This is a genomic window from Pseudomonas sp. MPC6 (assembly GCF_006094435.1).
Classification (GTDB): domain Bacteria; phylum Pseudomonadota; class Gammaproteobacteria; order Pseudomonadales; family Pseudomonadaceae; genus Aquipseudomonas.
On the sequence record NZ_CP034783.1, the window covers coordinates 4,972,211 to 5,029,881 of the forward strand.

Genomic DNA, 57,671 nt, shown 5'->3' on the forward strand with positions numbered 1-57,671 from the left:
TCACTTGCAGGCCGTGGCACTGGACGGGTTTGCGGCAGAGTTGTCGGCGGCGCCGCTGCTCAACGCCAAGGGTGCGCGGGCGTGGCTGGCGATTGAAGACCCGGCCCACCCCTGGCCGGCGTTGTCCGAGGGCAAGCACAGTGCCGGGCCGTTCTATCTGGTCTGGACCGATCCGCAAGCGGGCAATATCAGTCCTGAGCAATGGCCGTTTGAAGTGGCGAGCATCAAGCGCATGGCGCCGGTAGCCGAGCGCTTCCCTGCCCTGCTGCCCGACCCTGCGCTGGCGGCGGATGATCCGGTGAACCAGGGCTTTGCACTGTTTCAGAAGAACTGCCTGGCCTGTCATCGGCTCAATGGGGCCGGGGATGCGCAGTTCGGGCCGGATTTGAATATTCCGTTCAACCCGACCGAGTACTTCGGCGCGGATTTCCTCACGCGTTACATTCGTGACCCGCAGAGTTTGCGGCAGTGGCCGCAGGCGAAAATGCCCGGGTTTACGGCGGCTGTGTTGCCGGAGGCGGAACTGGAGATGTTGGTGGGGTATCTGAAGCATATGGCGGGGCGCAAAGTTAAGCCCTAAGCCTTTTGTCGTCTGGGCCGGCCTCTTCGCGAGCAAGCCCGCTCCCACATTTAATCTGCGTCGTACACAAATGCTGTGTTCATTGCAGATCAAATGTGGGAGCAGGCTTGCTCGCGAAGCGGTATCCCGGATTTTACTGTTGTTGCACCGAAATCACAGGCGCCAGCAGCGGCAGCGGCGTTGGCGAAACGAACACCTTCGCATGCATCTGCTCACACCCGCCGCCCCGGCGCATGCCGCGCACCGGGCAGGCATCCAGGTAATCCAGGCCCACCGCCAGTTTCAGGTGGCGCTCGGGCCGGGCCAGTTCGTTGGTCACATCGAAGCTGTACCAGGCGTCATCGAGCCAGGCTTCCGCCCACGCGTGGCTGGCCAGGTGCTCGCAGTCCTCGCTGTACAGATAGCCCGACACATAACGCGAGGCAATCCCCAGGCTGCGGGCGCAGGCGAGGAAGGCATGGGTGTGGTCCTGGCACACGCCCGAACGCCCGGCGAAGGCCTGGGCGGCGCTGGTGTCCACGGCGGTGGAGCCCGGCGTGTAGGTCATGTACTGGTTCAAGCCATGCATCAGGTCGATCAGCGCCGTGCGATCCCGACGTTGCCTGCATTGCTTGCGGGCAAACGCGCGCAGGGCTTCGTCGGCTTCGGTCAACCGGGTGAAACGCAGGAACGGCAGCGCCGACTGGCTCTCATGCTCGGCTTCACGCAGCTCATCGATGTCCACCTGGCCCCGGGCACCGATGATGATGGCCTCGTGGGGCTCATCCATGGTCAGCACATGCAGGATATTGCCAAACGGGTCGAGTTGCGCGCGCACCGGACGCGGCAGGTCGAGTTGCCAGCTGAGCACATGCTGGCGTTCGCTGTCGTGGGGGGTCAGTCGCAGGTACTGGATGCTCGCCCGCACCTGATCTTCGTAGTGATAGGTGGTCTCGTGGCTAATGGAAAGTCTCATGCGGCCTCCAGGTAAGAGCTGTGAATGGCGTTGCCCAACTGGCGCACCAGCGGGATGAACTCGGTCAGCCAGGTGTGCAGGCCTTCGTCGAGAATTTCGCTGATACCGGTGTAGCGCAGGCGCGCGTCCATTTCCGCCGCCAGGCGTTGCGCAGGACGGCCGTTGGCCCCCGGCAGCTGGGCGAGAATCTGGTCGATCTCTTCGGTACAGGCCCGCAACGAACGCGGGACGTCGGCACGCAGTAGCAACAACTCGGCGACATGCCGGGCACCGGGCGCGTCGCGGTAGATCTCGGTGTAGGCCTCGAACGAGGACAAGGCCCTCAACAAGGCACTCCACTGGTAATAGGCGTGGGCCGTGCCGTCGCTGACCGCTTCGGCCTGGTCACCGGCCATTTCGTAGCGTGCATCGAGCAGGCGCAAGGTGTTGTCTGCCCGTTCGATGAAGGTCCCCAGACGAATGAAGCGGAACGCGTCGTTACGCATGATCGTGCCGTAGGACGCGCCGCGGAACAGGTGGGAACGCTCCTTGATCCACTCGCAGAATCGGCTCATGCCGTAGCGACTCAAACCCTGGTCGGCGATCCCGCGAATTTCCAGCCAGGTGGCGTTGATGTTTTCCCACATGTCGGCGGTGATTCGCCCACGTACCGCATGGGCACTGGCCCGCGCGGCACCGAGGCAACTGTAGATGCTCGCCGGGTTGGCCGCGTCCAGGGCGAAGAAATGCAGCAGCCGCTCGGCATGCAGATCGCCATGGCGCTCCAGGTAATCGTCCAGGGTGCCGGTAATCAGCAACGGCATGGCGAGTTCGTGCAAACCGTCACCGCGACCATCCTGTGGCATCAGCGACAGCGAATAACTGATGTCGAGCATCCGGGCGAGGTTTTCCGCCCGCTCCAGGTAACGCGACATCCAATACAAATCCGAGGCAGTTCTACTTAACATGGCAGGCTTCCTTCAATCCTCGACCACCCAGGTGTCCTTGGTGCCGCCGCCCTGGGAGGAGTTCACCACCAGGGAGCCTTCACGCAGGGCGACACGGGTCAAACCACCGGGCACAACCCGGGTTTCGCGGCCAGACAATACAAACGGACGCAGGTCGATATGGCGTGGGGCGATGCCGTTTTCGACAAAAGTCGGACAGGTCGACAACGACAATGTTGGTTGCGCGATGTACGCGTGGGGCTTGGCTTTGATCCGCGCGCGGAAGGTTTCGATTTCCGCTGCCGTCGCCGCCGGCCCCACCAGCATTCCGTAGCCGCCTGAACCCTGGGTTTCCTTGACCACCAGCTCTGGAAGATTGGCCAGGACGTGGGACAACTCGGCCGGATTACGACACTGCCACGTCGGCACATTCTTCAGGATCGGCTCTTCGTCGAGGTAGAAGCGGATCATGTCCGTGACGAACGGATACACCGACTTGTCATCCGCTACCCCGGTGCCGATGGCATTCGCCAGGACCACGTTGCCGGAACGGTAGGACGACAACAGCCCCGGGACGCCGAGCATCGAGTCCGGGTTGAACGCCAGCGGGTCGAGGAAGGCATCGTCGAGGCGCCGGTAGATCACGTCGACGGCTTTCGGCCCATCCGTGGTACGCATGAACACCTTATCGTCACGCACGAACAGGTCCGCGCCTTCCACCAGTTCGACGCCCATTTCCCGAGCAAGAAACGCATGTTCGAAAAACGCACTGTTGAAGCGGCCTGGCGTCAGCACCACCACACTCGGGTTATCGATCGGGCTGGAGCTTTTCAGGGTATCGAGCAACAGGTTCGGATAGTGGTCGATCGGTGCAATGCGTTGCGCCGCGAACAATTCGGGGAACAGACGCATCATCATCTTGCGGTCTTCGAGCATGTAACTCACGCCGCTCGGTGTACGCAGGTTGTCTTCGAGCACGTAGTACGTGCCGTCGCCATCGCGTACCAGATCGACACCGGAAATGTGCGAATAGATATTCCGGTGCAGATCCAGCCCTTGCATCGCCAACTGGTATTGCTCGTTGGCCAGCACTTGCTCGGCCGGGATGATGCCGGCCTTGATGATGCGCTGGTCGTGATAGAGGTCGGCGAGGAACATGTTCAGCGCCTTGACCCGCTGGATACAGCCGCGTTCGACGACCCGCCATTCACTGGCGGGGATGCTGCGGGGGATGGTGTCAAAGGGAATCAGGCGCTCTGTCCCTTGCTCGTCACCGTAGAGCGTGAAGGTAATCCCGGCCCGATGAAACAGCAGATCGGCCTCGCGTCGCCGTTGGGCCAGAAGCTCATCAGGCGTTTCGGCCAGCCAACGGGCAAACTCCCGGTAATGCGGGCGGACCTGGCCGCCGGCATCATACATTTCATCAAAATAGGTGCGGATCATGCCGTACTCCTTGTCACCCGGACTTACAGGCCTTCGCAAGGCCCGTGCCATCGGCATAAACGCTTTGATATCAATCAGTTGGATAATGACGCCGGAATCACCGCACCAATCCTGTGCGGTAACTGCCCCAAGCTGATCGCCCCCGCTTCATTGCGAAGCAATGTCTTCGCCCATCAGCAGCATAGTCAAAGCAAAAACAAGAGCAAAAGAAGCCGCAAACGAAAACGGCCAACCCAAAGGTCAGCCGTTAGTGAATGTTGTCGCTGTTCATAATGTTATGCGAGTCGCCCTCGTACCTCCTGCTTGACGCCCCACCCTTCGATGATCCCGCCCAGAGGCTCCACCACTGCCTCGAAGTCCTGCTCGAAGTCGCCGATACCGTCGTAGGTGGCGTACATCACTTTACTCAGTTCCAGATACCACGCGCCGTCATCGCGCACGCTGATCTGGGCATTCAACGATTCACCGCAATAATGCCCTGCCGCCCTGCGCGCCCGCTCCTCGTCCGGAAAAATGGCGTAGAACTCGATGGGATGGAATCGTGAAAAGTCGAAACCGCCTTCTTTCATGCGGCGCAGCACGCTGCTGCTGATGTCTTCTTGATAGGCTGTGCTCATGAAACGTCCCCCTCAACTTGATGGATAGACTTTCCGTATTCCCGGCACACGCAACCGATTGGTGCGAGTGATGCGGCAACAAATTGCCGGTGGGAAGCAAGCATGTAGCTGACAAGACCAGACCTTAGCGATTCGTTCGCTGATCTCGCTTGCAGAGTATCCCCAAGATAGAGGCGCTGCCAAGGTCTGGTTGTTTCACGAATGTGCCAGGAAGTATTTCAGACGGGAGTAATGCCGAGGATTTGAATGCTGTTCTGGGTCTTGAGACTTTTAACGCTCGCATCAGCAGTGCGCCCTTCCAGATCATTCAGATCCAGTTCGGCAGCGACAGGCAGGAGGCGGGCCTTGATCAGTTTGGCGGCATGCTCGTTGTCCGGGCATTCGTCGCACTCGAAGACTTCGTCGACTGTTTCACCATGATCATCCACGAAAGTGATTTTCCACTTTTGCATCAGTGCCTCCTCGAACAAACCCGCAAATGGGCTTACATGTATCTGGACTTGTACCCTGACTGATCGTTCAACGGGATTACAACGCGTCAGCCTGATGCTGACGAATTACCCTGTAGGAGCCGGCTTGCCGGCGAAGGCGGTGTGTCAGTCACATCGTAGGTGACTATCAGGCCGCCTTCGCTGGCAAGCCAGCTCCTACAAGGGTCGGTGTTGTTTGTGGGGACCGGTCAAACCCGCACATTACCCCGCGGTCCGGCGATGGCCCAGATAATCAGCCCCAGGACCGGCAACAGCAGGATCAACAGCACCCAGACGATTTTCATCCCGGTGCCGGTGCCACTTTTCAGCACGTTGATGATTGCCCAGATGTCCAGGGCAAGAATGATCAGGCCAACCAGACCATTGAACGTGGAACCCATGGTGTCGCTCCCTAAGAGTGGTGTGCACTCTTAGGATAGCTGTCCGGTGCGCGGGTTCCGTTTTATTCGGTCCAGGGTGGCGTCAGACGTGGATCGCCACTTTCAGGGCTTCCAGCGAAGGCGCGGCAGCGATGCCGACTTCAGCACACAACTCGAGCACCCGCGGTAGGTCATTGCCGTAGACCAGCACCACTTGCAACTCGTCATCGAGCAACTGGCTGAAGTTCATCAGCACGTAGCCGCCGTTTTCCTTGTTCATGCTGCTCATCTGCACCTGAATGCGATTGAGCGCGGTCAGGGCTTCGGTCTTGGCCAGTTGCTTGGGTTTGATATTGAAAGCAACGCCGGGGCCGAACGAAGCAACAATCAGGGCGAACAGATCCATATAGGTGTCGGCCTGGAACAGCACGGTTTCCGGCAGGCTGCCGACGACCACCCACTCGCCCAGAGGCATCGGGAAGGTCTCGTCGTAGTTGATATCCGGGTTGGCCGCCAGGAAAGCCGTTGGATCGGCGTAGGCCTGGGCCGCTTCATCAGCGATTTTCAGGATTTCGTCATCGCTCATGCACCCGGAGCTGATTTTGCTGATGAGTTCGACGAGTGCGGCTTTCATGGGGCGGAATCCTGTAGCGAGGGAATTTTGAAGGCACGAAGGATAGCGCATTCCGCCCCGCCGTGGCTGCACGGGCGCGTTGCCGGGAATGTTGACCCACATCAAGGCCCGGCACGCTCGGTAGCGGCACAATAGTGGCACCTTGCCGAAACTGTTTCCGCTATCAGAGAAAACCTCCATGGGTGCCTGGCTTAGCAATATCTCGTTGAAGTACAAATTCTGGGCGGTCAACGCCGTCGCTTTCGTCACCACCCTGTTGTTGGTGTTGTACGCCGTACAGCTTGAACAACAGTCGCGCAGCCATGACGCCCGGGCGTCGGCCCAGGCCCAGGCACGGCTGCTCGCCGCCTGGCCTGCCGGGCAACCGTTACCGCAGGCCGAACACCTGCTGACCTTCAACCCCGGGCAGGCGCCGCTGCTCAATGGCCAACCGGTACTGGAACTGGCCGATGCCAACGGCTGGGTCGAGATCAATGCCATGCCACTGCTCGGTGACAACCCATTGCTGGGCGCCGAGGTGTTCACCCGTGCCGATGGCCAGCAGGTCGCGGCAATTGCCTATGGGCCGAGCCTGGTCCAGGTGTTCGGCGAACGTTTCACCCACTATGCGGTGGCGGTGATGATCCTGATGCTGGCAATGCTCGGGGCTTCGCAATTGTTGATCCGCTTCCTGCTCAGTCAGCTCAACACCTTGAAGGACGTGATGCTCCACGTCGAGAAAACCGGCGACCTGTCCGCCCGTGTCCCGCTGGCCTGCAACGACGAAGTCGGGCAGATGGCCAACGCGTTCAACGCGATGCAGGCGGGATACCAACGGGTGGTCGGCACCGTCGCCAGCACCGCCCGGCAACTGGATGTCGGCGCGGCGCGACTGGCGTCGAGCATGAACGAGGTGCGTGTCGGCATGCTTGGCCAGCAAAGCGAAACCGATCAGGCCGCCACTGCGATCAACGAAATGACCGCCACTGTCTACCACATCGCCCAGCACGCCGGCGCGACCCGCGATTTGTCGCAAACCGCCGATACCCTGGCCGGCAGCGGCCAGGCAGTGGTCAGCCGGGTGCAGCAGTCGATCAGCGGGTTGTCCGCCGGGGTGCAGCAGACGGCCGAGATGATTCAGCGCCTGGCCGAGGACAGCCAGAAGATCAACAGCGTGGTCGGGGTGATCCACAGCATCGCCGAGCAGACCAATCTGCTGGCGCTGAATGCCGCGATCGAAGCGGCCCGGGCCGGTGAAATGGGACGCGGCTTTGCGGTGGTCGCCGATGAAGTGCGTAACCTGGCCAAGCGCGTGCAAACCTCCACCGACGAGATCACGCTCATGGTGACCGCGTTGCAGGCCGGGACGCGGGACGCGGTGGATTTCATGCAGGAAAGCTCGTTCAAGGCCGATGATTGCGTGCAACAGGCCCAGGAGGCCGGTGCAGCCTTGGCCGACATCACCCGCGCGGTGGCACAGATGCGCGAAAGCAACACGCAGATCGCGGTAGCGGCCGAGCAGCAGAGTCAGGTGGCGGAGGAAATGAATCGGGCGGTGGTGAGCATTCGGGATGTGACCGAGAACACGGTGCAGCAGACGGTGGGGTCGGCGACGACCAGCAATGAACTGGCGGCGCTGGCGGGGGAGTTGAACAGGGCCATAGGGCAGCTCAAGCTGTAACGACCCCTTCGCCCGCCCGGTCACCATCGATATCGCGCATGATCCCTATCACTTCGATAGCCACCTTTGATTCGTCGCCCGCTGGCGCCAGGCCTATCCTTCAATCATGTGTTGAACACGGATCGAGGATCGGCATCATGGGCAAACGTCACCCCAACCTACCCGCCTGGCAATGGCGAGCGTACCCGAACAATCATCAGCACCCGACCAACCTGGTGTTGCACCTGATCGCCGTGCCGCTGTTCATCGTCGGTGTCCTGCTGATTGTCTGCGGGGTGTTCAGCCTGAACCTGGGCAATTTCGCCATCGGCATTATCGGCCTGTTGGCTGCGTTGGGCCTGCAACGCCATGGTCACAGCCTGGAAGCCCAAGCCTCCGAGCCGTTCAGCGATCGCAAGGATGCCGTATCACGCTTGCTGGTCGAGCAATTCCTGACCTTTCCCCGGTTCTTCCTGAGCGGCGGCTGGTGGCGCGCCTGGCGTGAGCACCACCGTCGTCACTGATTCAGGCAAAAATGGTCACGGTCTGGCGGCTCATGGCTATCAACTGGCCATCTGCGCTCCACAGCTTCGCGGCGGCATGACCGTAGCCGTCAGCGGCGTGTTCGATTTCAACCAGGTATTGGCACCAGTCCAGCGTGCTCAGCTCGAGCAACGGTTGAACGAATTCGATGGTCCAGGTCAACGTACTGCCCATCGCCGGTTTGTTCAGGTGCGGCAACAGCGCCGGCGGCCAGGCGTCGACCAGTGCCAGGATATGCGACTCACTGACCGCCTCTGCCTTCACGTCCCCGCGCAAACGCACCCAGCCGCCCATCTCGCGGGATTTGTTACCGGTGAACGGCAGTCCGCCGACACTCCAGCGCATCGCCAGATGACGCATGAACTCCGGGGTCACGCCTTTGATATAAGGCAACTCCTGGCACTCGTCCCAGTGTTTCATCTGCGGTGCCGGGTCGGCGCTCACAGCCACTTCGGACGGACGCGAGGCACCGAAACTGCCCTGGATCAGCGTCACGACCTGGCCCTTCTGCATCGCCCGGCCCAATACCTGGCTCACGGCCTTGCCTTCACGCAACACATCGACTTCAAAGCTGACCGGCACTTCGGGCTCGACCGGCCCGACAAAGGTGATCGCCAGCGAACGCACCGGACGATCCGCCGGCACCTTGGCGCGCATGGCTTCGTATTGCAAAGCAGCCACCAGGCCCCCGAAGCTGGCCCGCCCTTGCGCCCATTCGGCCGGGATAGACAGCTCGCGCGGCTGGCTGCGGACGGTGTCGAGCAGATCGGAAAAGCGCATGAAAACCTCAAGAACGGGAAAAGGATGCAGGGATCTTAACCAGCCGGCGCGGACGGCACAGGGCTTATTCTGGCCAAAGAGGCTGACAGATAGGCCGCACTCGGTTTAAACACCGTCTTCATGCCCAACACAAAACCAGATGTAGAAGCTGGCTTGCCAGCGAAAGCGGTGTCACAGGCAACAATAATGTTGAATTTGACGGCCTCTTCGCTGGCAAGCCAGCTCCTACAGGAGTTTATGTATGCCCATTTGTTGTGGTTAGCCCCGAGATGTTCGGGTTTTCAGGATTTGAAACAGGCGGCGTCGAGTTTATCGAGAACTCGATCGGCGCGGGCTTCAGCCTTGGCCAAATCAGTTTTCCAGCCCGCCACACAGGGTTGCAAATCCGCTTCCTCTTCGGCCCTGGCCAGCCATTGCCAGCAATCGTGCCAATCGCCCAAGGCGCCCTGGGCGGACTTCAACCTGGGCATGGCCGCCTTCGGTAAACGGTCCAGCTCGGGATAGGCTTCGATGCCATAACGCACGCGCTTGATCAGCAGGCGCAGACGATGGCGATCATGGGCCGGGTCATGCAGCGCCTTATCCAGTTTTTTCCATTGTTTGGCCAGGCGTTTTTCAATGTGCGCGCGCAGGCCCTTGAGCAAGTTTTGTCGCTGGGAGGCGCGCAAAAACCGCGGAAACGCGTCGAGCATCATCAGCAACTGCGCCAACTGGGGACTGGCCGCCACCGCCGGATAGGCCTCGGCCATTTGTGCCATGCGCCGGTGCGCCGCCTCCGGTTGATCATGCTCGAGCAAGTACGCGGCCAAGACTTCGCGATCGCGCAATGGCGTTGAAAGATCACCGACCGCGGACGCCGCCGCTTCCAGCTGTTCGACGCCGGGCAAGCCACGCAATGGCCGCAGCAGACTGCGCAAACGGCGAACCGTGGTGCGCAGGTCATGCAAGGCTTCAGGATCGGTGCGGGCACTCAGGCGCGCCTGGCAGGCCAGCACACGAACTTCCAGGCCCAGGATCCGAGCCACTAACCGATCAACCAAGGCAGACATCATTTAGCTCCCCGAATTTTCCCCAGTCGCTCATCATGCCTCAACGGCCGGCGCGCGACTCACGAATATAAAAACGCGCCCGCTCGGCTTTCTTGGAGCAGCCTTCGAACGCTTCAAATTGCTGTTGAGTCTTGGCGCCGGTCAACAGCGACAGCGCCTTGGAGTAACTGACGGTCCCGGCAAACCCTTCAGCCTTGGCCAGGTCCAGTTCGTGCCACGCGGCATCGATTCCAGTGGCGCAGCTGTCGCGATAGGCGGTTTTGCCGGCGCATCCGGCGAGTGCCAGCGCAATCAGGGGCACACAGATCCAGGCTTTCATCACTCACACCTCAAAGATAGGTAAACAATCGTGCATGTAAGACGGTATGGCGCGGGAAAAGTGCCTTGACCCCGTCACGGAAACGACAGCGTTGGGAAGAATACCCATCTGCCGCCATGGAGTGTCGAAAAAACGACGCGAATGCCCCGCCGGGCGACCTTGGCGATTGAAGCGCGGCCCTCGATGGGTGCATTGTTGAACCTTGTCAGACGAGGGCGGTTCATGAAAAAGCGTGTCGCATTGGTGCTGGGCTCAGGTGGAGCCCGGGGCTATGCCCATATCGGAGTCATTGAAGAGATCGAGCGACGTGGCTACGACATCGCCTGCATCGCCGGTTGCTCCATGGGCGCCGTGGTCGGCGGGATCTACGCCGCCGGCAAACTCGACGAATATCGCGACTGGATCGAGAGCCTCGACTACCTGGATGTGTTGCGCCTGGTCGACGTCAGTTTCCGCCTGGGCGCGATTCGTGGAGAAAAAGTCTTCGGGCAAATCCGGAAGATCGTCGGCGAAATCAACATCGAAGACCTGCGCATTCCCTACACCGCAGTAGCCACCGACCTGACCAACCAGCAGGAAATCTGGTTCCAGGAAGGTTGCCTGCACCAGGCCATGCGCGCCTCGGCGGCGATCCCCAGCCTGTTCACCCCGGTGATGCAAGGTAACCGCATGCTGGTGGACGGCGGGATCCTCAACCCTTTGCCCATCGTGCCGGTGGTGTCGAGTCATTGCGACCTGATCATCGCGGTCAACCTCAACTCCACCAACCAGCGCCACTATCAACTGCCGGTGATCCAGCGCCCGGCCGCGTTCAAGACCCGTTTCGACAGCCTGATCAATTCGTTGGGATCGAAATTGCCATTTCGCCGCAAACAGGCGGAACAATTGCTGCTGCTGGAAAAGGAAGCGTTGCTGGCGGAGGCTGCCGAGATCAATCCCTGGATCGAATCCGCCGAACCCGAAGCCCAGCAACCGGCGGCCGCGCCTGAACGTGACGGCGCGCCGAAGTCCGCCACCGGTTCGTTCATCATCGACAACGTGGGCCCGGCCTCGTTGCTGGATTTGATCAACCAGAGTTTCGAGGTGATGCAGACCTCGTTGGCGCAGTACAAGATCGCCGGTTATCCGCCGGATATCCTGATCAACGTACCGAAGCGGGTGTGCCGGTTTTTCGAGTTCTACAAGGCGCCGGAGCTGATCGCGCTGGGGCGGGAGATTGCGCGGGATACGCTGGACCGGTATGAGAACGACCAGAAGCGCGATTCCTGAAGTTCTCGGTTGACTGTCAGGCCCCTTTCGCGAGCAAGCTCGCACACATTGGATCTGTGGATGCTGAAGATCCCCTGTGGGAGCGAGCTTGCTCCGGTCGGCGTTCCGACGATGAGGCCGGAACATTCAACACAGAACTAAAGGCTATTCTCACTCAAAAGCCGATACCCCACCCCCGCCTCGGTCACGATAAACCGCGGCCGGGTCGGATCATCCGCCAGCTTCTGCCGCAGATGCCCCACCACAATCCGCAAATAATGACTGTCTTCGGTATGGGTCGGCCCCCAGATGTCCTTGAGCAATTGCTGCTGGGTGATGACCCGTCCCGGATGCCGTGCCAGTTGCGCCAGCACCGCGTATTCCTTGCGGGTCAACCCCACTTCGCTGCCATCGAGCAGCACCCGGCGATACGCCAGGTCCACGGTCAAGGGGCCGAACGTCAGTGCCGCCTGTTGGGCTTCACCGGTCGGGGCCTGACGCAACAAGGCGCGGACCCGCGCCAGAAATTCCTGGATGCCGAACGGCTTGGTCACATAGTCGTTGGCACCGCCATCGAGGGCCTCGACTTTCTGCCCTTCGCTGGCACGCACCGACAGCACCAGCACCGGCACCGTCGACCATTGTCGAAACTCGCGCAGCACCTGCTGGCCGTCCATGTCCGGCAAACCGAGGTCGAGCACCAGCAAGTCCGGTTTGTTCAGCGCGGCCTGCGCCAGCCCCTCGGTGCCGCTGCCGGCTTCCAGCACTTTGTAGCCCTGGGAAGCGAGGCTGATGCGCAGGAATTTGCGGATTTGCGGTTCGTCGTCGATGACCAAAATGGTCGCGGTCTGGCTCATGGTTTTCGATCGCGGCAAGGTGAGAGGCAAAGGGTATCAGGCTTCACTTTCAAAGCTCGGTTGTTCCTGCACCGGCAAGTGCAGAGTGATACAGGTGCCGCGCCCTTCGATGCCGTCGGCGACGCTGATCCGCCCGCCATGGGCACCGACCATGCCCTGACAGATGGCCAGCCCCAGCCCCGTGCCCTGTCCGCCACGATCGCCTCGCGCCGCGGTGTAGAACATGTCGAAAATTTTCGCTCGCTCCTCTTCCGGAATCCCCGGGCCTTCATCGCTCACCGCAAAAAACAGCTCGCTGTCGTCGGCGCCGACGCGCAATTGCAGGCGCCCGTGAGTCGGTGAAAAGCGTGCCGCGTTTTCCAGCACGTTGACCAGCGCCTGTTCGATCAGCGCGGCGTGGACAAACAGCAGCGGCAACTGCGCGGGCACCTCGGTGCTGACCTGCAACGGTGCCAGCACCGCGCGCAGGCGATTGAGCGCACTGCCGACGATGTCGGCCGGCGATACCCAGTCGCGTGCCAGCTTCAGGGCGCCATGACCGAGACGGGTCATGTCCAGCAGGTTCTGGATGTAGCGATCGAGGCGTTCGGCCTCATCGCGCGTGCCTTCGAGCAGCTCCCGGCGATCCTCCAGCGGGATGGCCTCCCCGAGGGCCAACAGGCTGTCGATGCTGCCGCGCATGGAGGTCAGCGGCGTGCGCAAATCATGGGACACCGACGCCAGCAAGGCACTGCGCAGTTGTTCGGTTTCGCCGTGCAGCCGCGCCGCTTCCAGGTCCTCGGCCAATTGCGCACGGGCCAGCGCCTGGGCCAGCGGCTGGCTCAATGCGGTCAACAAACGCCGACGCTGGCCGCTCAAGGTCTGGCCTTCCCTGGCACACACACCCAGCAGCGCCAACGGCCCATCCTCCACCGACAGCGGCCACCACCACCATCGGCCCAACGGTAACGTGCCGGTGCCTGCGCCAGCCGGCTGATCGTGTTGCCAGGCCCAATCGGCAGCGGCGCGTTCGGCTTCGGAAAACTCCAGCGGCCCACCGGTTTCGACTGTCCAGCCACTGTCCCCGTCGCGATCGAGCAGGCACACCTTCAGATCGGTCCAGCCGTTGAGGTGCTGGGCCGCCGCGCTGACCACGGCCTGGCGATCGGTGGCGGCCGTGAGCTTGCGCGACAGGTCGAGCAGTTCCGTGGTCTCTTCCTGGGTGTCGCGCAACGCCTGCAATTGCCGGCGCTGCCGGGCCGCAAGGTTACCGGTGAGCGCCGCCATCAGCAGGAAGAACAGCAAGGTCAGGACGTCTTCTTCGCGCTGGATGCTAAGAGAGAAATTCGGCGGAATGAACAGAAAGTCATAGGTCAGAAACGACAGCGCCGCACAGGCCAGCGCCGGCCCGAGGCTGCTGCGCACCGCCACCAGCAATACGGCGGCGAGAAACACCAGTGAGATGTTCGGCAACGGCAGCACACTCGCCACGGCCCAGGCCAGCGCACTGGCCAACACCGTCGCCACGACCGCCAGGGCGTAGTCGAACCAGACCAGCGACTGCACCGAACGCTGGCGCGGTTGATGCGCTTCCTGATCACTGTCGAGGACGTTTATTTCCAGGCCGCGGGCATTGCGCAGCAAGCGCGATGCCAGGCCACCGCCGAACAGGCGCCGATGCCAACGCTGCCGGGACTGGCCCACCAGCACCAGGCTGGCACGACGTTCGGCGGCGTGCTGGATCAGGGTTTTCGCCACTTCGCCGGCGCGCAGCAGCACCACTTCGCCACCGAGACGCTCCGCCAGTTGCTGGGCGCTTTGCAGGCGCAGGCGCGATTGCTCGTCGCGCACGCGGCCGTTATCCACATGCACCAGACTCCACGGCAGATGCCGCCGCTGCGCAACGCGGCTGGCGTGACGCACCAGGCGTTCGGCCTGGGCATCGCCATCGACGCCAACCAGCAAACGACCGCGCACCGCCGGTGCCGCCTGGCCAAGTTGGCGATAGCCCTGGGCCAGATCATTGTCGACCTGGGCGGCAGCGGTCTGCATCGCCAGTTCGCGCAGGGCGGTGAGGTTGGTCTGGGTAAAGAACGCATCGATGGCCGCCCGCGCCTGCTCCGGCACGTAGACCTTGCCCTCGCGCAGGCGCTCGAGCAGCTCGCGCGGCGGCAGATCGACCAGCAGCAATTCGTAGGCCTCTTGCAACACCCAGTCCGGCAAGGTTTCCCGAACCTGCACGCCGGTGATGCCACGCACCTGGTCGTTGAGGCTTTCCAGGTGCTGGACGTTGACCGTGGTGAACACGTCGATGCCGGCGGCAAGCAGCTCCTGGATGTCTTGCCAGCGCTTGGCGTGGCGACTGCCGGGGGCGTTGCTGTGGGCCAGTTCATCCACCAGCGCCAGTTTCGGCCGGGCCGCGAGCAAGCCGTCGAGGTCCATTTCTTCGAGCATTACCCCACGGTATTCCGAGCGCACCAGAGGTTGCTGCGGCAAGCTGCCGAGCAGTGCCTCGGTTTCGGCGCGGCCATGGGTCTCGACCACCCCGGCGATGACTTTGACCCCCTGACGCAATTGGCTGTGGGCTGCCTGCAACATGGCGTAGGTCTTGCCGACACCGGGCGCGGCGCCGAGAAAAACCTTGAGCCGGCCACGGCCATCCCGGGGCAGGTCTGCTAACAGCGCGTCGGCGCGGCCGGAGTTGCTCATGCTTGAAGCTCACTTTATTCAGAGATTAATGCAGTGGCTGTCAGGGCCTCTTCGCGGGCAAGCCCGCTCCCACAGGGGACAATGGTGGATACAAAATTTGTGACCACTATTGATCCCTGTGGGAGCGGGCTTGCCCGCGAATGCGCCACCACCGGTTTACAGCTTATCCAGCGCCCTGTTCAGCGCCAACACATTCACCACCGGCGGCCCCACCAACGGCTGCTCGATGTGCGCCTCCAGCAACTGCTGCAGCGCAGTCACCGGCAAATGGCGCGCCGCCGCCACTCGCGCCAGTTGATAGGCAATCGCCGCCGGTGGCAAGTGTGGATCAAGGCCGCTGCCAGAAGTGGTCAGCAGCGCCAACGGCACCGCGCCCTGGCCGGGCACCAACAGTTTATTGGCCTCATCGATCACCCGCGTGGCCAGGGCCGGGTTGCTCGGCGCGAGGTTGCTCGCGCTGCTCGACACGGTGGCAAATGCACCGGCCGATGGCCGCGGATGGAACCAGGCGTCACCGGCGAAATCCTGGGCGATCAACGCCGAGCCACGGACCTTGCCGTCGGCGTCACGAACCAGGCTGCCATTGGCCTGATCCGGGAACGCGACCTGGGTGACACCGGTGACGACCAAGGGGTAGGCGACGCCGGTGATCAGGGTCATCAGGACCAACAGGCTCAGGGCCGGACGTATCAGAGTGGACATTTCAAACTCCTCGAATTTATGGATACCCCCTGTAGGAGCGAGCTTGCTCGCGAAGAACCAGAGGGTGCCGCGTTCATCCAGACAGTACGCGTTATCGTTAACGCCCATCGCGAGCAATCGAGCGTCGACCGGCTGCTCCTACAGGGGGTGTTCGGTCAAACCAGATGCAACGCCGTCAACAGCATGTCGATCGCCTTGATCCCCACGAACGGCACCACAATCCCGCCCAGCCCGTAGATCAGCAGATTGCGCCGCAACAACGCTGACGCACTCGCCGCCTGCACCCGCACGCCGCGCAGGGCCAACGGGATCAGCACCACGATGATCAAGGCGTTGAACACGATCGCCGAGAGGATCGCGCTCTGCGGACTGCTCAGGTGCATGATGTTGAGCACGCCGAGTTGCGGGTAGATCGAGGCGAACAACGCCGGCAGGATCGCGAAATATTTGGCCACGTCGTTGGCGATGGAAAAGGTGGTCAATGCGCCGCGGGTCACCAGCAATTCCTTGCCGATCTGCACCACGTCCAGCAGCTTGGTCGGGTCGCTGTCGAGGTCGACCATGTTGGCCGCCTCGCGCGCGGCCTGGGTGCCGTCGTTCATCGCCATGCCGACATCCGCCTGGGCCAGGGCCGGGGCATCGTTGGCCCCGTCGCCGCACATGGCGACCAGGCGACCGTCGTTCTGTTCATGGCGAATGCGCGCCAGTTTCTTCTCCGGCGTGGCTTCGGCCAGCACGTCATCCACGCCCGCCTCGGCCGCAATCGCCGCCGCCGTCAGCGGGTTGTCGCCGGTCACCATGACGGTGCGAATCCCCAGCTTGCGCAGCTCGGCGAAACGTTCGCGGATGCCAGGCTTGACCACATCCTTGAGGTGAATCGCACCGAGCAATTTACCGTCGGCGCAGACCAGCAACGGTGTACCGCCACTCTGGGCGATCCGGTCGATTTCACGGGACAGTGCGGGGGCGAGATCGGCGCGTTTGAGGCCAACGAACGCCAGCAGCGAATCCACTGCGCCCTTGCGATAGACCCGCCCCTGATAGTCGACACCGGACAGGCGAGTCTCGGCACTGAACGGCACCGCCGCCAGCCCTTCGAGGCTCGGCTCGGGCTGTGGATGAGTCCCGCGCAGGTACTCGACAATGGATTTGCCTTCCGCCGTGTCATCGGCCAGCGACGCGAACAGTGCGCCTTCAGCCAGCTCCCTGGCGCTCACGCCCGGCGCCGCATGCACCGCGGTGCAACGGCGATTACCGAAGGTGATGGTGCCGGTCTTGTCCAGCAGCAGGACGTGCACGTCCCCCGCCGCTTCCACCGCGCGCCCGGATTTGGCAATCACGTTCAGCCGCACCAGACGGTCCATCCCGGCAATCCCGATGGCGGACAGCAACCCGCCGATGGTGGTCGGGATCAGCGTGACCAATAACGCCACCAGGAACACCAGCGGCAGGCTGCCGTTGGCGAAGTGGGCGAAGTGGGCGAAGGGTTGCAGGGTGACGACCACCAGCAGGAAGATCAGCGTCAGACCGATCAGCAGGATATCGAGCGCCACTTCGTTCGGGGTTTTCTGGCGTTTGGCGCCTTCGACCAGGGCGATCATGCGATCCAGGGTCGACTCGCCGGGGTTGGCGGTGATGCGCACCAGCAGCCAGTCGGAGACCAGGCGGGTGTTACCGGTGACAGCCGAACGGTCGCCGCCGGACTCACGGATCACCGGCGCGGACTCACCGGTAATCGCCGCTTCGTTGACCGCGGCAATGCCTTCGATCACCTCGCCGTCACCGGGGATCATTTCCCCGGCTTCGACGCGCACCACATCGCCCTTGCGCAAGCTGGCAGCGGGCACCACCTGGAAGGCGCCGCCGGTGGTTTTGCGCCGGGCGCTCAAACCTTCGCTGCCGGCCTTGAGGCTGTCGGCGCGGGCCTTGCCGCGCCCCTCCGCCAAGGCTTCGGCGAAGTTGGCGAAGAGCACGGTGAACCACAACCACAGGGCGATTTGCGCGGCGACAAAGGTCGGCACGGCGTTGTCGGGAATGAAGCACAGCACGGTGGTGAGAATGGCGGTCAGCTCCACCACCAGCATCACCGGTGCACGCTGCAATTGCCGTGGGTCGAGCTTGACGAAGGCTTGCACCAGCGCCGGGCGCCACAGGGCCGAGATTGCGGTTTTCGGTTGTTCCGGGGCCTTCACGACGGCGGCTTTGGATACGGGCATATTCATCATCCTGCTCCTAAAATAAAGAGGCTCAGAAGCCCATGCTCAGATGTTCGGCAATCGGGCCCAGCGCCAGGGTCGGCAAGAAGGTCAAACCGCCCACCAGCAAAATGGTCACGGTCAGCAAGGTCACAAACAGCGGGCCATGGGTCGGGAAGCTGTTCTGGCCGATCGGCGCGGTCTTCTTCATCGCCAGGCTGCCGGCCAGGGCCAGTACCGGCAGGATGTAACCGAAGCGACCGATCAACATGCCCAGGCCCAGCATCAGGTTGTGAAACGCCGTGTTGGCGCCGAAGCCACCAAACCCCGAACCGTTGTTGGCACTGGCCGAGGTGTAGGCGTACAGCAGCTGACTGAAACCATGGGCGCCGGGATTGCTCACCGCCGCGACAGGGCCGGGCAGACTGGCGGCAATGGCGCCGAGCACCAGCACACCGACCGGCATCACCAGCAAGGTCACCACCAGCAGCTGCACCTCCCTGGCCTGCAGTTTCTTGCCCAAATATTCAGGCGTGCGACCAATCATCAGCCCGGCGAGGAACACCGCGATCAACACGTTGAGCAACATGCCGTACAGCCCGGCGCCGACGCCGCCGAAGATCACTTCGCCAACCATCATGTTCACCAGCGCCACCATGCCGCTCAGCGGGTTGAGGCTGTCGTGCATGCCGTTGACCGATCCGTTGGACGCCGCGGTAGTCGTCACCGACCACAGCACGGTGGCAGTGGTGCCGAACCGCGCTTCCTTGCCTTCCAGCGGTGCGGTCTGTTCGACGGCGACGTTGTCCAGGGTCGGGTTCGGTTGGTACTCGGCCCACAGCGAAGTCGCGCCGCCGATCAGGAACAGCGCCAGCATGCAGGCGATGATCGCGCGGCTCTGACGCAGGTCTTTCACGTAGTGGCCGAAGGTGAACACCAGCGCGGCCGGTATCAGGATGATCGACGCCATTTCGAACAGGTTGCTCCAGGCCGTCGGGTTCTCGAACGGGTGCGCCGAGTTGACGCCAAAGAAGCCACCACCGTTGGTGCCCAGTTGCTTGATCGCAATCTGGCTGGCGGCCGGGCCGAGCGGGATCACCTGATCAACGCCCTGCATCGTTACGGCATTCACATACTGCGCGAGGGTTTGCGGCACGCCCTGCCAGACCAGATACAGCGCCAGCAGCAGGCACAGCGGCAGCAGGCCATAGAGGGTGGCGCGGGTCATGTCGACCCAGAAGTTGCCCAGGGTGGCCGTCGACTTGCGACCGATACCGCGACACAGCGCTACCAATACCGCCAGGCCGGTAGCGGCGCTGACGAAGTTCTGCACGGTGAGGCCGGCCATCTGGCTCAGGTAACTGAGGGACGCTTCACCGCTGTAGGCCTGCCAGTTGGTGTTGGTCGTGAAACTGATGGCGGTATTGAATGCCAGGGTCCATTCCTGACCCGGCAAGTGCTGCGGGTTGAGCGGCAAATAGTCCTGGAATAACAGGATCGTGAACAACAGCAAGAAGCCCGCGAGGTTGAAGGCGAGCAAGGCCAGGGCGTATCGCTGCCAGCTCTGTTCGACCTGCGGATCGACGCCGGCCACTTTGTAACACCCGCGCTCGACCGGTCCGAGGATCGGGGTCAGCCAGGTGCGCTGCCCCTCCATGACCTTGTAAAAGAACCGCCCGAGAAACGGCGCCGGGATCAGCACCACGGCCAGGAAGGCGAGGATCAGCCAATAGTCGTAACTGTGCATGATCGCTCCTAGTTCCGGTCTGCGCGCAACAGCGCAACCAACAGATAAATGAACAGTCCCACTGCCAGCAGCAGTGACACTCCGTCCAGAACACTCATGGAAATTCTCCGTGTTACGGCGTATTGCCGCGTGTGCAGTCATTGTCGGCAAGGAGGCTGTAAAGGAACGAGATCGAGGGGGATGGCGGGGTATAAAGAAAGCGTAAAGAGTGGGGTTACGCCGGGGTTACAGGGGTGCTCGGGGTGGCGCTCGCTTCGACTGACGCGCCACGCGCGACGGGTTACCGCATCGGCTACTCGCATCAGCGCACGCTTTGAGCAAGAATGTCGGCCATTGCTGACTACTGCCGGAATACTGCCCATGAATGTAATCGCCACCGATTTGCCCGGTGTTCTGATCATCGAACCGAAAGTTTTTGGGGATGAGCGAGGTTTCTTTTACGAGAGCTTCAACGCCAAGGCTTTTGAAGATGCCACAGGCCTGCACGCTCAATTCGTTCAGGACAATCATTCGCGCTCGCAAAAAGGCGTATTGCGTGGACTGCATTACCAACTGGAAAACACCCAGGGCAAACTGGTGCGCGTGACGGCCGGTGAAGTACTCGATGTAGCCGTGGACATTCGCCGCAGCTCACCGCACTTCGGCAAATGGGTCGCGGTGCGCCTGTCCGCCGAAAACCATCGCCAGCTCTGGGTCCCGGAAGGTTTCGCCCACGGTTTTGTGGTGTTGAGCGATTTCGCCGAGTTTCTCTACAAGACCACCGACTACTACACGCCCTCTGCCGAGCGCAGCATCCGCTGGGACGATCCGGACCTGGCCATTGACTGGCAACTGGACGAAGCACCGCAACTGTCCGCAAAGGATCAGGCGGCGAAGTTCTTCAAGGACGCCGAGGTTTTTGCCTGACCGTGAGCGATCACAGCCGTTGCATCACCCCGTTCTGCCGACAAGCTACATCCATTCGCGCTATCGACTTCTGAAAAAGGCAGGCCAACATGCGTATCCTCATTACCGGCGGTGCAGGCTTCATTGGCTCCGCCCTGATTCGCGAGCTGATTCGGCACACCGAGCATGAAGTGCTCAATCTGGACAAGCTGACCTACGCCGGCAATCTTGAATCGCTGACCAGCATTGCCCATGACACTCGCTACGAGTTCGTTCAAGCCGATATCGTCGATCAGGTGACCGTCAGCGCGGTGCTGACACGTTTCCAACCGCACGCGATCATGCACCTGGCAGCGGAATCCCACGTCGATCGTTCCATCGACGGACCTTCGGATTTCATCCAGACCAACATCGTCGGCACCTACAGCCTGCTGGAAGCCGCTCGTGCCTATTGGCACACCCTCGCCGAGCCGGAAAAAAGCGCCTTTCGCTTTCATCACATTTCCACCGACGAGGTCTACGGCGACCTGAGCGGCACTGATGATCTGTTTACGGAAACGACGCCCTACGCCCCGAGTTCGCCCTACTCCGCCAGCAAAGCGGCCTCCGACCACCTGGTCCGTGCCTGGCAGCGCACCTATGGCCTGCCGGTGTTGCTGACAAACTGCTCGAATAATTACGGACCGTTCCACTTCCCCGAAAAACTGATTCCGTTGGTGATCCTCAATGCCCTGGCCGGCAAACCGCTACCGGTGTACGGCGATGGCCTGCAAGTTCGCGACTGGCTGTTCGTTGAAGATCACGCCCGGGCGTTGCTCAAAGTCGTGACCACGGGCATTGTCGGCGAGACCTACAACATCGGTGGGCACAACGAGCAGAAGAATATCGATGTGGTGCGAAGTCTCTGCGCCCTGCTCGACGAGCTGGCACCGCACAAGCCTGAAGGTGTCGAGCACTATGCCGACCTGATCACCTTCGTCCAGGATCGTCCTGGCCATGACCTGCGCTACGCGATCGATGCCGGCAAGATCGAACACGAGCTGGGCTGGGTGCCCCGGGAAACATTCGAAACCGGCTTGCGCAAGACGGTGCAGTGGTACTTGAACAACCTGGAATGGTGCCGTCGGGTTCAGGACGGCAGCTACCAGGGTGAACGCCTTGGCGCCATCAATTCCCGGGAGCTGCTCGCATGATCAAAGGTATCGTTTTGGCGGGTGGCTCGGGCACACGCCTGCATCCGATCACGCTCGGAGTGTCCAAACAGCTGTTGCCGGTCTACGACAAACCGATGATCTATTACCCGATATCGGTCCTGATGCTGGCCGGCATCAAAGAAATCCTAGTGATCTCTACACCACAGGACCTGCCTCAGTACCGCAATCTGCTGGGGGATGGCAGTCAGTTCGGGGTCAGTTTCCACTATGCCGAACAACCGTCTCCGGATGGACTGGCCCAGGCGCTACTGATTGGCGAAGCGTTCATTGGCAATGATGCGGTGTGCCTGATCCTCGGCGACAACATTTTCCATGGCCAGCACTTCAGCGAGCAGTTGCAAAACGCGATAACACGCTGTTCTGGCGCGACCATATTCGGCTATTGGGTCAAAGACCCGGAACGTTTCGGGGTGATTGATTTCGACAGCCAGGGCCGTGCCTTGTCGATCGAAGAAAAGCCGAAAGTACCGAAATCCAGCTATGCCGTCACCGGCCTGTACTTCTACGACAACGATGTAGTCGAGATCGCCAAGTCGATAAAGCCTTCGCCTCGCGGCGAACTGGAGATCACCGACGTCAACAATGTGTATCTCAAACGCGGCGACCTGCAAGTCGAGCGTTTCGGACGCGGTTTCGCCTGGCTCGATACCGGCACCCACGACAGCTTGCTCGAAGCGTCTCAGTACGTGCAGACCATCGAACATCGACAAGGCTTGAAAGTCGCCTGCCTCGAAGAGATCGCTTATGAGAATGGCTGGATCAACCGCGAACAGCTGCTGGAGCGCGCCCACTACTTCGGCAAGACGGGATATGGTCAGTACCTGCTCAAGCTGGCCGGGGAAACACAATGAATGCGTTTGAAACCAACCTGCGCGGTGCAGCTGTCGCCGGTAAAAGCTTGCAAGAGGCTGATCCGCTTCTATGAGAATTCTCATCAGCGGCCAGCATGGCCAGGTCTCACGCGAACTGCAGCGTCGACTGGGGAGTATCGGCGAGTTGATTGTGCTGGGTCGTGATCAGCTCGATCTGGCGCAGCCCGATCAGATTCGCCATCAGGTACAGCATGTGCGTCCCGATCTGATCATCAACGCGGCGGCCTATACAGCGGTCGATCTGGCCGAAAGCGAGCCAGAAACAGCCTTTGCCGTTAACGCGGTGGCACCCGGCATTTTAGCGGAAGAAGCGCTGAAGCTCGGCATCCCGCTGATTCACTACTCCACTGATTATGTATTCGACGGCACAAAGATTAGACCTTACAACGAAAGCGACACTGCGAATCCGCTCGGGGTTTACGGCCAGAGCAAGCTGGCGGGCGAACGGGCGATCACCGAGGTGCAAGGCCAACATCTCATCCTGCGCACCAGTTGGATCTATTCAACCCATGGCCGTAATTTTCTGCTGACGATGCAACGCCTGCTGCAAGAACGTCCGGAGGTACGCGTTGTCGCCGATCAGATCGGGGCGCCTACCTGGGCGGGCACAATCGCCAACAGCACCCTTTCCCTGATCAAACGCTGGCAGGCGGGTGACGTTGCTGCCTGGGGCACTTATCATCTGACCGCTCAGGGTCAAACCTCCTGGTTTGGCTTCGCCCAGGCCATCGGCGAAGCATTACGGCAACAGGGGAAGCCCTGTGCAACCCTGTTGCCCATTCCCTCCAGCGATTATCCGACGCCAGCAGCCCGGCCGCTTAACTCATGCCTGGATTGCAGGCGCCTACAACTGGATTGGGGCGTCAGGCAACCCGACTGGCAAACTGCGCTGCGCGAGTGTCTTGCCGAGCAAGGCTAACCAGGTTTTTGCCAGGCGTCGGCGGATGCGATGTTAACGAGCCTTACACCATTGCCATCCAGGAGCAGCATGCGGCAACTACAAGGATGTGCGGCGTGCACGGCAGATCAGGCATAGAATGGAACCACTGCGAAAATAAATCGCTCAAAGTGGTATGCACGATCGATTGGCGAAACCCGCCAACCGGCCTGCCCTCAAGGAGAGCCCTATGCCCTGGTATGCCTGGTTGATTCTGGTCGTTGCAATCGGCTCGATCGTTGGCGGTTTGATGATGCTGCGCGACACCGCCAACAAGGTCGAGCTGACCGAAGAGCAACGCAAACGCGTCGCTGAACGCAACGCGCAAGCGGATGCCAAGGATGCGCAGGACCGCTAGATAGATTGCAAAGATCAAAAGATCAAAAGATCGAAGCCTGCGGCAGCTCCTACGGGGGAATATGTGTTTCCCTGCAGGAGCTGCCGCAGGCTGCGATCCTTTCGATCTTGCCATGGTCCGCTTACTTCTCCCAATCTGCCTTGGCAATGTGCAAGCCATGCAACCCCTTGTACGCCGCGCGCTCCGGCTGGCTCCAGCCCGCCAGCAGCGAATCCTGCAACTGATAGATTTCCACCCCGAGCGGTCGACACACGCTCAGCGGATCCTGCGCATCCGGCCCCCACATGGCCAGCGAAAGATCGCCGCCCGGACAGGTTGACAGCGCACACAGCAGATCGATTTCGGCAAAGAACTCCAGGTAGTCGCCCTTCTGTGCCGGACAGGCTTTCATGAAGTACATGTCGTCGTGGTTCAGGCCGGTGCACTGGAAAATATTCAACACGTCATGCACGTCGAACTCGGTCAAGCCATGGGGTAACACCGCACGCGTCAGGTTCGAATGACAGTGGTGATGGAAGTCTTCGCCGGTGAGCATTTTGTTCACATAGGGATCGCAACGCGTGCCGAGCAAATCGTGCAAGCGACCACCGTGCTCGTCGATACCGTAACCGGCCAGGCTGTCATCGGTGATGGTCACCAGGGGCCGTAAAAACGGCAGGTTCGACCAGAGCCGGTCATGGGTACTGACATGCGCGCCTTGCAGCTGTCGGGTCCGGGCCGCCCACAAGCGTTCACGCGGGTCGTCGGCATTCCACACATTGAAATCCCCGACTTGCGGGCCAACTGGCGTCGTGACCCGGAACACGTGTCCAGCCGGTACCTTCCACACGCGACCGGTGCGGATCGGCACTTCAAAGGCTTCAATCAGCGTGCGCCCATCCCTGGTGTCACGAATCCGTTCGTAAAACGCTGTGTCCACCTGCAAGGCTGAACCTTTGCTGACTTGGTAGGCCGCCGGATAGTCTTTGTACATGGCATGCGTCCTCGATTAAAAGAAATCACTATTCGTGCCAGCTCAATCGATATAGCAAAGACCAAGTTGGACGCATCTGCATGCTTTTTAGCAATAAAAGTACAGTCACCATCCAATTTTCATTGGTTAAGATGGTGCATTGTTGCGGAGATTCGAAATGCGTTACTCGCAGGACCATAAAGCTCAGACCCACCAACGCATCATCAAGGAAGCATCAGCGCGGTTTCGTCGCGATGGTATTGGTGCGACCGGCTTGCAGCCGCTGATGAAAGCGCTGGGTTTGACTCACGGCGGCTTCTACTCGCATTTCAAGTCCAAGGACGAACTGGTAGAAAAAGCCCTGCAAGCAGCGGGAGATCAGGTAGACGTTATATGCGCCGAACTGTTTGCCCAGGATCAACCGCTGGAAACATTCATTGATACCTATTTGTCTGAATGGCACCAGACTTCACCGGATGAAGGTTGTCCGCTTCCGACCATGTCGTCGGAACTCGGTCTGCGCGGACAACCAAGCCCGACCTCTGACGCAGTGCTCAATGCACGGCTCGACCAGGTGCAAGCCGCGCTCGAAAGCGAGGACGCCGCCGAACGCGCCATCGTCATCATGTCGACCCTGGTCGGCGCGCTGCTGCTATCGCGCAGTGTCGAAAATCCGCAGTTTGCCCAGCGGATTCTCGACATCACCCGTGTCTATCTCAAACGAACCGGGGATTAACCCTGCCAGCGCTTGAACAGCACACTGGCATTGACCCCGCCAAAGCCGAAGCCATTGGACAATGCGTATTCAATGGCCATCGGCCGTGCCTGACCATGGACGATGTCCACGCCTTGGGTAGCGGGGTCCGGGTTATCGAAATTGAGGGTCGCCGGCACGACCTGGTCGCGAATCGCCAACAGCGTGAAGATTGCCTCGATTCCGCCTGCCGCACCGAGCAAATGCCCGGTGGCAGATTTGGTCGAGGTCACCGCAATGTTGTTGTCCGTGCCGAACACCGCCTTGATGGCGGCCAGCTCACCGAGGTCACCAATCGGCGTCGAGGTGGCGTGGGCGTTGAGATGCTGCACCTGCGCAGGTGAAATACCCGCCTGGGCCAACGCCAGCAACATCGCTCGCTGTGCACCGCTGCCATCCTCGGGCCCGGCGGTCAGGTGATAGGCGTCGGCGCTGGTGCCATAGCCGACCAACTCGGCCAACGGCTGCGCGCCGCGAGCCAGTGCATGCTCCAGGGATTCGATCACCAGCAGACCGGAGCCCTCGCCCATGACAAAGCCATCGCGACCGCTGTCGAACGGCCGCGAAGCACGCTCCGGGGTGTCATTGTAAGCACTGGACAAGGCGCGAGCCGCGGCAAACCCGGCCAGACTGACGCGATCGATCGCCGCTTCCGCACCGCCGCACACCGCAATGTCCGCCTCACCACAACGAATCAGCCGCGCCGCATCGCCAATCGCCTGAACCCCGGCCGCGCATGCCGTCACCGGAGCACCCAACGGGCCCTTGAAACCGTGCTGAATCGACACATGACCGGCAGCCAGGTTGACCAGAAACGAAGGAATGGTGAACGGCGACAAGCGCCGCGGACCCCGGCTGTCGGTAGTGCGCACCGCATCGGCAATCGCGCCGAAACCGCCCACGCCGGAACCGATAATGGTCGCCGTGCGTTCCTGGGCATTGGCATCCAGCGCCTGCCAACCCGCTTGCTCGATTGCCTGACGAGCCGCCTCCATGGCAAACAGAATGAAGCGGTCCATCTTCTTCTGCTCTTTGGGCGCCGTGGCCCGGTCAGGGTCAAAACCCGCCTCGGCATCCTCCGCCGGCGTCGGCACTGCACCACCGACCCTGGTCGACAGATCGGCCACCACCTCGTCGGGCAAATTGCGTATCCCCGAACGCCCCGCCAACAAACGCGCCCAGACAGCCTCGACACCACTCCCCAACGGCGACACCAGGCCCATGCCTGTCACAACCACTCGACGATCACTCATACTGCAATTACCTCAAGCCAATGGATGGCACCTCACTTGTAACGCGAGGCGGCCTTGCTTTTGGAAAGATTCGGCGCCATCACATGACGCGCCGCAACAAAGGCGTCCCAGTCGGCGGCATCCGGCAACGAAGGGATAGTGACCAACTCACCCTGGTCCAGCCCCGACAACGCCGCATCCACCATCTCCCCCGCCTCCATCACCATATCCTCAGGGATCTGGGTAGCATCGATACCGGAGCGTTCCCAGATCTCGGTGCGTGTCACACCAGGCAACACGGCTTGAACCTTGACCCCGGTGCCATCCAGCTCCGCGTTCAACGACTGGGTCAGACTTAACACATAAGCCTTGCTGGCGCTGTAAGTTGCGTTGAAACGCTCGGGAAACAAGGCCACCACCGAGGCAATGTTAATGATCGTCCCCCGGCCCGCCTTGGCAAAACCAGCCGCCGCCGCCGAAGCCAGCCGCGTCACCGTTGTAACGTTGAGCTGGATCAATCGCTCCAACTGGTCCATGTCGGCATTAGCCAACAAGCCATCCGCTGCAACACCGGCGTTGTTCAGCAGCAAGCTGATACTGGAATCGCTACGCAGGCGCTGCTCAAGCTTGAGCACATCATCCTTTTGCGTCAGGTCAGCCCTGAGCACCTCGACCTGAACCCCATGCTCGGCGCGCAACCTGCTCGCCGCCGCTTCCAGCCGCTCCTGATCGCGAGCCACCAGCAACAAATCGAAACCACGCGCCGCCAAGCGCTCGGCGTAGATCGCACCGATGCCGGAGGAGGCACCGGTGACGAGGGCTGTACCTTGGGTCTGGACAGAATTCATTACAGTGCTCCTGGGTAGAAGAGGCTCGAGGGAAAGACAGCTGCCCGGGTGCAGAACAATGCAGTGGGCGAGCTATTTATTATACGCATAATATAATATGAATATGATAGTCGTAATTTTCCTCTGACTGACGGAAGGTGCACGGTCGTGGCCGTTGGCCAGATCGAGTAGGAGGCGGATTTACATCCACCGTCCTCTCACGCCACCGTACGTATGGTTCCGTATACGGGGGTTCAGGTTACACGGCTAAGCCGGTTGATCGTATCCAGTATCGAGACCAGTCAAGCTGATCATTGTTTCTTCGGTAGCACCTGATTCATTTGTGACGCTCCCGAACTCCATCATACGGCGTCAATTAAACGCAGATTTTGCTTCGATTGTTTATTGGAGACATTGATTGTCAGCATGGGTTGGCAAAATATTTCAAATACTCCAGCGCGTGGCCAGGAAAGGTAAATAGGCGCCGTTCTCGAAGCGCACGGTGCTATCGGCGTCATTCAGCCCAGTTTTGCTGGGTCGTTGGCGAAGACATAGGGGAAGGTCAAGGTAGCGAGCGATGACAGGACATCATCGGAGCGGGGACTTGATTTTTGGATGAAAGGATATGCGGTACCAAGAGAGGCGAGTTCGTTCGAGAGGATCGGTTGAGTTTTAAAGGATCGAAACAACCGAACGGAAGTACGGCAACGACATAACTTGAATGCCCCAGGATGATCGACGCATCGCAGCTCGCTAAATGTTTCCCGCAAGGCATGAACACATTATTCATTCGGTTTAGCCTGCTTCTACTTCATCATGTCCCGCGCTGACCGGGTGCGTCGAAATACGACGCCCCATCAGCAAACCAAGAGTTTTCAGGCAGGCCGTTTGAAATGCCCGCTAAGTGAACCAAACAAAAAGAACGCCAGAGCGCCAGCACTTGGCACTATCAAAATATCCCACGCGAATGCCATCGGACCAAATGTCATGAGTACGGCACTCCATGTAAAGAATCTTTCTGGGGTGGGCAGAGTATGAGCCCTGGCACGCCAAGCCTGTACCAGATTGAGCAGTAGCATGGCAAGGAACGGGATAAAGAAAATAATCCCCCCCTTCCAGATAAGGGTTAAATAATAAACATGAGTGGAGGTATTGGCTGAGAGAATTTTAGACGCCCCAGGCCCGTCATACCTTCCATAGCTAGAAAAGCCATTCCCGATCAAGGGGCTTTTTATCACCTCATTGACGCCGGCAATTGCCAACTCAATGCGCCCTGTGGCGAAGGCATCCGCTTGAGCGCGCAACACTTCGACTGATTCCCCCGATTTTTTTGGAGTACCTGTGAAACCCCCAAGTTCTTTTATCGACGCGGCCATGCGGTTCTCATTCATGCCTCTGGCGTAGGTGAGAGCACCCGCAAAAATGGCGGCTAGCAGCATGTACGCAGCTAACCTCCGCATCGCTGGATGACGCCAGCCGAAAAAAATCACAGAGCCAACGATCCAGGCAATCAACATCTGCGCGCTACGCGAATCGCTGCCAAGAACGAGGAAAATAGCGCAGCCAAATGCAACAATGAACATCCAGCGACATAAGGAATTTGCAACAGATCCAAAGACTGCGCCGCAAAGTATCACTGCCTGGATGCAGAATAGATCCGTCAAGCTGAGGACACCGAATGTCGCAAACACCGGGAGCCCGAAAAACTCTGCATTCATCACCGCCAGACCTAACGGCCCAACGTAAACTCGAACAGGCTGGTCCAGTATCAAAATACGAGCGGTAATTGCAACGATAAAAATAGCAGAAAATACAGAAAGCCAAAAAATAACTTTCTGGATAGTGTGCCTACCTGATAAATATTGACCTAAAAATATAAAACTTGGCGCAAACATCAATAGAATTAACGCCAAAAAATGTCGAAGCAGTTCTCCATCTGGAGCTATATGATTCGCCAGAAGTATAGATGCAGCGCCACACAGCGCAGATGCAAAAAACAAAGCCCACACTTTGCTATAATGTGTGAGCATAATTAAAGCAATAACCGGAGCCAGGAAAAACGCTGGATTGATGTCATAGTTCATCACTGCAAACAGTACGATTGGAACTGTTAACAAGAATGCAATAACTGGCAACTCATACTTCCAATATCTATTCATGATCCCACGCATACATTCAATTCCTAGCAACCTTCCCGGCAAAGTCGGCGAGCATAGCTGTATAATTCTTGATCGGCCAGAGCCGATTTCAATGGACCATGCTTGTCTGAGAAAAAACCAGCTTTTCAGTGAGATACTGACCTGGGGTGAGGGATGTAGGTTCCGGCAAGGCGATAGGTGAGGCTGATCAGGTTTCATTTCGCGAACATTGACAGGCAGGTCCAACCAAGCCGGCGCACAATGAAACGATTCATGTAAAAGCACCACGTCCGCCCAGTGCAGACCAGGCTCGAAATCGATGTGACAGCTCAAAACGCTTTAGGTAAAGCCATCAGCTAGCTGGCGAGCAACTGGAACAGATTTGAACGGTACGCTCGAGAAGGCACCTGCCGATCGACAACAACCCTGCCGAACGAGCCATCAGGCCCTTAGTGATCGGAAGGAAGAACTGGTTGTTCCGTGACACGTCCAAGGCGCGACGACCGGTGGTCAACTTTACAGTCTGGTCGATTCCGCCAAAGCCAACGGCCCAGAGCCCTGTGCGTGGCTGCGCCCCGCACGTGAGCGCCTGCCGACAATTTCTTCGTGGAGGATTTCGAAGCGTTACGGCCCTGGCACTGCTCGCCGGTATCGCGCAGTTAAACGCTATCCATCTTGAGGCTGGTAGAGTTTGCGGAGAGCTTATGAATACGGCGAAGCAGATTGATCGCTGGATGCGAGAGCAAGCGAGCGGTAACTCCACCATTCGACAGGTGGGGTTTAAGGATCGCATACGGTGTTCAGAGAACCTCCAAGTCACCTCCGTGGCCACTACAGCCCAGACTGCTTGCGCAACGTTCCTTGCCAGGCGCACACGCAAAAAAGGCCGGTCATTTGACCGGCCTCTGGCGCTGATTTAGTAGCTTAGTTCACTTCAAGCTTCTCGCGATTCTTATCCAGAAGAGCTTTACCGATCCCCTTGACCTCAAGCAACTCGTCCACCGACGAAAAAGGTCCATTACTCTCACGATACGCAACAATCGCGCTGGCCTTCGCCTCACCTATACCGAACAGATCTCGCTGCAGGGTTCGCGCATCCGCCTTATTGAGATCGACTTTTCCGGACTGTACCTCAGGGGCCATTTGTTGCACTTGGGTCGTATTGCCAGCTTCAGGTTTGACTGCTGGCGCAGCAACGGCGCCGATAGAGGCGCTGGTGAGTAAGGCAAAAACCAGAGAGTAAAAGTATCCAGTACGCATATAAAACGCTCCATGACATCGATTGGGAAAGCAGCTTTTTCCGAAGCTGCCCTCCAAACTTAGGCGATGAATGGAGACTGTCAAAAATGTGTCTGTTGCGGGATGTGAAACAATCAGGGCTCGAGTCGACGTTGTTGGTAGATCCAGTCGACGATCTCACCGTCCGGGGTGTAACCGCTGACTGTGTCGCGCAGGAGTTGGCGCACGCGTGCGTAATCATCCTGATCAACGGCGCTCAGCAATTCGCTAAGCTTCGCCTTCAGTACATCCCACGGCAGGTGATCCTCGTTCGCGCTCATAATCATCGGATGCTGGGTGGCGGCGACGTTGTCGCCGATCAATAACTCTTCGTAGAGCTTTTCGCCTGGACGCAGACCGGTGAACTCGATGGAAATATCTCCATGCTGATTCCTTTCTGAACGCACGCTCAAGCCCGAAAGATGAATCATCTTTTCGGCCAGTTCGACTATCTTCACCGGTTCTCCCATGTCCAGAACAAAAACATCACCGCCCTGCCCCATGGACCCAGCCTGAATCACCAACTGAGCGGCCTCCGGGATCGTCATAAAATAACGCGTGATCTTCGGATGGGTGACTGTCAGCGGACCGCCGGATTTGATCTGCTTGTGAAACAATGGAATCACCGAACCGGACGAACCCAGGACATTACCAAAACGCACCATGGTGAAACGGGTTTTATTGACGTGGGAGATATTGGTGGTATCACCAAACAACACGGGGGCGAGTTCTCGACTGAGCGCTTGAAGCGTAAGTTCGGCTAGTCGCTTGGTGCTGCCCATGACATTTGTAGGTCGCACCGCCTTGTCCGTTGAAATTAGAACAAAGTTGGCAACACCTGCTTTTAGCGCGGCTTGAGCGGTATTGAGCGTGCCAATGACGTTATTAAGAACGCCTTCAGCAATGTTATGTTCAACCATCGGAACATGTTTGTAGGCGGCGGCGTGATAGACCGTCTCTACACGCCAGGTTTTCATAACATCGAGCAATTTATCCGGATTGCGTACTGACCCCAGAATCGGTAATAGCCGTACTGACAGGGATTCACGAGCGATGCGCTGTTCAAGTTCGGACAAAATGTTGTAGAGATTGAATTCGCTGTGCTCAAAGAGCAAAAGTGTTGTTGGATGCAAAGCCAGAATCTGCCGGCAAAGTTCCGACCCGATAGACCCACCCGCTCCAGTAACCAATACCGATTGATTTTTAATGCAGTGCTCTAGAAGGTCGCCTTGTGCTGGGACTGCATCTCGACCCAGGAGGTCAGCGATGTCAACTTCTTGAATGTCGTCAACCTGAACCCGACCACTTGCCAAGTCCATAAAACCGGGGACACTTCGTACATGAAGCGGAAAACCTTCGAGAAATCCGAGAATTTCGCGTCGCCGTCCTCGGGTGGCAGAAGGGATTGCCAAGAGAATTTCCTGTGCACCACTGGCATCGATCATTTGCTGAATGTGTTTAGGCTTATATACCTGCAATCCGGCAATAATACGATTACCAATACTGCTGTCATCGTCAATAAAAGCAACAGGCCGCATGATCCGCCCCATGCGTAACGCGGCGACCAATTGGTTTCCAGCAGCGCCGGCGCCGTAAATAGCAACCTTGGGCAATCCGTCATCTCGATTGGTGAAAGGCACATGCTGAGCCGCTGTGAACCAATCCCCTAGAAAGTATTGACGCATGGCCAGACGCAGCCCGCCGACCATGATCAAACTTAACCACCAATAATTGAAGATGATCGAACGCGGGACAATGTTTTGATGATTGCTGTACCAATAAACAACTATGCCTAGAATCAGTGATGACAACGTCACCGCTTTAATAATCGCGATCAGCGCGTCATTCCCGAAATATCGCATCACCGCGCGATACATGCCAAAACGGATAAACAAAGGGATTGCGACTACTGGAGCACTTAGAAAAAGCCATGTATGGACGATGAGTGGATTGGCCATATCATCGATGCCAAGGCGAACTAAAAACGCCAACCACAGCGCTGCCCATACCAGAATGACGTCCGCCAAAACTTGAATCAGTCGTTTCTGGCGGCGTGGCAGCTCCAGCAACAATGTGCGTAACCTATCCATAACTCCGTCGTACACCTCGAACCGCTCCCCTATGATCGTACTTGACCTGTGCGCGTCTCCCGACGCACTCGTACCTCGAACAACAGCCTATCACCTACCGAGGTCTGGTTCTTCAACAGCACCAGCATGGAACTTGAAAGCCAGCATTACAAGCGGGAGGTAAGCGAGTATCAGACCCAGCGCCCCATCCAACTCAAAGTAGGTGACGCAAAAGGCAATGGGCAATAACCAGGCGACGTTAATCGCTCCTACCGCTAACGTAACCGGCAGATGCTGCCGGTACCTACGCGAGGCAAATTGGTACGCATGACTGCGATGAGCCTCATATATCTTGTCACCGCGTATTAGGCGACGAATCAAGGTGAATGTTGCGTCGACGACAAACACCCCTAACAGGATCAACCAGGCCCAAAGCAACTGCGGTGCAGCCCAGGCTGCCTGGATCGAGATCGCACCAATCACCACACCCAGGAATCCGCTTCCCGCATCGCCCATGAAAATCCGTGCGGGCGGGAAATTCCAGAACAAGAATCCACCAACAGCCATGGCCAGCATCCCCGGAACCCACATCAGGCTCTCGACTCCACTAACCCAGTAAAGCAGGCAAGCGCCCAGGCAAGCTGTGATTGCTTCAATACTGGCGATACCATCAATTCCATCCATGAAGTTATACAGATTGAGCATCCATACCAGATAGAGCGCGCCGAGAATGTAACCCAACCAACCAAGGTTCAGACTGAGTCCAAACAAGGAAACGGGGGGAACGCCTCCCAACCAGAACAAAGACCAGGCTGCGGCGCAAAAATGCCCGAGTAGACGCCAACGGGCAGCGATGTGACCGTGATCATCCATAAAACCGATGACCGCTACCAAGGCACCCGCCCCCCCGATAGCGATCAATGTTGGCACTTCGACCAGCTGAGCCCAGGCAAGAAATGGCAGAACCAGTAAAAATGCCAAGACAATAGCGACCCCTCCTCCGCGAGGAGTGGGTATCGAATGTGAACTTCGAGCGTTGGGAATATCAATAATACTTCGCGCCAACGCGTAGCGTCGCAAAGCGGCAGTCATTATTAACGAAACACCAGCCACTGCCGGAATCAACCACCAATAGATCATTGTTATTTACTTTCTCGAAATTTTTGTGCGGTGACCTTCAATGCTTCTTCTACGGAGACCGGAGGTGTCCACCCCAGCAGAGAGCTTGTTTTGCTGATGTCGACTTGCAACGAGCCACATAGCCGGTTCGACAAATCTTTCCTGCCCAGCAATGCCGCAGCACCACTTAAAATCCAGGAAGGTATCGGCAATAGGCGCGCTGGTCGACCAAGCGCCATGGCCATTTTTTTCAACAACTGGGTGGTGGAAAGATCGTCGCCATCACTGACCAAGAAAGTCTGATCAGCCGCCGCCGGATGACTGATACACATGAAAATCAAGTCCACTAGGTTATCCAAAGCGACCAGACTGCGCCGGTTGTGGATCGCTCCAAAAGGCAACGGAATACCTTTATCAAGCCATCGCATCATATTCCGAAAATTTGCTTTTACCCCAGGGCCATAGACCAGCACTGGACGGATGATTACTACTTCCATTCCAGTTTCACAAGCAAGTTTACGAAGCCCCTGCTCGGCCTCCATTTTAGAGATCCCATACGGATCTACAGGACCTGGAGTATCTTCCGGTGAATAAGCGATACCAGGAGCCGTACCCTCACCATTGACCTTGATGGAGCTTATAAAGATAAAACGCTTCACGCCGGCTTGAGCTGCATGACGCGCCAGATTCAACGTTCCGTCGACATTGACCCTGCGGAACGCTGCCAACGGATCAGCCTCGGTATCGTTCATGACATGAACACGAGCGGCAGCATGTATAACAACATCTATATTGTTAAGACTTTCATTCCAGGACGTTGCACCATCAAAGCCGTCGACGTAAACCGTCGTTGCCTTGCTTCCAAGTTTATTTGATCCATTACGCAAAGCAGCAACGACAGTGTAATCTTCGGCGACCAAACGACTCAGTGTTGCCCCACCCACAAAGCCGGTTGCACCGGTTAGAAATACAGATTGAGACATTATTTGGCAGCCTTCCGTAAAGTTGCATCGCGAAAAAGCTTTTCCAGGCGCCCCAGTAGCGTAGGTTTTGAAAAATGAGTCAGGTAGTAAGAACGGCCAGATTGGCCCATCGCTTCTCGTTGAGAAGCATCAATTTTCGCTAACTTCAGCGTAATTCGCACAAGCCCTTGCGTATCACCTGAAGGACACGCAAAACCTGATCCCGACTCTTCTATTATCCGGGCTGCCTCGCCATTGATCATTCCCAGAATCGGTTTGCTCGAAGCCAGATAAGCCTGGACCTTGCCAGGAATAGTTTTTTCAAACACATCGTTGGTTCTAAGCGAGACCAGTAGCGCGTCAGCACAAGCAAATACTCCAGGCATAGCACTCAGTGGGTGCCGCCCCAGAAGCAAAACATTCTTCAAACCTCTTGCTGTGACTTGTTCGCTCAGCCAACCACTCATGCGCCCGTCCCCTACAATCACCCAGCGAACCGATACCTGATCCTTCAAAGCCTCCGCGGCATCCAATACAGCTGGAAAGTCTTGCGCTTCACCTAAATTTCCAGCGAAGACAACTGTAAAAACAGTGCTGTCACGCTGAAGCAGGTCCGATGATACTGGCGAGGATACTGAAAAATCGTCCTCCGCCCAGCTTGGAAAATAGACCAACCGTTCAGGAGAAATTTGTTTTGTGCAATATTGCTTTACATTGCTGGCAAAGCCTTGGGATTGCAAAAGCAAGTAGTCCGCGCGATTGTAAATCCACGATACCATTCGCCCCACCAAGGCCAACAGGGTGGCGTTTCGGAGTACGCCAACAGCCCTGAGTGTCTCCGGCCAAAGATCGAGAACCCATATAAACACGGGGGCTTTCTTCATACGCCCGATAATCACCGCCGGGATCGCAGCCATGATAGGAGAGACTGCATAAACGAAAACAGCATCAAATTTTTTCTTGCGAAGCTTTATGACACCGATAGTCGAAGCACTTAAGAAAAAAGAAAGATAATTAAAAATCAGGTTAATGCTTCGTTTACCTCTGGGCACAAGTGGAACCCTGACTATGCGAGCGCCGTAGTACTCCATGAAGCTATCAGGATTCGTTTTGTATTCAGAAAAAACATCTCCCTCAGGATAATTGGGAAACCCTGTGAGCACGGTTACTTCATGGCCGGCTTCCGCGAAATCACGAACCAAATCGTTAATACGCATATTTTCCGGCCAGAAATACTGAGTGACCACCAAGATCCGTAATTTATTCTCAGTCATCCTCAGAACTCAACTCAGTATTTTTTCCAGACTACCCGATTTACATAATCACGGTAGCTATGAACAATCCGTACTACTTTGTCAGCTACGTTCGGCATGCTGTAATCTGCCACCAATCGAAGGCTACGAACGTCATCCCGACCTTGTCCTTCAAGGACTTGCAAGCCTTGCATAGCACGCTCAACCTCCAGGCCGACCATCATTACAGCAGCCTCCTCCATACCTTCCGGACGCTCATGTGCTTCCCGAATATTCAGCGCCGGAAAGTTCAAAATAGAGGACTCTTCATTGATAGTACCGCTATCTGACAATACAGCCTTGGATTCAAGCTGAAGTTTGTTGTAGTCCTTGAAACCTAGTGGCTTTAGCAGTCGCACATTCTTGTGAAACTTTACGCCCATCGCGTCGACACGCTTCTGTGTACGGGGGTGAGTCGAAACAATGACCGGATAATCATAATGCTCCGCGACGGTATTTAGTACATCAACCAACTTGCCGAAGTTAATATCGGAATCAATGTTTTCTTCACGGTGCGCACTGACAACAAAAAATTTGCCCTTCTCCAGTCCCAGACGTTCCAGCACGTCCGAAGCCTCAATGCCCTCACGATAGTGATTGAGCACCTCGAACATCGGACTGCCTGTCTTGATGACCATGTCAGGCGACAAGCCTTCGCGCAGAAGGTAATCACGGGCGATCGTGCTATAAGTCAGATTGATATCTGCCGTGTGATCAACAATGCGACGGTTAATCTCTTCAGGTACGCGCATATCGAAACAGCGATTGCCAGCCTCCATATGGAAAGTTGGAATCTTACGACGCTTGGCTGGGATCACCGCCATGCAGCTATTAGTATCACCCAGCACGAGCAGCGCTTCGGGTTGCACTTCGGCCAGTACCCTGTCTACAGCGATGATCACGTTGCCGATAGTTTCCGCGCCCGTGGCACCCGCAGCATTGAGAAAGTGATCAGGTTTGCGAATACCCAGATCCTGAAAGAAAATCTCGTTCAGTTCGTAGTCGTAGTTCTGACCGGTGTGAACCAGTACGTGATCGCAATATTGATCAAGCTTGGCCATCACCCGTGATAAACGGATAATTTCTGGACGGGTACCCACCACCGTGACAACTTTCAATTTTTTCATTGCAAACTCTACTTAATCTATCAAAACAGGCCGGAGGTCTGGACGCTCTCAATTTTATACTAAAGCGACCAATCGTTATCCGACAACCAAGATTGTTATATCTACGCCTGTGTCCCTACCAGGCGCGCATAAGTGTCCGGTCGCTCGCGATCAAAAATCTCGTTAGCCCAAAGCATCACGATCATTTCGTCGTCACCGATATTGGTGATATCGTGCGTCCAGCCCGTCACTGTCTCAACGATCTCTGGCTGCTCTCCGGTAGTGAAAAGCTCATAGTACTCACCGGACAATATATGCCGAAACCGGAAGCAGGCCTTTCCCCGGATAACCAAAAATTTCTCGGTTTTCGAGTGATGGTAATGCCCACCACGAGTCACACCTGGGTGCGCAGTAAAATAGGAAAACTGGCCGCTATCCCGTGTCTTGAGCATCTCCACGAATGTGCCGCGAGGGTCACCATATTTAGGCACAGGATAGGTGAAATTTGCGGGGGGCAAGTAGCTGACATAAGTGGAATAGAGGGCGCGAACCAGCCCCGTTCCAACGGCTTCGGTAATCAGACTGGAGCGGCTATCACGAAACGCTCGCAACTGTTCAGCCAGTGCTCCTACGCTAATACTGTATTGTGGCTCGACGGTGACAAATTTTTCATTGGACACCTGCCCATCCATAGTAGCGATAAACCGGGCAATGACATCATCGATATAAACAAGATTGATGAGCGCCTGCGGATCATTGATCTGAATAGGCAAATCATGAACGATATTGTTGCAAAAAGTGGCGACAGCAGAGTTATAGTTCGGGCGAGCCCACTTTCCAAAAACATTGGGCAATCGAAACAAATACACTGGAGAGTTGGACTTGCTGGTCAATTCAAGCAAGGCGTCTTCGGCACCTCGTTTACTACTACCATAAGAATTATCCAACTCCGCCTGACTGGACGAAGTGTAAAGCACGGGAACCGACCTACCGCTAGCGATTATAGCTTCACACAACGCCTTGGTTAGATCTGTATTTCCGGTGATGAACTCCTCTGGACTCTGAGGTCGATTCACACCGGCGAGATGAAATATGAAATCCACACCCCGCACCAACTCGCGAAGTTGGGAAATGCTGTCCTCCCGAGTAAAAGACACGATCTCCACATCCGCACGCTCATTCAGGTGCGCGATGAGATTCTTACCTACAAAACCGTTCGAGCCCGTGACCAATACTTTCATCGATCATTCCTCCGGCGTTGCATGTTCGCCACGCTGAATGGCCCGCATGAAATCCAGTTTCAACAACAACTGCTTCATGCCTTCTACATCCAGGCGTTCTGTATTGTGCGAATTGTAATCTTCAGTTCGCGAAATCTTCTCTTCACCTTGCTCGACGAATTTCGCGTAATTCAAATCGCGCAAGTCCGGGGGCACGCGGAAGTAGTCACCGCGATCTTCTGCACAAGCCATCTCCTCACGACTCAGAAGTGCCTCAAATAGCTTCTCGCCGTGGCGAGTGCCGATCACTTGAATAGGGTGATCAGGTTGTTTGAGCATTTGTGTCAGAGCCTTGGCTAGCACCTCAACCGTGGCAGCAGGGGCTTTTTGTACGAAGAGATCACCATTATTTCCGTGTTCGAAAGCATACAGGACCAGGTCGACCGCATCAGATAGCGTCATCATGAATCGGGTCATATTCGGATCGGTCAGCGTCAATGGCTTACCGTCGCGAATCTGCTGGATAAGCAGCGGAATTACCGAACCGCGCGACGCCATCACATTGCCATAACGGGTTCCGCAGATTACAGTTTTATCATCATCGACATTGCGTGACTTTGCCACCATGACTTTTTCCATCATTGCTTTGGAAATGCCCATGGCGTTGATCGGGTAAACCGCTTTATCTGTACTCAGGCAGACGACCCGCTTGACCTCGTTCTGAATAGCCGCCTCAAGTAGGTTTTCGGTACCCATCACATTGGTTTTGACTGCTTCCATGGGATGAAACTCGCAGGAAGGAACCTGCTTGAGCGCCGCCGCATGGAAAATGTAGTCAACACCTCGAGTAGCATTCAAGACGCTTTGATAATCACGCACATCGCCGATGTAGAATTTCAGCTTCGAACTCGCGTAGTGCTTACGCATGTCGTCCTGCTTCTTCTCATCGCGACTAAAGATTCGAATTTCAGCAATGTCAGAGTCGAGGAACCGCTTCAGCACCGCATTGCCAAACGAACCGGTACCGCCAGTGATCAACAATTTCTTATCGCTAAAAATAGTCAACTATATTTCTCCATAAAATCTACAATTTTTCGACCGACGGCGGCGCTAGATTTGGTCTCTGAGGCCCAAATTTTACCACATGCCGCCTTCTGCAACAAAACGTGCTGATCCAGGCCATCAATAGCCTGCAGGGCGGAACTGATTCCGGAAATCGAAAACTCTTCAATGACATTGAAATAATCAAAGTATTCGTCTGGAATGCCATCCAATCGCGTTGTCAATACCGGAACGCCGCTAACCATATACTCCATTAGTTTGGAGGGGAAAGAATATCGCGTATAAACTTCCTTTGGATCGCGAGTCAATACCAGCAATGTCGATTTAGACTGAATAGATGAGACTTGCGATGGAGTTATGTTTCCTAGATATTTAACAGCTGAACATCTTTTCGTTGTTTCCGCCAAAAACGACTCAAGGTCGCCGCGACCGCAAAGCCAAAGCTCATAATCCAAATCGGATTGAATAAAACCTTCAACGAGCTCTGCAATACCGTAAGCTCTATTCAAGCCGCCGCCATAGAAGATGATTTTTTTTGCCGGAGACTCAACACAATCCGACTGGTCGGCACGCTTAACTGCGGACGAACTTTCTGAGATCCCCTCAAGAACCATATACGGTTTGCTATGCCATGAGGGATTATCTTCAACCATGTATTTACTGATAACAAAGAGACCTGATGACGCGCTTATAAGATGATTGATAATAACCCCATCAATCTTCTTTAGAAATTTCAAGAGAGACGACCTTTGCATCCCCATATCCATGAAAGAAGGAAGATCCGGAACATACACAAAGAAAGGAATATTGAATATTTTTTTAAAAATAAATGCAGCCAATAAATTGGGTGTATGCGCAGCGTACACACACACTTTATCTAGACCTCTGCGCCTCATCTGATTGAGTGCAACAAGCGACCCCACAAACCGAGTAAACAACTTGAGGATTGGTAAATTCAAAAGAGGAGTAACCCTTCCCCTCACACCGACCCCATCAACAAATTTCGAGCCAGGAAAATAGATTTTTTTATTGCGCGGATAGGTTGAAACAGCAAGACTTGCTACCGACTCGACGTCAGCACCGCCGATTTTCAAGGCATCCCGAAACCGACCTTCCAGCTTATATGCCGCCACTTGTGGAAATGGATCGTCCTTTGAGAACCGCTCAAAGTACTGTTCCCCCACATAAAACCCCAGTAACGCTACTTTGTTACGCATGCCCTACCCCTGCAGCCCCGTGATAAAGCAGGGCTGGATTGCTGGATACTACGCTTCCAATACCTTTCAATAAAAACATCGTGACCTACCTACTCACGCAAAAACTTAAACCCATGTCACACACTAGCCGACCGCAATCTATTTATCTTGAAGCACTAAATGATAGCCTTTGTAAACTCACCCCACTTTACTCCCTTCCAGAGCGCCAGGAGGCTAAGAACAGAAAAACCTATCAACCATAAAGCTGACTTTACCCGCCAGTCATCTATATGTATCAAATCCCCTAAGGCGTAATAATAAGCAGCCCCCGCTGTCACGGTCAGAACAGCCACGAACAAAGGCACCACTAACGCGCGATAAACACTCATTTTTTTATGAATACTGTAGGCCACCAGTAGAAAATAAAGCCCTTGAGCCAGCATGAGCCCGATCGACACTCCATATATCCCCCAATACCTCCCTCCTACGTAAGAAAAAACTACGGAAAAGATTGCGGAAACAATAGATAAAACCGCCAACAACTTCATCTTACGATGCACCTCCAACCTCTTCTGTATGTACACCGACGAAGAGTTTAGAAACACACTTACATATGAGAAAAAAATCACCCACAAGGATACATCAATAGATTTACCAGTAAGCCGCTCAAAGAAATCAAACCCAACAAAATGTAACGCACACCACAACAACGAGAAAGCAACTATAAGAAAACCGAAAGAACTTTCGATGATGTTAGCGGCAAAGCGCTTTTCCCGAAACTTTCTAATCACTAAAGGATGCACCACCATGAGCAGTGGCATGCTCAGCAAACCTGCCCCCCCGGCAAATAAATCTTTCAAGGAAAGATAGATATCCCCATGCTCAATATTATAATAACCAATCGAAAAACGATCTGCAGCAGCCATCACCAACATACCAAATATCCACGGCGACAAGGCCGCACCATATTGATATAAAGATTTAACCACCGACATGAATTTATCAATGTATTTCGCAGGATTTGTAAAGCCAAGCTTTCTTATAACACTGAACAAAAGAACAGCCACGGCGGAAGCATACCCTGCCGTCAACGCAACCAGCGCAAACCGAAAATCAACACCTAGCTGCTCAAAAAGTATAAACACCAGCATGGCTTGCACAAAGGCCTGAAGCAAAGCAGCCTTCAACTGTTGCCAGACTAAAAAATCAGCCTGGCAAACTGATGACAGGAAGAAAAATAATACTTGGCTAACGCACAGCGCCCAGACACAAACAAAGACAAAATCATCTGCAACAAAAAATGCGCAGACCGAGGCGGCTAGAATGCCGGCCAAGGGAGCTATAAAAAATATAACGACCAAAGAGCTTGAAAAAAAACCAGTCTTATCATCACTTCCCGAGAAGTGATAAACAAATGAATTCCCCACCCAACCCGCAAATAACTGAGCTGCTATCAAAGCACAAGTTACACTGACAGAATAACTTACGTACTGCCCACCAGGAAAAAACTTATATAGAAAGAAAACGAAAAAAATCCCCATAAAAGCCGGGATCAATTTCACGGGAACATATAAAAAAAACTTAGACAAAAATGAGTTATTATTCATTAATCAACCAATACTCATACCGCTTCATAGAATCGACTCCTTAAAAGCCGACTTTTCTTGCACATGCACGTGAGAAGTTCTGCTTACCAGCTGAAAAAGTAACGCACGATAGACTTAATAACATATCAACCTCATCCAGATGTGCTAGTTACAAATGAGAAATAACGCAGTTGTCGCCCAGAGACGCGATGGGATCCCTCTTTTTCGCCACCACCTGGGTGGCCGGCGAGCTTCGCATGTTTAGTTAACACGCGCAAGGATGACCCAAAAATCCAAGACAAGCATTAACTCCGGCCACAATCTTAACCCCAGCGCACCCCATGCATGAAACATGGAATTATAGAAAGCGACTCAGACCAAACGTTTTTGACGAGCCCCAGCAAACCGACGGAGCACCCATCCAATGCAGGGCCCAATCAACATGCCTGCCAACAAAGCAACCACCGCGATCACCGACATCGGTAGCGCCGGCCCGACCCAACCAAAAAACAACAAGGAAACGGGTTGCTGGTTCTCAAGAACGAACGCCAAAATTGCCAAACTCAGCATCAGGATGAACACAGTGAGCAGAGCGCGTTTCAGGTTACGCATGAATCCCTCCTTGCATTGCCGAAGCAGTCAAACATCTTCCTCCTCATCCTCATTCACCCGATCCCTAAGCTCCTTCCCCGGCTTGAAATGCGGAACAAACTTGCCATCCAGGCTCACCGATTGCCCGGTCTTCGGGTTACGCCCTACCCGCGGCGCTCGGTAATGCAATGAGAAGCTGCCAAATCCACGGATCTCGATGCGATCACCGGTGGCGAGGCATTGGGACATTTGCTCGAGCATGGTCTTGATGGCCAGCTCCACATCCTTGGATGAGAGCAGCCCTTGATGGGTGACAATTCGTTCGATCAACTCCGACTTCGTCATATTTTTCCCTTCTTTTTCAAGCAGCTAGATCAGCGCTTCAAAGGTTTTAGCACGCCCGGATGAATTTGAACAGTCTGAGTTTTCACATATCTTTACCAACTGTGAGTGACCCTGTCGCGGAGCAAGAGCCGCTGATCGCCCGCTTTTTTGCTCATCTGCAGATAACCAGCATGGTGCGGGTCAGGTAGCCGGCAGGATTGAAGCCGAAAGGGTATTCATCCTCTTCCTTGGCATCATCGGATCTTGCCACGACTTTGTAGCCGGCACCCTTGCACTCCTTGTCCGCTCGTTTACGGCACTTCTCCCAGCCTGAGCCCAGCCCGGAACAATCGACTACGATGCCACTAACTCCACGCTTCGCGTGTGTCTTGGCGTTAGTGGTACAACCTGCCAATGCCAGTATTGCTATTACGACAATGAGCTTGTTCATTCACTTCCTTATGCCGGACGCTCTGCCCGACTGTCGTTTGCTTCAGGCTATAGACTAGCTGCAATTAAACGATTGATCCTGTTAAAGAAAGAGACAGTTTGTGAAGGCTGCGGTTCATCGCTGATGCAAGGCGGTAGCAGAAGATCAAAAGATCGCAGCCTGCGGCAGCTCTTACAGGGGATGAGCGTGACGCTGATTGCGTGCTCATCCTGAAGCGGTGCGATCGCCAAATCGCAGGCACAAAAAAGGGCGACCGAAGTCGCCCTTTTTCTATGGTCTGACAGAACTTAGTTCTGTTTTTCCATTTGTGCACGCAACAGATCGCCCAGAGTGGTAGGACCAGCAGCGATGCTATCCGAAGGCTTGTCTTTCAAGCTTTGGATTGCTTCTTTCTCTTCAGCATCGTCTTTCGACTTGATGGAGAGCTGGATTACACGGCTCTTGCGGTCAACGCTGATGATCTTGGCTTCTACTTCCTGGCCTTCTTTCAGAACGTTGCGCGCGTCTTCAACGCGGTCACGGCTGATTTCGGAGGCTTTCAGAGTCGCTTCGATATCGTCGGCCAGAGTGATGATGGCGCCTTTGGCGTCAACTTCTTTCACGATGCCTTTAACGATTGCGCCTTTGTCGTTCTCTTGAACGTACTCGGAGAACGGATCGCTTTCCAGTTGCTTGATGCCCAGGGAGATGCGCTCGCGCTCTGGGTCAACCGACAGGATAACGGTGTCCAGCTCGTCGCCTTTCTTGAAGCGGCGAACGGCTTCTTCGCCCACTTCGTTCCAGGAGATGTCGGACAGGTGAACCAGGCCGTCGATGCCGCCGTCCAGACCAATGAAGATACCGAAATCGGTGATCGACTTGATGGTGCCGGAGATTTTATCGCCCTTGTTGAACTGGCCAGAGAAATCTTCCCATGGGTTAGATTTGCACTGCTTGATGCCGAGGGAGATACGACGACGCTCTTCGTCGATGTCCAGAACCATGACTTCCACTTCGTCGCCGACTTGTACGACTTTCGAAGGGTGGATGTTCTTGTTGGTCCAGTCCATTTCGGAAACGTGTACCAGGCCTTCAACGCCTTCTTCCAGCTCAGCGAAGCAGCCGTAGTCGGTCAGGTTGGTTACACGCGCGGTAACGCGAGTGCTTTCTGGGTAACGGGCTTTGATAGCAACCCATGGATCTTCGCCCAGTTGCTTCAGGCCCAGGGAAACACGATTGCGTTCGCGATCGTACTTCAGAACCTTGACATCGATCTCGTCGCCAACGTTGACGATTTCGGAAGGATGCTTGATACGCTTCCAAGCCATGTCGGTAATGTGCAGCAGGCCATCGACGCCACCCAGATCGACGAATGCGCCGTAATCGGTGAGGTTCTTGACGATACCTTTGACTTGTTGGCCTTCCTGCAGGGATTCCAGCAGAGCTTCACGCTCGGCGGAGTTCTCGGCTTCGAGGACGCTGCGACGGGAAACGACAACGTTGTTGCGTTTCTGGTCGAGTTTGATGACCTTGAATTCCAGCTCTTTGCCTTCCAGGTGCGTAGTATCGCGCACAGGACGGACGTCAACCAGAGAACCTGGCAGGAACGCACGGATGCCGTTAACGTCGACTGTGAAGCCGCCTTTAACCTTACCGTTGATAACGCCCTTGACCACTTCTTCGGCTGCGAAGGCTGCTTCCAGAACAATCCAGCATTCAGCGCGCTTGGCTTTTTCACGGGACAGCTTGGTTTCACCAAAGCCGTCTTCAACCGAGTCCAGCGCAACGTGAACTTCGTCACCGACGTTGATAGTCAGTTCGCCAGCATCGTTGTAGAACTGCTCAAGCGGGATGAGTGCTTCAGACTTCAGGCCAGCGTGAACGGTTACCCAGCGAGCCTGGTAATCGATATCAACGATAACACCGGTGATGATGGAGCCTGCCTGAAGGTTCAGGGTTTTTAGGCTTTCTTCAAAGAGTTCCGCAAAGCTTTCGCTCATTTTAATTCCTGTTGAATAAGGGCGAAGGATACGCCCAGCTCCACATCCCAGACGATGTGGGTTACGTTCATTTAAAGAAGCGACACAGGACTATGACTGGTCCCCTGGGTCGTTTCTTGGTCACCCGGCGATATCGCGGATTGCGATCTCGCTCATGATGCGTTCAAGCACCTGTTCGATGGACAACTCCGTGGAATCCAGCTGTATCGCGTCGGCCGCCGGCTTGAGCGGGGCCACTGCGCGCTGGGTGTCACGCTCATCGCGTGCACGGATCTCATCTAGCAGACTCGACAGACTAACACCATCGACTTTGTCCTTCAACTGCAAGTATCGACGGCGCGCACGCTCCTCGGCACTGGCAGTGAGGAATATCTTCAGCGGAGCGTCCGGAAACACCACCGTGCCCATGTCGCGACCGTCGGCCACCAGGCCCGGCGCTTCCTGGAACGCACGCTGGCGCTGCAGCAGCGCCTCGCGCACGGCGGGCAGCGCCGCGACCTGGGAGGCACCCGAACCGACACTTTCGGTGCGGATGACATCGCTGACTTCGTCACCTTCCAGGATGATGCGCTGCAGTTGCCCGTGGGTCGCCGCGATGAACTGCACGTCCAGATGAGCGGCGAGTTTTTTCAGCAGCTCTTCATTGGTCAGGTCGACGCCGTGGTTATACGCGGCGAACGCCAGCAGTCGATACAACGCACCGGAGTCCAGCAGATTCCAGCCCAGTCGCTTGGCCAGGATCCCGGCGACCGTGCCCTTGCCAGAGCCGCTTGGCCCATCAATGGTGATGACCGGTGCGCTGATTTTCACGATTGAGCCTCTTGTGCTACACGGATACCGACCTGCGCGCACAACGCGAGGAAGTTCGGGAACGACGTCGCGACGTTGGCGCAATCATGGATGCGGATCGGTGCGCTGGCGCGCAGCGAGGCCACGCTGAAGGCCATGGCAATCCGGTGATCGCCGTGACCGTGCACTTCGCCGCCGCCGATCTGGCCGCCGTCGATGATGATGCCGTCCGGGGTCGGTTCGCATTTGACGCCCAGCGCCAGCAGGCCATCGGCCATGACCTGGATCCGGTCCGACTCCTTGACTCGCAGCTCTTCAGCGCCGCGCAGGACGGTGCGCCCTTCGGCACAGGCCGCGGCCACGAACAGCACCGGGAATTCATCGATGGCCAGCGGAACCAGCGCTTCGGGAATCTCGATACCTTTGAGTTTAGCTGCACGCACGCGCAGGTCCGCTACCGGCTCGCCGCCGACTTCACGCTGGTTTTCCAGGGTGATGTCAGCGCCCATCAGCCGCAGGATATCGATTACGCCGGTACGGGTCGGGTTGATGCCGACGTGCTCGAGCACCAGCTCCGAACCTTCGGCGATCGACGCGGCGACCAGGAAGAACGCGGAAGAGGAGATATCGCCCGGGACTTCAATGTGGGTGGCGGTCAGCGTGTGGCCGGACTCGACCGACGCGGTAGCGCCGTCGACGCTGACCGGGTAGCCGAAGCCACGCAGCATGCGCTCGGTGTGGTCGCGGGTCGGTGCAGGCTCGGTGACGGTGGTCTTGCCTTCGGCATACAGACCCGCCAGCAACAGGCAGGATTTCACCTGGGCGCTGGCCATCGGCATGGTGTAGGTCAGGCCCTTGAGCTTGCTGCCGCCACGAATGGTCATCGGCGGACGACCTTCGGCGGCGGTTTCGATCACGGCGCCCATTTCACGCAGCGGATTGGCCACGCGATTCATCGGACGCTTGGACAGCGAGGCGTCACCGGTCAGGGTGCTGTCGAAGTCCTGCGCAGCCAACAGGCCAGACAGCAGGCGCATCGAGGTGCCGGAGTTGCCCAGGTAGATCGGGCCCGGCGCCGGCTTCAGGCCATGCAGGCCGACGCCGTGAATGGTCACGCGACCGTGGTGCGGACCTTCGATCACCACCCCCATGTCGCGGAAGGCCTGCAAGGTCGCCAGGGCGTCTTCGCCCTCGAGGAAGCCTTCGACTTCGGTGACGCCTTCAGCCAGCGAGCCGAGCATGATCGAGCGGTGGGAAATCGATTTATCGCCCGGTACACGAATCCGCCCAGTCAGGCGGCCACCAGGTTGTGCCAGGAAAATCAGGTCGTTGGAATTCATAGCGTCCACATAAGCCCGGCGGGCCAGGATTTTACTGAAATGTTCGCGGGCAACCCGGGCGCGCGTGAACACGCCCAATAATTGGTGCCCATCCCCTGCATCGACCGCGTCGCGCAAGGCGTCGAGGTCGCTGCGAAATGTATCGAGTGTGCGCAGGACAGCTTCGCGGTTGGCGAGGAAGATGTCGTGCCACATGACCGGGTCGCTCCCCGCGATTCTTGTGAAATCGCGGAAACCGCCGGCAGCGTAACGGAAGATCTCAAGGTTTTCATTGCGCTTGGCCAATGAATCGACCAGGCCGAACGCCAACAAGTGCGGCAAATGGCTGGTCGCCGCCAACACTTCGTCGTGACGCTCGACCTGCATGTGCTCGACATCGGCACCCAGTTCGCGCCACAGGCGGTCGACCACGGCCAAGGCCGCCGGATCGGTTTGATCCAGCGGCGTCAGTATCACTTTATGACGGCGGAACAGGTCGGCATTGGAGGCTTCCACCCCGCTCTGCTCGGAACCGGCAATCGGATGCCCCGGCACAAAACGCGCAGGCATGCCGCCGAACGCTGCGGTTGCCGCACGCACGACGTTGCCCTTGGCGCTGCCGACGTCGGTCAGAATCGCTTGCCCCAGGTTCATGCCGGCCAGGCGGCCGAGCATTTTTTCCATGGCGAGGATCGGCACGGCCAGTTGAATCACGTCGGCGCCCTGGCAAGCGGTGGCCAGGTCTTCCTCGCAGCGATCCACCACGCCCAACTCGACCGCCAGCTTGCGCGACTGCGGGTCGAGATCGACCCCGACCACTTCGCGACACAGGCCGCTTTCACGCAACCCCTTGGCAAACGAACCGCCGATCAACCCCAGGCCGACCACCACCAGGCGCCCGATCACCGGTGCAGCAGAGTGCCGCGCAGGGACATCAACCACGGGCCAGGACCTTGGTCAGCGCCTCGAGGAAGCGGCTGTTTTCCGCCGGCAGGCCGATGGTGACGCGCAGGTGGTTCGGCAGGCCGTAGTTGGCCACCGGACGCACGATCACGCCTTCGCGCAGCAGGCCCTGGAACACCGGAGCCGCCACTTGGCCCAGATCGACGCAGATGAAGTTGCCCTTGGATGGAATCCAGCCGAGCCCCAGTTCGCGCAAACCCGCTTCCAGTTGCTGCATGCCGGATTCGTTCAGGCGACGGCTTTCAGCCAGGTACTCGGTGTCTTGCAGCGCAGCGCAGGCCGCAGCCAGAGCCAGGCTGTTGACGTTGAACGGCTGCCGCACGCGGTTCAGCACGTCCGCCACGACCGCGGTAGACAAGCCATAACCGACCCGCAGTGCCGCCAGGCCATAGGCCTTGGAGAAGGTGCGCGAGACCAGCAGGTTCGGGTATGCCGCCAGGTAATCGAGGCCATCCGGCAAGTCGCCGCCCTCGGCGTATTCGATGTAGGCCTCGTCCAGCACCACCAGCACGTGTTCCGGCACATCCTGCAGGAACTCGTCCAGCGCCTCGGCATCGAACCAGGTCCCGGTCGGGTTGTTCGGATTGGCGATGAACACCACGCGGGTATCGGCATCGATCGCGGCCAGCATGGCCGACAGGTCATGCCCCCAGTCTTTCGCCGGGATAACCCGCGCGTCGGCACCCACGGCCTGGGTCACGATCGGATAGACCGCGAACGCATGCTCGCTGAACACCGCGTTCAGGCCCGGCGCCAGATAGGCACGCGCGACCAGCTCGAGAATGTCATTGGAACCGTTGCCCAGGGTCACCTGGTTCAGCTCGACGCGACACTGCTCGGCCAGCAGGGTCTTGAGCGCAAAACCGTTGCCGTCCGGATAACGGGTCAGTTCGGCCAATGCTTCGCGAATGGCCGCCAAAGCCTTGGGACTGGCGCCCAACGGGTTTTCGTTGCTCGCCAGCTTGACGATGCTGGCCGGATCGATGTCCAGCTCGCGCGCCAGTTCGTCCACGGGCTTACCCGGAACGTAAGGCGAAAGTTGTTGCACGCCCGGCTGTGCCAGAGCGAGGAAGTCGCCACTCATTTGCTACCCCTTAGAGAACGGCTTTCGGGTAGGAACCCAGCACTTTGAGTGCCACTGCTTCCTGACTGATCTTTTCCAGCACACCTTTTACCAGCGGATCGCGGTGGTGGCCGACGAAATCGATGAAGAACACGTAGGTCCACTTACCGCTGCGCGACGGACGGGTCTCGATGCGCGTCAGGTCGATGCCGTTATCGTGGAACGGCACCAGCAACTCGTGCAACGCGCCAGGCTTGTTGCTCATGGACACGATGATCGAGGTCTTGTCGTCGCCGGTTGGCGGCACTTCCTGGCTGCCGATCATCAGGAATCGCGTGGAGTTGTCCGGGCGATCCTCGATTTTCTCCGCCAGACGGGTCAGCCCGTACAAGCCTGCCGCCATGTCGCCGGCAATCGCTGCCGAATTCCACTCGCCCTTGACCCGCTTGGCCGCTTCGGCGTTGCTGGACACCGCCACGCGCTCGACATTCGGGTAATGGGCGTCCAGCCACTTGCGGCACTGGGCCAGGGACTGGGCGTGGGAATAAATACGGCTGATGCTGTCGGTCTTGGTGTTTTCACCGACCAACAGGTGGTGGTGGATCCGCAGCTCGACTTCGCCACAGATCACCATGTCGTGCTCGAGGAAGCTGTCGAGGGTGTGGTTGACCGCGCCCTCGGTGGAGTTTTCCACCGGGACCACGCCAAAGTTCACCGCACCGGCCGCGACTTCACGGAACACTTCGTCGATGGCGGCCATCGGCTTGCTGATCACCGCGTGACCGAAGTGTTTCATGGCCGCTGCTTGGGTGAAGGTGCCCTCAGGGCCGAGATAAGCCACTTTCAACGGCTGCTCGAGCGCCAGGCACGAGGACATGATTTCGCGGAACAAACGCGCCATCTCTTCGTTGCCCAGCGGCCCCTGGTTGCGCTCCATCACGCGCTTGAGCACCTGAGCTTCACGCTCGGGGCGATAGAACACCGGCACTTCGCCTTCGGCCAGCGAGGCCATCTTTACTCGCGCAACTTCCTGGGCGCAACGTGCGCGCTCACTGATCAGCTCCAGGACTTTTTCGTCCAGGGCATCAATGCGCAGGCGCAGTGCCTTGAGTTCTTGCTCAGACATTAACCGTGTTCCTTCTCGAACTCTGCCATGTACGACACCAGCGCGTTGACCGCAACGATGTCGACGGCGTTATAGATGGAGGCACGCATGCCGCCCACGGATCGGTGACCCTTGAGGTTCAACAGGCCACGCTCGTCGGCGCCCGCCAGGAATGGCTTGTCCAGACGGTCGTCCGCCAGGCGGAACGGCACGTTCATCCAAGAGCGGTCCGATTTGTTGATCGGGTTGCTGTACAGGCCGCTGGCGTCGATGAAATCGTACAGCGTGCGCTGCTTCACGTCATTGAGCCTGCCGATGGCTTCAACGCCACCCTGCTCTTTCAGCCATTCGAACACCAGGCCCGACAGGTACCAGGCCAGGGTTGGCGGGGTGTTGTACATCGAGCCGTTATCGGCCGCGACCTTGTAGTCGAGCATGGTCGGGCACAGCGAACGGGCGCGACCCAGCAGGTCTTCACGAATGATGGTGACGACCAGGCCGCTCGGGCCGATGTTCTTCTGGGCGCCGGCGTAGATCATGCCGAAGCGCGAAATGTCCATCGGACGCGAGAGGATGTCCGAGGACATGTCGGCCACCAGCGGCACGTCACCGGTTTGCGGGATCCACTGGAATTCCAGACCGCCGATGGTTTCGTTCGGGGCGTAGTGAACGTAGGCCGCGTCTTTGGACAGGTTCCACTCGTTCTGACCGGGAATGGCGAAATAGTCATAAGGCTTGGCGGTGGCCGCAACGTTGACGTGGCCGTAGCGCGAAGCTTCTTCGATGGCTTTCTGCGACCAGATACCGGTGTCGATATAGTCGGCGGTGCCGCTTTCCGGCAACAGGTTCAGCGGAATCTGCGCAAATTGCTGGCTGGCGCCGCCTTGCAGGAACAGCACTTTATAGTTCGAGGGGATATTCAGCAGATCACGCAGATCCTGCTCGGCCTTGGTGGCGATGGACACGAACTCATCACTGCGATGGCTCATTTCCATGACCGACAGGCCCTTGCCATGCCAATCAAGGAGTTCACCCTGGGCGCGCCGCAGGACAGCTTCGGGAAGCGCCGCAGGACCGGCGCAGAAGTTATAGGCTCTCTTGCTCACATCCAATCTCGCTCTGATTTGGTGGGTCACGCAAACATATCAGTCGACGCAGATCCAATGTGGGAGCGGGCTTGCTCGCGAAAGCGGTGTAACAGGCGACATTGGTGTTGAATGTCAGTCCGTCTTCGCGAGCAAGCCCGCTCCCACACTCGATCTTCATGGGCGTCGAAATTTCATTGCAGACAAACAACAAGGGGGCGAATTTTCATCCGCCCCCTGTTTGCCCGCTTACTCTTGCGGTTCTTCGTCGGCGGCGGCGTCGAGTTGCTGGTCTTCGGCAGCGTCGTCGATCACGACTTCACCGTCGAACACTGCACCTTCTTCGCCCTCTTCGCCTTCCAGCTCTTCGCCTTCGACTTCCGACGGCTCTTGAACCCGCTCCAGGCCCACCAGCGTTTCATCGCTGGCCAGCTTGATCAGGGTCACGCCCTGGGTATTACGACCCAGGCTGGAGACTTCGTCGACACGGGTACGCACCAAAGTGCCCTGGTCGGAGATCAGCATGATCTCTTCGCCATCCTGCACCTGCACCGCGCCGACCAGACGGCCGTTACGCTCGTTGCTGACCATGGCGATCACGCCCTGACCGCCACGCTTGTACTCGGGGAACTCGGTGATCGCCGTGCGCTTGCCGAAACCACGCGCCGAAGCGGTGAGGATCTCGCTGCCTTCTTCCGGGATCAGCATGGAAATCAGCTTCTGCCCTTCCGGCAGACGCATGCCACGCACACCGCGAGCGGTACGGCCCATGGCGCGAACTTCGGACTCCTTGAAGCGAGTGACCTTGCCGCCGTCGGAGAACAGCATGATTTCCTGCTCGCCATCGGTGACGGCAGCAGAAATCAGAATGTCGCCTTCGTCCAGCTCGAGCGCGATCAGACCGACGCTGCGCTGACGGCTGAACGCCACCAGCGGAGTCTTCTTGACCGTACCGTTGGCGGTCGACATAAAGATGAACGGCGCCTTCTTGCGGTCAGCAGCCTTGATACGAGCACGACGTTCTTCGTCGGTTTCGTTGCTGTTTTCGATTTCTTCTACATCAGCCTCGGCACCTTCGGCTTCTTCTTCGTCAGCCTGCCTCTTCATGGCTTCCAGATCGACCGGCAGCATGGTGGTGATGTATTCACCCTCGCTCAACGGCAAGAGGTTGACCAGCGGACGACCGCGGGCCGCGCGGGACGCTTCCGGAATCTCGTAGGTCTTGAGCCAGTACACCTTGCCTTTGCTGGAGAACAGCAGCAGCGTGGTGTGGCTGTTGGCGACCAGCAGGTGAGCGATGTAGTCCTCATCCTTGACGCCGGTGGCCGACTTGCCTTTACCGCCACGACGCTGGGCCTGGTACGCAGCCAGCGGCTGGGTCTTGGCGTAGCCACTGTGGGAAATGGTCACGACGCGCTCTTCTTCCGGGATCATGTCACCCAGGGTCAGGTCGAGACGGGCATCGAGAATCTCGGTGCGACGCACATCGCCGTATTCGGCGCGGATCACTTCCAGTTCTTCGCGGATCACTTCCATCAGGCGCGTGGCGCTGCTGAGGATGCGGATCAGTTCGCCGATCTGGTTGAGGATCTCTTGATACTCGGCCAGCAGCTTTTCGTGTTCCAGGCCGGTCAGGCGGTGCAGACGCAGTTCCAGAATGGCTTGCGCCTGTTCCGGCGACAGGAAGTACTTGCCTTCGCGCAGACCGTATTGCGGGTCCAGGGTCTCTGGACGGCACGAATCGGCACCGGCACGCTCGACCATCGCGACCACGGCGGACGATTCCCACGCAGTCTTGATCAGCGCTTCCTTGGCTTCCGACGGCGTCGGCGAAGCCTTGATCAGGGCGATGACCGGGTCGATGTTCGACAGGGCAACCGCTTGACCTTCCAGGATGTGACCCCGTTCGCGGGCTTTGCGCAGCTCGAACACGGTACGACGGGTAACGACTTCGCGACGGTGGCGAACGAAGGCTTCCAGCAGGTCCTTGAGGTTGAGGATCCGCGGACGGCCGTCGATCAGCGCGACGATGTTGATACCGAACACTGCTTGCAGCTGGGTCTGGGCGTAGAGGTTGTTGAGGATCACCTCAGGCACTTCGCCGCGACGCAGCTCGATCACGACGCGCATGCCGTCCTTGTCGGACTCGTCACGCAGCTCGGTGATGCCTTCGAGCTTCTTCTCCTTGACCAGCTCGGCGATCTTCTCGATCAGACGGGCTTTGTTCAGCTGGTAAGGCAATTCGGTGATGACGATCTGCTGACGGCCACCGACCTTGTCGATGTCTTCGATCATCGAACGGGCGCGCATGTAAATGCGCCCGCGACCGGTGCGGTAGGCTTCGATGATGCCGGCGCGACCGTTGATGATCGCGGCGGTCGGGAAGTCCGGACCGGGGATGTATTGCATCAGCTCATCGATGGTCAACTCGGGGTTGTCGATGAGGGCCAGGCAACCGTCGATGACTTCACCGAGGTTGTGCGGCGGGATGTTGGTCGCCATGCCCACGGCGATACCGCTGGAACCGTTGACCAGCAGGTTGGGAATACGGGTCGGCATGACCGCCGGGATCATTTCGGTGCCGTCGTAGTTCGGCACCCAGTCCACGGTTTCTTTGTGCAGATCGGCCAGCAGCTCGTGCGCCAGCTTGGTCATGCGCACTTCGGTGTATCGCATGGCCGCGGCGTTGTCGCCGTCCACCGAACCGAAGTTGCCCTGGCCGTCTACCAGCAGGTAGCGCAGCGAAAATGGCTGCGCCATCCGAACGATGGTGTCGTATACCGCTGTATCACCGTGCGGGTGATACTTACCGATGACGTCACCGACAACACGGGCAGATTTCTTGTACGGCTTGTTGAAGTCGTTGCCCAGCTCGCTCATCGCGAACAGCACACGCCGGTGCACGGGCTTCAAGCCATCGCGCGCATCCGGCAGTGCCCGCCCGACAATTACGCTCATTGCGTAGTCGAGGTAGGACTGCTTCAGCTCGTCTTCGATATTGACCGGGAGGATTTCTTTGGCCAGTTCGCCCATGAGAAGCCTGATTCCTTTTTCTGGTGAAACCTCGTCACATCCATATGGGACGAACGAAGCTCGCCGCTGCAGGCTGAGTGCCGTGCACCGACTTACGACAAATCAACGAGTTATGCCATGGATCTGCGCAGTAAAGACAACCCCGTGGGACTGCCTCGGAAAACGCCGGATGTTATCACAAGAGCCGCCACGCACCTATCCCCCTGATGCGCATGGAGCATAGTTAGTTGACCGGTGACAGGCTTGAAGGGGACGAGAGAGGCTTAGAGAGTTGTTGAATGCAGAATTCAGGCTTGATTGAGGCTTTTTTGTTGACTTTCAGGGCCTCTTCGCGAGCAGGCTCGCTCCCACACCGGATCGCTGTTGTGCCAGCTATTGCGCAAACACTTCGATCAACTGTGGGAGCGAGCCTGCTCGCGAAGGCGATTTACCAGGCGTCCAGGGTCATCAATGCAACCGCTTACGACACATCAACTGCGCCATCTTCGCCGTATCCGGCCGCTCGACAATGCCCTTTTCCGTGACGATCACATCGATCAGGTCTGCCGGGGTCACGTCAAACACCGGGTTGAACGCGGCGACATCGGCCCCGACCCGATGACCGCCGACTTCCAGCAACTCGCGACCGTCGCGCTCTTCGATTGGAATGTCATCGCCGCTGGCCAGGTTCATGTCGATGGTCGAACTCGGCGCCACGACCATGAAGCGCACGCCGTGGTGCATGGCGTTCACCGCCAATTGATAGGTGCCGATCTTGTTGGCCACGTCGCCATTGGCGCTGATGCGGTCGGCCCCCACGATCACCCAGGTAACGCCCTTGGTTTTCATGATATGGGCAGCGGCCGAGTCGGCATTGATCGTGACCGGAATCCCCTCGTTGGCCAATTCCCACGCGGTCAGGCGCGACCCTTGCAGCCAGGGGCGGGTTTCGTCGGCGTATACCCGTTCGACCATGCCTTCAATGAACGCCCCGCGAATCACCCCCAGTGCCGTGCCGAAGCCGCCGGTGGCCAAGGCTCCGGTGTTGCAATGGGTCAGGAACGCCTGGGCATTGCCCTGGTGCTTGCGAATCAGGTCCACCCCCAGTTGCGCCATGGTCAGGTTGGCTTCGCGATCACTTTCATGAATGGCAAGGGCTTCCGCTTCCAGCACCGCCAGCGGATCGGCGTGATGCTTGAGACGCCCAAGCCGTTCACGCATGCGGCCCAGGGCCCAGAACAGATTGACGGCGGTCGGACGCGCATCGGCGAGCAGCGCGAAATCCGCTTCCAGCGCCGCCCGCCAGTCGCCGCCTTCGGCAAACCGGGCACGCGCCGCCAGCACCACGCCATAAGCGGCACTGATGCCAATGGCCGGCGCGCCGCGTACGACCATCGAACGAATCGCCTCGGCCACACCTGCGGCGCTGGTGTAAGCGATCCACGTTTCCTCGAACGGCAAAATACGTTGATCCAGCAGATACAGGGCGCCATCACGCCAATCGATGGCCTTCACCTTCTCCGCAGCCAACAGTCGATCGCGCATTCCCCACCCCGCACTCAGAAACAAAAGCCGCCGATTATAGCGATCCCCCCGCGAACACGCTCGGGTATACTTCGCCATCCTTTATAAAAGCACTGGAGCCCATCCTCGATGCCGAACACTGCCGTTGCGCTCGACCTGCTATTACTGCCGACCTGGCTGGTACCAGTCGAACCCGCTGGCGTTGTCCTCAAAGAGCACGCTCTGGGCATCCGCGACGGGCGCATCGTCTTTATCGGCCCGCGTGCCGCGGCTCTGAAGCTTGAGGCAAGCGAAATCCGCGAATTGCCGGACATGCTGCTCTGCCCTGGCCTGATCAATGCTCACGGACACGCCGCGATGACGCTGTTCCGCGGCCTGGCGGACGATCTGCCGCTGATGGCCTGGCTGGAACAGCACATCTGGCCGGCCGAAGCCAAATGGGTAGACGAAACCTTCGTTCGCGACGGCACCGACCTGGCGATCGCCGAGCAGATCAAAGGCGGCATCACCTGCTTCTCCGACATGTATTTCTTCCCGAAGATTGCCAGCGAGTGCATCCATGACAGCGGCATTCGCGGGCAAATCGCCATTCCGATCCTCGACTTTCCGATCCCGGGCGCCAGCACGGCGGACGA

The 57,671-nt window shown here is 57.7% G+C and carries 52 protein-coding genes and 1 pseudogene (2 of these 53 running past the window's edge); 12 read left to right on the forward strand and 41 right to left on the reverse strand.

Going from position 1 to position 57,671, the window contains the following annotated elements:
- Window positions 1–580 carry the 3' portion of a cytochrome c gene (locus ELQ88_RS24895; RefSeq protein ID WP_138969575.1) on the forward strand. It extends 242 nt beyond the left edge of the window, so the window shows 580 of its 822 coding nt (coding positions 243–822); its start codon lies off the left edge, out of view; the stop codon is at window positions 578–580.
- Window positions 581–713: 133 nt separating this feature from the next.
- Here the strand turns inward: ELQ88_RS24895 and ELQ88_RS24900 are convergent, their stop codons facing one another.
- The 7 genes from ELQ88_RS24900 to ELQ88_RS24930 form a co-directional block, all read right to left on the reverse strand.
- Window positions 714–1,535, reverse strand: coding sequence for a transglutaminase family protein (locus ELQ88_RS24900; RefSeq protein WP_138968412.1), 822 nt, complete (start codon window positions 1,533–1,535; stop codon window positions 714–716).
- On the reverse strand, window positions 1,532–2,482 hold the full coding sequence (locus ELQ88_RS24905; RefSeq protein WP_128873371.1) for an alpha-E domain-containing protein: 951 nt from the start codon (window positions 2,480–2,482) through the stop codon (window positions 1,532–1,534). Before ELQ88_RS24905 ends, ELQ88_RS24900 begins: the two co-directional genes overlap by 4 nt.
- A gap of 12 nt (window positions 2,483–2,494) precedes the next feature.
- Entirely contained in the window at window positions 2,495–3,904 is a 1,410-nt protein-coding gene (locus ELQ88_RS24910) for a circularly permuted type 2 ATP-grasp protein (RefSeq protein WP_128873370.1), read from the reverse strand.
- Window positions 3,905–4,179: 275 nt separating this feature from the next.
- Window positions 4,180–4,521, reverse strand: coding sequence for a ribonuclease E inhibitor RraB (locus ELQ88_RS24915; protein ID WP_064678940.1), 342 nt, complete (start codon window positions 4,519–4,521; stop codon window positions 4,180–4,182).
- 218 nt (window positions 4,522–4,739) lie between these two features.
- Window positions 4,740–4,973 carry a hypothetical protein gene (locus ELQ88_RS24920; protein WP_128873369.1) on the reverse strand — a complete coding sequence of 78 codons (234 nt, stop codon included), beginning with the start codon at window positions 4,971–4,973 and terminating at the stop codon, window positions 4,740–4,742.
- A 227-nt stretch (window positions 4,974–5,200) separates the two neighbouring features.
- Complete coding sequence (locus ELQ88_RS24925; RefSeq protein ID WP_128873368.1) at window positions 5,201–5,392, reverse strand: PLDc N-terminal domain-containing protein; 192 nt, start codon at window positions 5,390–5,392, stop codon at window positions 5,201–5,203.
- Between the two features lie 82 nt (window positions 5,393–5,474).
- Entirely contained in the window at window positions 5,475–6,005 is a 531-nt protein-coding gene (locus tag ELQ88_RS24930) for a hypothetical protein (RefSeq protein ID WP_138968414.1), read from the reverse strand.
- A gap of 178 nt (window positions 6,006–6,183) precedes the next feature.
- On the opposite strand from ELQ88_RS24930, the gene ELQ88_RS24935 reads away from it, so the two are divergent.
- Together ELQ88_RS24935 and ELQ88_RS24940 are read left to right on the forward strand one after the other, a co-directional pair.
- Window positions 6,184–7,665 (forward strand): methyl-accepting chemotaxis protein, encoded by a 1,482-nt coding sequence (locus tag ELQ88_RS24935; RefSeq protein WP_138968416.1) that lies wholly within the window; start codon window positions 6,184–6,186, stop codon window positions 7,663–7,665.
- Between the two features lie 137 nt (window positions 7,666–7,802).
- Window positions 7,803–8,168, forward strand: a complete 366-nt coding sequence (locus tag ELQ88_RS24940; RefSeq protein WP_138968418.1) for an Mpo1-like protein — start codon at window positions 7,803–7,805, stop codon at window positions 8,166–8,168.
- Between the two features lies 1 nt (window position 8,169).
- Here the strand turns inward: ELQ88_RS24940 and ELQ88_RS24945 are convergent, their stop codons facing one another.
- From ELQ88_RS24945 to ELQ88_RS24955, 3 genes are all read right to left on the reverse strand, one after another.
- The gene (locus ELQ88_RS24945; protein ID WP_128873364.1) at window positions 8,170–8,967 is read right to left on the reverse strand and encodes an acyl-CoA thioesterase domain-containing protein; all 798 of its coding nucleotides are present in this window, start codon (window positions 8,965–8,967) and stop codon (window positions 8,170–8,172) included.
- Window positions 8,968–9,248: 281 nt separating this feature from the next.
- Window positions 9,249–10,016: a CHAD domain-containing protein gene (locus ELQ88_RS24950; protein ID WP_138968420.1), complete on the reverse strand. Its 768-nt coding sequence runs from the start codon at window positions 10,014–10,016 to the stop codon at window positions 9,249–9,251.
- A gap of 40 nt (window positions 10,017–10,056) precedes the next feature.
- Window positions 10,057–10,335 carry a hypothetical protein gene (locus ELQ88_RS24955; protein ID WP_128873362.1) on the reverse strand — a complete coding sequence of 93 codons (279 nt, stop codon included), beginning with the start codon at window positions 10,333–10,335 and terminating at the stop codon, window positions 10,057–10,059.
- A gap of 222 nt (window positions 10,336–10,557) precedes the next feature.
- On the opposite strand from ELQ88_RS24955, the gene ELQ88_RS24960 reads away from it, so the two are divergent.
- Entirely contained in the window at window positions 10,558–11,604 is a 1,047-nt protein-coding gene (locus ELQ88_RS24960) for a patatin-like phospholipase family protein (protein ID WP_128873361.1), read from the forward strand.
- A gap of 137 nt (window positions 11,605–11,741) precedes the next feature.
- On the opposite strand, the gene ELQ88_RS24965 is transcribed toward ELQ88_RS24960, so the two are convergent.
- The 6 genes from ELQ88_RS24965 to kdpF form a co-directional block, all read right to left on the reverse strand.
- The gene (locus ELQ88_RS24965; RefSeq protein ID WP_138968422.1) at window positions 11,742–12,440 is read right to left on the reverse strand and encodes a response regulator; all 699 of its coding nucleotides are present in this window, start codon (window positions 12,438–12,440) and stop codon (window positions 11,742–11,744) included.
- 36 nt (window positions 12,441–12,476) lie between these two features.
- Window positions 12,477–15,128 carry a sensor histidine kinase KdpD gene (locus ELQ88_RS24970; RefSeq protein WP_138968423.1) on the reverse strand — a complete coding sequence of 884 codons (2,652 nt, stop codon included), beginning with the start codon at window positions 15,126–15,128 and terminating at the stop codon, window positions 12,477–12,479.
- 156 nt (window positions 15,129–15,284) lie between these two features.
- On the reverse strand, window positions 15,285–15,830 hold the full coding sequence (gene kdpC, locus ELQ88_RS24975) for a potassium-transporting ATPase subunit KdpC (RefSeq protein ID WP_138968425.1): 546 nt from the start codon (window positions 15,828–15,830) through the stop codon (window positions 15,285–15,287).
- Between the two features lie 155 nt (window positions 15,831–15,985).
- Entirely contained in the window at window positions 15,986–18,052 is a 2,067-nt protein-coding gene (gene kdpB / locus ELQ88_RS24980) for a potassium-transporting ATPase subunit KdpB (protein WP_138968427.1), read from the reverse strand.
- A gap of 25 nt (window positions 18,053–18,077) precedes the next feature.
- Window positions 18,078–19,772: a potassium-transporting ATPase subunit KdpA gene (gene kdpA / locus ELQ88_RS24985; protein ID WP_138968429.1), complete on the reverse strand. Its 1,695-nt coding sequence runs from the start codon at window positions 19,770–19,772 to the stop codon at window positions 18,078–18,080.
- Window positions 19,773–19,780: 8 nt separating this feature from the next.
- Complete coding sequence (gene kdpF / locus ELQ88_RS24990) at window positions 19,781–19,870, reverse strand: K(+)-transporting ATPase subunit F (RefSeq protein WP_007899818.1); 90 nt, start codon at window positions 19,868–19,870, stop codon at window positions 19,781–19,783.
- Window positions 19,871–20,132: 262 nt separating this feature from the next.
- Between kdpF and rfbC the strand changes: the two genes are divergently transcribed.
- From rfbC to ELQ88_RS25015, 5 genes are all read left to right on the forward strand, one after another.
- Complete coding sequence (gene rfbC, locus ELQ88_RS24995) at window positions 20,133–20,678, forward strand: dTDP-4-dehydrorhamnose 3,5-epimerase (protein WP_128873357.1); 546 nt, start codon at window positions 20,133–20,135, stop codon at window positions 20,676–20,678.
- A gap of 89 nt (window positions 20,679–20,767) precedes the next feature.
- The gene (gene rfbB, locus ELQ88_RS25000; protein WP_128873356.1) at window positions 20,768–21,850 is read left to right on the forward strand and encodes a dTDP-glucose 4,6-dehydratase; all 1,083 of its coding nucleotides are present in this window, start codon (window positions 20,768–20,770) and stop codon (window positions 21,848–21,850) included.
- Window positions 21,847–22,722 carry a glucose-1-phosphate thymidylyltransferase RfbA gene (gene rfbA / locus ELQ88_RS25005; protein ID WP_128873355.1) on the forward strand — a complete coding sequence of 292 codons (876 nt, stop codon included), beginning with the start codon at window positions 21,847–21,849 and terminating at the stop codon, window positions 22,720–22,722. The genes rfbB and rfbA overlap by 4 nt, the downstream gene beginning before the upstream one ends.
- A 70-nt stretch (window positions 22,723–22,792) precedes the next feature.
- Entirely contained in the window at window positions 22,793–23,662 is an 870-nt protein-coding gene (gene rfbD / locus ELQ88_RS25010) for a dTDP-4-dehydrorhamnose reductase (RefSeq protein ID WP_138968431.1), read from the forward strand.
- Window positions 23,663–23,870: 208 nt separating this feature from the next.
- Window positions 23,871–24,038, forward strand: a complete 168-nt coding sequence (locus tag ELQ88_RS25015) for a DUF2897 family protein (RefSeq protein ID WP_064678955.1) — start codon at window positions 23,871–23,873, stop codon at window positions 24,036–24,038.
- A 121-nt stretch (window positions 24,039–24,159) separates the two neighbouring features.
- On the opposite strand, the gene ELQ88_RS25020 is transcribed toward ELQ88_RS25015, so the two are convergent.
- On the reverse strand, window positions 24,160–25,011 hold the full coding sequence (locus ELQ88_RS25020; RefSeq protein ID WP_138968433.1) for a DUF1989 domain-containing protein: 852 nt from the start codon (window positions 25,009–25,011) through the stop codon (window positions 24,160–24,162).
- Window positions 25,012–25,168: 157 nt separating this feature from the next.
- Here ELQ88_RS25020 and ELQ88_RS25025 point away from each other — a divergent pair, with 157 nt between their 5' ends.
- Window positions 25,169–25,726 carry a TetR/AcrR family transcriptional regulator gene (locus tag ELQ88_RS25025; protein ID WP_128873352.1) on the forward strand — a complete coding sequence of 186 codons (558 nt, stop codon included), beginning with the start codon at window positions 25,169–25,171 and terminating at the stop codon, window positions 25,724–25,726.
- Here the strand turns inward: ELQ88_RS25025 and fabF are convergent.
- The 3 genes from fabF to ELQ88_RS25040 all read right to left on the reverse strand — a co-directional run bounded on the left by fabF (window position 25,723) and on the right by ELQ88_RS25040 (window position 29,974).
- Complete coding sequence (gene fabF, locus ELQ88_RS25030; protein ID WP_138968435.1) at window positions 25,723–26,997, reverse strand: beta-ketoacyl-ACP synthase II; 1,275 nt, start codon at window positions 26,995–26,997, stop codon at window positions 25,723–25,725. The genes ELQ88_RS25025 and fabF overlap by 4 nt on opposite strands.
- A 32-nt stretch (window positions 26,998–27,029) precedes the next feature.
- Complete coding sequence (locus tag ELQ88_RS25035) at window positions 27,030–27,824, reverse strand: SDR family oxidoreductase (RefSeq protein WP_138968437.1); 795 nt, start codon at window positions 27,822–27,824, stop codon at window positions 27,030–27,032.
- A gap of 854 nt (window positions 27,825–28,678) precedes the next feature.
- Window positions 28,679–29,974, reverse strand: coding sequence for an O-antigen ligase family protein (locus tag ELQ88_RS25040; RefSeq protein ID WP_161599984.1), 1,296 nt, complete (start codon window positions 29,972–29,974; stop codon window positions 28,679–28,681).
- A gap of 288 nt (window positions 29,975–30,262) precedes the next feature.
- Here ELQ88_RS25040 and ELQ88_RS25045 point away from each other — a divergent pair.
- Window positions 30,263–30,604 (forward strand): annotated as a pseudogene (locus ELQ88_RS25045) (transposase); the annotation flags it as partial.
- 261 nt (window positions 30,605–30,865) lie between these two features.
- Here ELQ88_RS25045 and ELQ88_RS25050 read toward each other — a convergent pair.
- The 21 genes from ELQ88_RS25050 to mtnA form a co-directional block, all read right to left on the reverse strand.
- Complete coding sequence (locus tag ELQ88_RS25050; protein ID WP_138968441.1) at window positions 30,866–31,201, reverse strand: helix-hairpin-helix domain-containing protein; 336 nt, start codon at window positions 31,199–31,201, stop codon at window positions 30,866–30,868.
- 113 nt (window positions 31,202–31,314) lie between these two features.
- Window positions 31,315–33,309 carry a nucleoside-diphosphate sugar epimerase/dehydratase gene (locus ELQ88_RS25055; protein ID WP_138968443.1) on the reverse strand — a complete coding sequence of 665 codons (1,995 nt, stop codon included), beginning with the start codon at window positions 33,307–33,309 and terminating at the stop codon, window positions 31,315–31,317.
- Window positions 33,310–33,399: 90 nt separating this feature from the next.
- A complete protein-coding gene (locus ELQ88_RS25060) occupies window positions 33,400–34,428 on the reverse strand; it encodes a glycosyltransferase family 4 protein (protein ID WP_138968445.1) in 1,029 nt (342 codons plus the stop codon).
- A 2-nt stretch (window positions 34,429–34,430) separates the two neighbouring features.
- On the reverse strand, window positions 34,431–35,390 hold the full coding sequence (locus ELQ88_RS25065; protein WP_138968447.1) for an SDR family oxidoreductase: 960 nt from the start codon (window positions 35,388–35,390) through the stop codon (window positions 34,431–34,433).
- Window positions 35,390–36,643, reverse strand: coding sequence for a glycosyltransferase family 4 protein (locus ELQ88_RS25070; protein ID WP_138968449.1), 1,254 nt, complete (start codon window positions 36,641–36,643; stop codon window positions 35,390–35,392). The genes ELQ88_RS25065 and ELQ88_RS25070 overlap by 1 nt, the downstream gene beginning before the upstream one ends.
- Before the next feature lie 14 nt (window positions 36,644–36,657).
- A complete protein-coding gene (gene wecB, locus ELQ88_RS25075; RefSeq protein WP_138968451.1) occupies window positions 36,658–37,788 on the reverse strand; it encodes a UDP-N-acetylglucosamine 2-epimerase (non-hydrolyzing) in 1,131 nt (376 codons plus the stop codon).
- 101 nt (window positions 37,789–37,889) lie between these two features.
- Window positions 37,890–39,008 carry an NAD-dependent epimerase/dehydratase family protein gene (locus tag ELQ88_RS25080; protein WP_138968453.1) on the reverse strand — a complete coding sequence of 373 codons (1,119 nt, stop codon included), beginning with the start codon at window positions 39,006–39,008 and terminating at the stop codon, window positions 37,890–37,892.
- A gap of 3 nt (window positions 39,009–39,011) precedes the next feature.
- On the reverse strand, window positions 39,012–40,046 hold the full coding sequence (locus ELQ88_RS25085) for a polysaccharide biosynthesis protein (RefSeq protein WP_138969576.1): 1,035 nt from the start codon (window positions 40,044–40,046) through the stop codon (window positions 39,012–39,014).
- Window positions 40,047–40,048: 2 nt separating this feature from the next.
- Window positions 40,049–41,266, reverse strand: a complete 1,218-nt coding sequence (locus ELQ88_RS25090; protein ID WP_138968455.1) for a glycosyltransferase — start codon at window positions 41,264–41,266, stop codon at window positions 40,049–40,051.
- 155 nt (window positions 41,267–41,421) lie between these two features.
- Window positions 41,422–42,852, reverse strand: coding sequence for a sugar transporter (locus ELQ88_RS25095; protein WP_138968457.1), 1,431 nt, complete (start codon window positions 42,850–42,852; stop codon window positions 41,422–41,424).
- Between the two features lie 351 nt (window positions 42,853–43,203).
- Complete coding sequence (locus ELQ88_RS25100; protein WP_138968459.1) at window positions 43,204–43,443, reverse strand: lipopolysaccharide assembly protein LapA domain-containing protein; 240 nt, start codon at window positions 43,441–43,443, stop codon at window positions 43,204–43,206.
- Window positions 43,444–43,470: 27 nt separating this feature from the next.
- Window positions 43,471–43,767: an integration host factor subunit beta gene (ihfB, locus tag ELQ88_RS25105; RefSeq protein ID WP_048382534.1), complete on the reverse strand. Its 297-nt coding sequence runs from the start codon at window positions 43,765–43,767 to the stop codon at window positions 43,471–43,473.
- 151 nt (window positions 43,768–43,918) lie between these two features.
- A complete protein-coding gene (locus tag ELQ88_RS25110; RefSeq protein WP_138968461.1) occupies window positions 43,919–44,197 on the reverse strand; it encodes a hypothetical protein in 279 nt (92 codons plus the stop codon).
- Window positions 44,198–44,484: 287 nt separating this feature from the next.
- A complete protein-coding gene (gene rpsA, locus ELQ88_RS25115; RefSeq protein WP_008148721.1) occupies window positions 44,485–46,176 on the reverse strand; it encodes a 30S ribosomal protein S1 in 1,692 nt (563 codons plus the stop codon).
- A 120-nt stretch (window positions 46,177–46,296) separates the two neighbouring features.
- The gene (gene cmk, locus ELQ88_RS25120; RefSeq protein ID WP_138968463.1) at window positions 46,297–46,986 is read right to left on the reverse strand and encodes a (d)CMP kinase; all 690 of its coding nucleotides are present in this window, start codon (window positions 46,984–46,986) and stop codon (window positions 46,297–46,299) included.
- On the reverse strand, window positions 46,983–49,190 hold the full coding sequence (locus ELQ88_RS25125) for a bifunctional prephenate dehydrogenase/3-phosphoshikimate 1-carboxyvinyltransferase (protein WP_138969577.1): 2,208 nt from the start codon (window positions 49,188–49,190) through the stop codon (window positions 46,983–46,985). The genes cmk and ELQ88_RS25125 overlap by 4 nt, the downstream gene beginning before the upstream one ends.
- 28 nt (window positions 49,191–49,218) lie before the next feature.
- A complete protein-coding gene (gene hisC, locus ELQ88_RS25130; RefSeq protein WP_128873334.1) occupies window positions 49,219–50,331 on the reverse strand; it encodes a histidinol-phosphate transaminase in 1,113 nt (370 codons plus the stop codon).
- Between the two features lie 10 nt (window positions 50,332–50,341).
- Window positions 50,342–51,436, reverse strand: coding sequence for a prephenate dehydratase (pheA, locus tag ELQ88_RS25135; protein ID WP_007899727.1), 1,095 nt, complete (start codon window positions 51,434–51,436; stop codon window positions 50,342–50,344).
- The gene (gene serC, locus ELQ88_RS25140) at window positions 51,436–52,521 is read right to left on the reverse strand and encodes a 3-phosphoserine/phosphohydroxythreonine transaminase (RefSeq protein ID WP_128873333.1); all 1,086 of its coding nucleotides are present in this window, start codon (window positions 52,519–52,521) and stop codon (window positions 51,436–51,438) included. Before serC ends, pheA begins: the two co-directional genes overlap by 1 nt.
- Before the next feature lie 228 nt (window positions 52,522–52,749).
- On the reverse strand, window positions 52,750–55,533 hold the full coding sequence (gyrA, locus tag ELQ88_RS25145) for a DNA gyrase subunit A (RefSeq protein ID WP_128873332.1): 2,784 nt from the start codon (window positions 55,531–55,533) through the stop codon (window positions 52,750–52,752).
- 447 nt (window positions 55,534–55,980) lie between these two features.
- A complete protein-coding gene (mtnA, locus tag ELQ88_RS25150) occupies window positions 55,981–57,057 on the reverse strand; it encodes an S-methyl-5-thioribose-1-phosphate isomerase (RefSeq protein ID WP_138968465.1) in 1,077 nt (358 codons plus the stop codon).
- 108 nt (window positions 57,058–57,165) lie between these two features.
- On the opposite strand from mtnA, the gene ELQ88_RS25155 reads away from it, so the two are divergent.
- Window positions 57,166–57,671, forward strand: the 5' end (the start) of a protein-coding gene (locus ELQ88_RS25155; RefSeq protein ID WP_138968467.1) for a TRZ/ATZ family hydrolase. Its footprint extends 829 nt past the window's final position; only the first 506 of its 1,335 coding nucleotides appear in the window; it begins with the start codon at window positions 57,166–57,168; the stop codon falls past the right edge of the window.

Coding starts and splice junctions, on each gene's coding strand:
- mtnA (WP_138968465.1), bottom strand. CDS start 57,057: ATGCGCGATCGACTGTTGGCTGCGGAGAAGGTGAAGGCCATCGATTGG.
- ELQ88_RS24960 (WP_128873361.1), top strand. CDS start 10,558: ATGAAAAAGCGTGTCGCATTGGTGCTGGGCTCAGGTGGAGCCCGGGGC.
- ELQ88_RS25060 (WP_138968445.1), bottom strand. CDS start 34,428: ATGATCTATTGGTGGTTGATTCCGGCAGTGGCTGGTGTTTCGTTAATA.
- ELQ88_RS24915 (WP_064678940.1), bottom strand. CDS start 4,521: ATGAGCACAGCCTATCAAGAAGACATCAGCAGCAGCGTGCTGCGCCGC.
- rfbA (WP_128873355.1), top strand. CDS start 21,847: ATGATCAAAGGTATCGTTTTGGCGGGTGGCTCGGGCACACGCCTGCAT.
- ELQ88_RS25020 (WP_138968433.1), bottom strand. CDS start 25,011: ATGTACAAAGACTATCCGGCGGCCTACCAAGTCAGCAAAGGTTCAGCC.
- ELQ88_RS25055 (WP_138968443.1), bottom strand. CDS start 33,309: ATGGATAGGTTACGCACATTGTTGCTGGAGCTGCCACGCCGCCAGAAA.
- kdpB (WP_138968427.1), bottom strand. CDS start 18,052: ATGAATATGCCCGTATCCAAAGCCGCCGTCGTGAAGGCCCCGGAACAA.
- kdpF (WP_007899818.1), bottom strand. CDS start 19,870: ATGAGTGTTCTGGACGGAGTGTCACTGCTGCTGGCAGTGGGACTGTTC.
- ELQ88_RS24945 (WP_128873364.1), bottom strand. CDS start 8,967: ATGCGCTTTTCCGATCTGCTCGACACCGTCCGCAGCCAGCCGCGCGAG.
- ELQ88_RS25050 (WP_138968441.1), bottom strand. CDS start 31,201: ATGCGTACTGGATACTTTTACTCTCTGGTTTTTGCCTTACTCACCAGC.
- ELQ88_RS25070 (WP_138968449.1), bottom strand. CDS start 36,643: ATGACTGAGAATAAATTACGGATCTTGGTGGTCACTCAGTATTTCTGG.
- ELQ88_RS25095 (WP_138968457.1), bottom strand. CDS start 42,852: ATGAATAATAACTCATTTTTGTCTAAGTTTTTTTTATATGTTCCCGTG.
- ELQ88_RS25110 (WP_138968461.1), bottom strand. CDS start 44,197: ATGAACAAGCTCATTGTCGTAATAGCAATACTGGCATTGGCAGGTTGT.
- ELQ88_RS24955 (WP_128873362.1), bottom strand. CDS start 10,335: ATGAAAGCCTGGATCTGTGTGCCCCTGATTGCGCTGGCACTCGCCGGA.
- fabF (WP_138968435.1), bottom strand. CDS start 26,997: ATGAGTGATCGTCGAGTGGTTGTGACAGGCATGGGCCTGGTGTCGCCG.
- ELQ88_RS25080 (WP_138968453.1), bottom strand. CDS start 39,008: ATGAAAGTATTGGTCACGGGCTCGAACGGTTTTGTAGGTAAGAATCTC.
- ELQ88_RS24930 (WP_138968414.1), bottom strand. CDS start 6,005: ATGAAAGCCGCACTCGTCGAACTCATCAGCAAAATCAGCTCCGGGTGC.
- rfbD (WP_138968431.1), top strand. CDS start 22,793: ATGAGAATTCTCATCAGCGGCCAGCATGGCCAGGTCTCACGCGAACTG.
- ELQ88_RS24940 (WP_138968418.1), top strand. CDS start 7,803: ATGGGCAAACGTCACCCCAACCTACCCGCCTGGCAATGGCGAGCGTAC.
- ihfB (WP_048382534.1), bottom strand. CDS start 43,767: ATGACGAAGTCGGAGTTGATCGAACGAATTGTCACCCATCAAGGGCTG.
- rpsA (WP_008148721.1), bottom strand. CDS start 46,176: ATGAGCGAAAGCTTTGCGGAACTCTTTGAAGAAAGCCTAAAAACCCTG.
- ELQ88_RS25035 (WP_138968437.1), bottom strand. CDS start 27,824: ATGAATTCTGTCCAGACCCAAGGTACAGCCCTCGTCACCGGTGCCTCC.
- ELQ88_RS24965 (WP_138968422.1), bottom strand. CDS start 12,440: ATGAGCCAGACCGCGACCATTTTGGTCATCGACGACGAACCGCAAATC.
- ELQ88_RS24905 (WP_128873371.1), bottom strand. CDS start 2,482: ATGTTAAGTAGAACTGCCTCGGATTTGTATTGGATGTCGCGTTACCTG.
- rfbB (WP_128873356.1), top strand. CDS start 20,768: ATGCGTATCCTCATTACCGGCGGTGCAGGCTTCATTGGCTCCGCCCTG.
- ELQ88_RS24970 (WP_138968423.1), bottom strand. CDS start 15,128: ATGAGCAACTCCGGCCGCGCCGACGCGCTGTTAGCAGACCTGCCCCGG.
- kdpA (WP_138968429.1), bottom strand. CDS start 19,772: ATGCACAGTTACGACTATTGGCTGATCCTCGCCTTCCTGGCCGTGGTG.
- pheA (WP_007899727.1), bottom strand. CDS start 51,436: ATGTCTGAGCAAGAACTCAAGGCACTGCGCCTGCGCATTGATGCCCTG.
- ELQ88_RS24950 (WP_138968420.1), bottom strand. CDS start 10,016: ATGTCTGCCTTGGTTGATCGGTTAGTGGCTCGGATCCTGGGCCTGGAA.
- ELQ88_RS25065 (WP_138968447.1), bottom strand. CDS start 35,390: ATGTCTCAATCTGTATTTCTAACCGGTGCAACCGGCTTTGTGGGTGGG.
- gyrA (WP_128873332.1), bottom strand. CDS start 55,533: ATGGGCGAACTGGCCAAAGAAATCCTCCCGGTCAATATCGAAGACGAG.
- ELQ88_RS24910 (WP_128873370.1), bottom strand. CDS start 3,904: ATGATCCGCACCTATTTTGATGAAATGTATGATGCCGGCGGCCAGGTC.
- rfbC (WP_128873357.1), top strand. CDS start 20,133: ATGAATGTAATCGCCACCGATTTGCCCGGTGTTCTGATCATCGAACCG.
- ELQ88_RS25090 (WP_138968455.1), bottom strand. CDS start 41,266: ATGCGTAACAAAGTAGCGTTACTGGGGTTTTATGTGGGGGAACAGTAC.
- wecB (WP_138968451.1), bottom strand. CDS start 37,788: ATGAAAAAATTGAAAGTTGTCACGGTGGTGGGTACCCGTCCAGAAATT.
- hisC (WP_128873334.1), bottom strand. CDS start 50,331: ATGAGTGGCGACTTCCTCGCTCTGGCACAGCCGGGCGTGCAACAACTT.
- ELQ88_RS24920 (WP_128873369.1), bottom strand. CDS start 4,973: ATGCAAAAGTGGAAAATCACTTTCGTGGATGATCATGGTGAAACAGTC.
- ELQ88_RS24935 (WP_138968416.1), top strand. CDS start 6,184: ATGGGTGCCTGGCTTAGCAATATCTCGTTGAAGTACAAATTCTGGGCG.
- ELQ88_RS24925 (WP_128873368.1), bottom strand. CDS start 5,392: ATGGGTTCCACGTTCAATGGTCTGGTTGGCCTGATCATTCTTGCCCTG.
- ELQ88_RS25040 (WP_161599984.1), bottom strand. CDS start 29,974: ATGCGTGGGATCATGAATAGATATTGGAAGTATGAGTTGCCAGTTATT.
- ELQ88_RS24900 (WP_138968412.1), bottom strand. CDS start 1,535: ATGAGACTTTCCATTAGCCACGAGACCACCTATCACTACGAAGATCAG.
- ELQ88_RS25015 (WP_064678955.1), top strand. CDS start 23,871: ATGCCCTGGTATGCCTGGTTGATTCTGGTCGTTGCAATCGGCTCGATC.
- kdpC (WP_138968425.1), bottom strand. CDS start 15,830: ATGTCCACTCTGATACGTCCGGCCCTGAGCCTGTTGGTCCTGATGACC.
- ELQ88_RS25025 (WP_128873352.1), top strand. CDS start 25,169: ATGCGTTACTCGCAGGACCATAAAGCTCAGACCCACCAACGCATCATC.
- ELQ88_RS25100 (WP_138968459.1), bottom strand. CDS start 43,443: ATGCGTAACCTGAAACGCGCTCTGCTCACTGTGTTCATCCTGATGCTG.